The following is a 40,676-nucleotide window of genomic DNA, read 5'->3' on the forward strand; positions in this document are numbered from 1 at the left end:
TACCGGACCGACAGCCGGTCCTCGTCGTCGAGCACGGTGACGTCCGCGAACGGTTCGTCGAGCTCTTCCAGCTCCTCGGACTCCTCCGGTTCGTCCTCGTCGAAGTCGTCCGACTCGTCGAGCTCGTCCGACTCGTCCTCGTCGAAGTCGTCGAGTTCCTCGTCGGCCTCCACGTCGACGAAGACCGCGAGCAGCACGGCCGCCGCGGCCTCCTGAGCCGCGCCCCCGTCCCCCTCGAACCCACCGCCCCCACCCCCGGTCGGCCGTTCACGGGCGGCCGTCCGACCGGCCGCCCCGGGCCGTGGCCTCCCACCCGCCCCCTTCACCGGCCGAAGCGGGGTTGACGAGCCCCGGCCCCCCGCCGCCGGTCATCGCAGGACAGCCCGCGGTCAGTTCGGCACAGCCGCCCGGCCTCCGATCGGCAATCGACGTTCCACCGCCTTCACCGAAAGCGACCGACCGACTACCCGGGGACGCGGTTATCCACAGGCCGTCACCCGGGCTCCTCAGGGACCGGCCCGTGGCGCTAACCTCGGCTCCATGGTCACTCGCGCGGACATCGGGGTCATCGGCGGCTCGGGCTTCTACTCCCTGCTCGACGACGCCACAGAGGTCGAGATCGCCACGCCGTACGGCCCGCCCAGCGACGTCGTCACCGTCGGCCGGATCGGGTCGCGCTCGGTCGCCTTCCTGCCTCGCCACGGCCGCGACCACCGCTTCCCCCCGCACCGGATCCCCTACCGGGCGAACCTGTGGGCACTGCGTTCCCTCGGCGTCCGCCAGGTCCTCGCCCCCAGCGCGGTCGGTTCCCTGCGCGCCGAGATCGGCCCCGGCGCCCTGGTCGTCCCCGACCAGATCGTCGACCGCACCTCAGGACGCGTGCAGACCTACTACGACGCGGGCGGCGTCGTCCACGTCGCCTTCGCCGACCCCTACTGCCCCTCGGGTCGCGCGGCGGCCGTCTCCACCGCGCGTTCCGCCGGCTGGGAGGTGACCGACGGCGGCACCCTCGTGGTCATCGAGGGCCCGCGCTTCTCGACCCGCGCCGAGTCCCGCTGGTTCAGCGGCAACGGCTGGTCGATCGTCGGCATGACCGCCTTCCCCGAGGCCGTCCTCGCCCGCGAGCTGGCTCTCTGCTACACCTCGGTCTCCCTGGTCACCGACCACGACGCCGGGGTCGAGGCGGGTGAGGGAGTTACCCACGACGAGGTCCTCGCCTTCTTCGCCACCAACGTCGGCCGCATGCGCTCGCTCGTCGGCGAGGTCGTCGCCGCCCTCCCCGAAGAACGCACCTGCCCCTGCCAGAACGCCCTGGACGGCCTCAAGCTCCCCTTCGACCTCCCCGGCTGATCCTGTAGCCGGCGGCCCCTGCATCACCGCCGGGTGAGCCGCCCGGCGAAACCCGAGAAGGGCCGAATCCCGCTCCCGGCCACGCCACCCGGATCCGTCGACAACCACTCGCCCCGCCCCGTTCCGCCAGCCGGCGGGGCGGCCCATCCACCCCAGGCACTGCCTCGCCACTTGGCGGGGCTGTCCCACCCACCAAGGGTCTGTCCCACCCACCAAGGGCGCCGCGCCGCCATCCGGCGGGGCGTCCTATCCACCACGGGCACCACGTCACCCCTCGGCGGGGCTGTCCCACCCATCACGGGCACCGCGCCGCCCGGCTCCCACCTCTGGAGTCAGCCATGCGCGCTCTGCGCCGCTTCCTCGATCGCCGTCATCGTCTCATCGCCACCGCCGTTGCCGCCCTGGCGATGGGATGCGCCGTGCTGGCACTGCGCCCGGACACCGCCTCGGTGACCGTCCTGACCGCCGCCAGGGATCTCCCCGGAGGCGTGCTGGAACAGGCCGACCTGACACCGGCCCTGCTGAGACCCGGTACGGTCCCCGACGGCGCCCTGCGGCCCGGCACGCCGTACGCGGGAAAGATCCTGACGGGTCCGGCACGGCGCGGGGAGCCGCTGACCGACGTCCGCCTGCTCGGCCCCGGCCTGCTGGCCGCCCACGGCGAGGGAACGGTCGCCACCCCGGTACGCGTCGCCGATCCCGAGACCGCGCGCCTGCTCTCCCCGGGTGACGTGGTGGACGTGCTCGCCGCCACCTCGACGTGGGACGGCGATGCTCCGGCGACCGTCGCGGCCGAGGACGTCACGGTCCTGGCCACCCCGGGCGGGGAGTCGGAGCGGGGCGCGCTCATCGTGCTGGCCACCACGTCGGCCCAGGCGACCGAGCTGGCCTCCGCCCAGGCCGGCGGGCGGCTCTCCATCACGATCGGCTCCCGCACGGAATGAATCTCCCTCTTGGGAGACAGGGACCGCGAGACCGCAGTCCCTCTTACAGCAGGGAACCGATCTTGGGGTCGTACTCCCAGTGCCAGGGCTCGAAGGGGCTGACGTAGGCCCACTTGGGGTGAATCCAGCCGAACTTCTTGCCGTTGGTCTCCAGCCAGTTGAACTCGGCCGAGCGGAAGCGCTCGACGCCTCCGCACAGGTCGACGGCGAGTCCCAGGCCGTGGTTGCTGCGGCCCGGGATCGCCGCCAGGCCGGGACGCGTGTAGTAGACCGACTGCTGCTCGGCCAGGCTCCGGTAGCTGTCGGTCACGCACATCGGCCTGCCGAACTGCCGCTTGTACGACTCGTTGAGGCTGATGAACGCGAGCGCGGCGTCCCCTCGCAGCTGGTTGCCCCGCTGCTGGAGCGGGCAGAGGTACGCCTGCGGGATCAGCCCGTTGGGGAACTCGCTCATCGAGGTCGCCCTGGTCGGGTCGCACCCGGCCGCCGGTCGCCCCTTCTTGTCGATCTTGACGCCCAGCTTCACCAGGGCCTTGGTGAGAGACTGCACGATCTTCTGCGAGCGCACCCTGAGCGTCTCGATCTCGGCGCCCATCTGCGCCTCCGCGAGAAGGTTGCTCGCCCGGAGTTCCTGCGCCTCGCCCGCCAGGCGCTCTCGCTCCAGCTGCAGGCGGCTGCTGTCCTCAAGGATCAGGTCGCGCTCGGCGACGATCTGGGTGAGACCGGCCATCGCGCGCAGGGTGTCGGCGTCGGACTCACCGGAAAGGAAACCGGCCACGTCCCCACCGCTCGGCTGCTGGTAGAGGAACCCGACAAGGTCCGACAACGGCTGCCGTACCTGGGCGAAGGCCCTCTCGGCCACCTGCAGCTCCCGCAGCTTGGTGGAGAGCTGCTTCTCCGAGGTGCGGATCTGGGTCCGCCTCTGCTCCAGCGCCTTGGTCGCGGCCTCAAGATCCTTCGCGGCCTTCTCCGCCTCACGACGCAGTTCTGTGAGATTCACCGGCTCCGCGGCAACGACGGCCTGAACCTCCGCCGGCGCCCGCTGCGCGGCAGCGGCTCCCGGCAGGAAGGAAGTCATCGTCGCGACGACGGCGATCAGACCCGCTGATCGACGAGGTGGCACGTTCGACCCCTCCGTTTGCGAACTCGTGACCTGGGTCAGGCACGCACGCTACTACAGCTGACCAAGTGCACGGGCCAGACTCTCCACAGCCGTTATGCGCCGAACACCCCTTTTTGGGACCGGACAAGTCAGACTTCTTGCCGCCCGCGCTTCTTGCAGACCCCCCAAAGCCACGTCCCCTTCCACTCCGCCGAACACCCGTCGCGGGGCTCAGGTGGCGCGAGTGGCGGCCTCCGCTCCCCCCGAGGCTCAGGTGCCACAGGGGGCGGCAATGCCACCTTCCGTGGCCCTCTGGAGCCTTGCGGACGGGTCTCTATAGGAACGACGACATCTGTCCCACCCATACCACCCGTCCCGCTCGTCTCACGGGCATCGTCCGGCCGGCCGGGCTCGCTCGCGCCCTCCTCCGTACGGCGTACTCCCTCCGTACGGCGCACTCCCGACTTCGCCGCGACGGGCACCCACCCCCCGTACACCCGCTCCGGCCGCAATGGCGGAGGCACCAGCCTCGACTCGAACATCCGGCTCCGCACGGGCCCGACCACGACCGGAACCACGGCTACCACGTCCCCCTGCGGCTCCCCGTCCGGCGAACTCTCCGGCTCCCCGGCTCCCACCCGGGACGCCGCGCCGGTCCAGGCTCCACCACTTCCCTGGGAGCCCTGCCGTTCCCCACCCTTCGCCCAGAGACCTTCGTCTCCGTGAAGCGTCTCCGCTTCCCCGGGCCCCTCGGCTTCTTCCGCCTCCGCCGCCTCCGCCGCCTCCGCCGCCTCTGCGGCTTTCTCGGCCTCTTCAGCTTTTCCGCGTCCTTCGGCCTCTCCAGACCCCTCAGGCTCCGCATCGCCGTCGGCCATCTGGACGGCCGCCTCGTAGCCGGTGAGCTCGGCCACCAGTAACCCCCCGGCCAGAAGCGCGGGTGCCAGCATCGCGCCACACAGCACCACCGGTCGCAGGGCGCGATGCCCGCGTATGCGCTTCCGTCGCCTGTCGATCACGGAACGTGACGCTAACCTCGCCCACCACCCCACACCCGCCCACTTGCCGCCCTTTTACTCCAGGCCAGCGAACCGATAACCCATCGTCTGGCCCCAACTCCCCCTCGGAGCGCGCAACCACTCGCCACTTTCGCTACTCTTACTAGGAGCCCCTGCCTCCGTAGCTCAGGGGATAGAGCACCGCTCTCCTAAAGCGGGTGTCGCATGTTCGAATCATGCCGGGGGCACTCTTCTGACCAGCTGTTTTAGCCCCTGACCTGGGGCTCAGTACGCCTCCTCTCAACGATCACGTGCAGCCGAGAGTTCGGTCCCGTCCTTCAACGTGATGGTCGCCCAACGAGGCGGACGAGATCCTGATGATCCGTCGCAGCGACAACGACAACCGTGTGTACCGAGCACTACCCAGCCGGAAACGGTCTGCCGCACATCATCGAATTCTCTTGATCACATTGCCGTACGGTATGGCCCATGAGCGCCATCCATGTCCCCGGCGACATGCGCCATCCCTGGCTCGGCCTTCTGCGGCATGTGGGCTCGACCATTGAGCGGGTGTACGGGGATGACCCCGAACACCTCTCGGCCGAAGTTAGCTCTCAGAACTGGCTGGGCTCACCTGGGGTCGCTGAGCCCGAGATCGTGCGGCACGAGCAGCGTCTTGGTGCCCGCCTGCCCCCGAGCTACAGGGAATTCCTCCAGGTCACCAACGGCTGGGACAAGGACGGTATCGCCTGCGGTCAGTTGCTGCCGCTTGCCGAGATCGGCTGGCTTCGTGATCTCGATCCGCATCTGGCCGGCATGTGGTCGTCCCCGGACGAGAAGCTCCTGAGCGTGCCCGATGAGGACTACTTCGTTTACGGGGAAGGTCAGGACACGGTCCATCTCCGGGCAGAGTACCTACCGGACACCCTCCAGATCGGCGAATACGACGACGGCACGTACCTCCTCAACCCCCACATCAAGACCCCGGACGGTGAGTGGGAGGCCTGGTACCTCGCACCCTGGCTACCCGGAGCCATGCGCTTCCGCTCCTTCTGGGACCTCATGAACGGCCGGTTGCGGGAGTACACAGAGTGCCCCATAGGGATTACGCGGTCCGGCTTCGTCGCGCGAAGAGGTCAAGACGTCGGCGATGGACCGGCCACTGCGAGTGCGGATCGGTCACTACCTGGCCGGCCGGGCGATGCCGTACATCGGCTGCCACCGCCGTTACCGAACCTCCGCGGTCAGCGGTGCCCCAGGACGTTGACCACGCGGCCGTTCGGGTCACGGACGAAGAACCGGCGGACGCCCCACTCCTCGTCCTGCAACGGATGCACGATCTCGGCACCGCTGTCACGCATGGCCGCATAGGCGGCGTCCACATCGTCCACCTCGATGCTCATGTCCGGAGTGACAGGTGCCGTCTTGTCACCGGTCATGATGCTGACCTGCGCCGTGGGAACGGAAGGAGAGGCGAGGGTCATGATCCAGCCGTGGTTCATGACCTCCTCCAAGCCCAGGAGGCCGTAGAACTCCGCGCTCTCCTCCAGGGCTTCGGACTGGATGTTGGGGACGATCCGACGTGCCGGCATCGACGACTCCTGCAGCAGACGAGGGGATGTGCGTGTGATTCTTCTGCTCAGGATGGCGCATGTGTTCCGGGGCCAGCCGTCGAGAGGAGCGCTGATCCTCAAAGGTCGGCCGTCCCCGCAGAAAGCCCGCAGGCCGTGTGCCGACCGCGCCTACGACCATGACCGTTACCGGTGCCGGCTTCGCGACAGGACCATCGAGCCGGTCGTCCCGCGCCGCGGCACTCCGCACGGCTCCGGCCTGGGCACCCATCGCCGGGTCGTGGAACAGGCCCTCGCCCTGCTGCGCCGGTTCCGTCGTCTGCGCATCCGCTCTGGCTCACGAGTGGTTGCAGGGCACCTACCTCTCTGTCGATCTCCCTCCAGGTGCTGACCCGGACCCCCTGGTGAAGATCCTTAGCGGGCCGGAAGAGATGGGTGCGCTCTTCTGGGAGATCGACTCCTGAGATCGCGAATCATTCGGTCAGGAGTTCCGAAGCGGGTGAGGTGCCTCTGTCGGTGGCATCCGGCAGGATCTCCCGCATGCGGCTTTCCCCTCAAGGCATGCGGCTTTCCCCTCAAGCGCGGCACCTGCTGGATCTGATGACCGGAGCCGGGAAGGACCACGAGGAGTGGCCCGACGCCTCTCAGGTGAGCGCGGTCGAGCTGGGCACTCTGATCCCTGCGGCCTACCGGGTCGGGAAACAGGGCGGCGGCGCCATGAGCGCCCGGTTCTCGACCGAAGAGCAGGCCAGGCAGCGGCAACCGCTGTTCACGCCCGAGGCGTGCGTCGACATGTTCGACGCACTGGTCGAGGGATTGCAGACCCGGAAATGGGCGGACCTGTGCGTCGGGATCGGTGCGCTGGTGCGCTGCCCGGCGGGAGCGCCGCTGGAGCGGCTGGCCGATCCCGCCCGCGTGCTGGTTGGCTTCCTGCTGCGCGAGAACCGGCTGGACACCCCCTTCTTCCTGCTGGCGGCGGCCGGGCTCGCGGGACTGGACATGGAGGTGGCCGCCCGGCTCATCGAGAGGCGGGGGCCGATCGCGGTCGCCGAGGTGGAACTGCTGCTCGGCTGGGGTGCCGAGCGCCGGGCGCTGTACGCCGAGTCGGTACAGGAGGAGCGGTCGTACACCTCCTCGCCGCCGCTGCCCGACCTCAGGGAACGGCTCGCCGGCCTGTCCGATTATGTGGCCTTCACCCAGGCGACCCTGGAGGCGGCCGAGGCCCGCGTCGCAGCGATCCACGCCGGGCAGATCCCCTATCGGGCGGACAAGGCGTTCGAAGACGGGGAGAAGGAGACCATCGGCCGGGCCGTACGGCTGGCGCTCTTCCGGGACGAGCCCTGGCTGCCCGGACTGCTGCGGCGGCTCCTGCGCGGAGTCTCGGTGGCACCCACCCAGGCCAGGACGCTGCCCTCGCAGGGCGTGCTGTTCGAGGTCGCCCGAGCGGTGGAGGACCACCCCACCCCGGAGGCGATCTCGGCGCTGCGAGCCGCCCGTCAGGCGACCAGGCACGCGGGGGTGTCCAAACAGCTGGACCGCATGCTCAAGCGGATCGAACCCGCCCTGGCCGACCGGGTGGAGGTGGCCTTCCGGCTGCCCGACGGGCGGGTACGACAGGCGGTGGGCGAGCACACGGCGGTGATCTCGACCGAGGGCGAGGTCGAGCTGTCGTGGTGGCACGGGGACAGGAGGCTCAAGTCCGTCCCCGCAGCGGTCAGACGTGAGCACGCGGACGAGGTCAAGCGGCTGCGGGAGCTGGCCAGGCGGGTTCGGCAGCAGCAGGCGACGTTGGTCAGAGCGCTGGAAGCCGGATACGCGAGCGAGAACGCGCCGCCGTACCGGCAGCTGGCGGGGCAGCCGCTCACCGATCGGCTGATCTGGGAGTTCGAGGTCTCCCCCGGTGTGTGGCGGAGCGAGCTGGGGCTGGGCCTGCCGGACATGCCGGTGCGGCTGTGGCATCCGGCCCGCGCGTCGCCGGAGGAGGTGCGCGCCTGGCGGGAGGTCGTGCAGGACAAGGAGCTGCGGCAGCCGTTCAAGCAGGCGTTCCGTGAGGTATATCTGCTCACGCCCGCCGAGGAGGCGACCGGGATCTACTCCAACAGGTTCGGCGGGCACGTGGTCGACCACCGGAAGCTGTACGCGCTGTTCAAGCAGCGGGGCTGGCGCGCCGACTACCTGGGGCCCTGGGACGGCGGTCGTTCCGGGGAGGCGCGACGCGTACTGACCGGTGGACGATGGCGGGCGGAGTTCCACCACGAGTACCTCTCGCACGACGAGGGGTACGCGGTGACCGACCAGGTCCGCTTCCACCGGCTCACGGAGGGCGCGTGGCACCCGGCGCCGCTGACCGAGGTGCCGCGGCTGGTGTTCAGCGAGGCGATGCGAGACGTGGACCTGTTCGTCGCGGTCACCTCGATCGCGACCGACCCCGAATGGACCGACCGTGGGCCGGATCGGCTGCGGGACCACTGGCGGACGGGTTCGTTCGGGCCGCTGCCACCGTCCGCCGAGGTGCGCCGAGACGCGCTGTCCCGGCTGCTCGGCCGCACGACCATCGCCGGCCGGTGCACGTTGACCGACCGTTTCCTGGTGGTCCGGGGCGACCTGCGCACCTACAAGATCCACCTCGGCTCGGGCAACATCCTCATGGACCCCAATGACGCCTACCTCTGCATCGTCCCTCGCGGTGGTGGCGACCAGCTCTTCCTGCCTTTCGAGGAGGACGGCGGGATGCTGTCGGTCATCCTGTCGAAGGCGTTCCTGCTGGCCGCCGACACCGCCATCACCGACCCGTCCATCACCCACCAGCTCCGCGACTGACCCATCCGTGAGCTGAGCCGGCGTGTACGGCGGTCTGCTCAGGATCACAGCGATTCCTACCCAGGATCACAGCGATCCGTCGATGACCGCCCGGGTGGGAGACGCGACTCCACCGGACCCGGGGCAGACCGGTTTGTCGTCAGCCGCGCTTGCGTGCGGTGAGGAGGAGGTACTCCCATTCCATCACCGTTTTCTTCTCGCCCTGTAGATGGCGGCGGGCCAGTTCGGTGAGGGCGTGGTCCAGGGCGGCGACCCGGTCGGGGTCCCCGGTCATCCCCCGGTAGACGGCGACGGTCGGGCCGTAGTTGGCCTTGAAGTAGTCACGAAACGCGTCGGGGTGAGCGAACCGGTCGATCGTGACCGTCTGCCGGCGCGCGACGACATCGGTGACCGCGTCCCCGAGCAGTGCACGGACGTGATCCTCGCTGCCCCACAGCGGAGGGGGTTGCGCGCCGGGCGGAGGTGGGGGCGCGTACGGTTTCATCGTCGCGAACATCTGACCGATGAACCCCTCCGGCGTCCAGTTGAGCAGGCCGATCGTGCCGCCCGGGCGGCAGACCCGGATCAGTTCGTCGGCGGCGGCCCGGTGGTGGGGAGCGAACATGACCCCGACACAGGACAGGACCGTGTCGAACTCGCCGTCGGCGTACGGCAGGGCCTCCGCGTCGGCCTGCCGCCACTCGACCTTCGCGCCGCGCTGCGCGGCCAGGGCCCGTCCCGCCTCCAGCAGTTCCGGGGTCAGGTCGCAGGCCACCACGCTCGCCCCGGCCAGCGCCGCGGGAATGGCGGCGTTGCCGGACCCGGCGGCCACGTCCAGCACCCGGTCCCCGCGTCCCACCCCGCACGCCTCGACCAGGATCGCGCCGAGATCAGGGATGATCTCGGCGGCGACCGCGGGATAGTCGCCCAGCGCCCACATCTTGCGATGCCTGGCCTTCAGTGCGCGGTCGGCCTCCAGCGCGTCGCTCTTTACGTTCATCTTGCTTCTCCCTCATCGCCGCGGTGAACTGGGATCGACGGTAAGGAAGGACGGGTTCGCCATCCAGTACACGATCTGTACCAGCACCCGGCCGAGACCCGGCCGGCTGTCTCTGGCGTTCACGGCGGCCGAGCTTAGACTGCGGAGCATGGGCTCCTCGTACCACCAGTTCTGCCCGGTCGCCAAGGCCGTGGAACTCCTCGACGAACGCTGGACGCTGCTCGTCATCCGGGAGCTGGTGTGCGGGACCGAGCGTTTCAACGAGCTGCGTCGCGGCCTGCCGCGCATGTCCCCCACGCTCCTGTCCCGACGGCTGCACCGGCTCACACATGCCGGCATCGTGGAGAGGCACGCCGAGGACAACGACGTGCGATACGTCCTGACCCAGGCCGGCCACGAACTGCGACCGGTGGTCGAGGCACTCGCCGCCTGGGGCGTCCGCTGGATCGGAGAGCTGGGCGACGAGGACCTGGACCCGAAGCTGCTGCTGTGGGACATGCACCGCAACGTCGACCGGGCCGCCGTTCCGGACGGGCGGACGGTCATCGAGTTCCGGTTCCCGGACGTGCCGCCCGGCAGTCGCCACTGGTGGCTCGTGATCACACGTGGCGAGGTCGACGTCTGCGACACGGATCCTGGCCACGCCGTGACCGTGACGGTGACCGCCGGCCTGCGCAGCATGGTCGAGGTCTGGCGCGGCGACCTGAGCTGGTCGGACGCGCTGCGCGCCCACGCGGTCGAGGTGCGGGGTCCCGAAGCGCTCCGCCGCGCCGTGCCCCTGTGGTTCACGCTCCCTCGATGGGCCTCCGTGCCCCGGCCTGTCTAGCACGCGGGCGTCCCCCGATGGGCCTCCGTACCCCGGCCTGTCTAGTACGCGGGCGTCCGCCCTGTCAGGACGCTTTCCTTTCGGGACCGGTCAGTCGATGTAGTCGGTGATGGTGTTGACCGAGCAGGTCTCCGTGCCGCCGCGGTACATGCACAGGCGGTACTTGATCCAGTGGCGCTCGGTGTCGGACTTGTAGTCGCTGAAGGTGATCTCGGCCGCGTTGCCGCCGCTGGTGGTCACCTTGTGGGTGGAGTTCCACTTCCCCCCGGCGTACTGGGTCGTGTAGAGGAGCTTGGCCCACGTCGTGCCCGCCGCGGCCCGCAGCGTGAAGGAGTTGCGGCCCTTGGTCATGTTGTGGGTGCCCGAGTTGTACCAGACGATGGCGGCCATGTTGCCGCTCTGCTTGAGCTCGATGAACGAGGTGTACGCGCTGGCGGGCGTGGCGGTGGCGACGACGAGCCCGGCGGCGGCCGCGGCCACCAGGGCCCGGCTGAGGAGGTTGCTGCGCACGGTGGTTCCCCCAGGAGTTTCGGAGTGGTGCTCACGATGATCGCGGGACGCCGTACACACAGTTGACATGATCACTACGCATTCGCTACACAAGAGCCGCCTCAGCACGTAATAGGGGACGGACGGCACATCGATGCAGTTTTCGGTCTTCGGCCCTGTCGTGGTCGAGCGGGATGGCCTTCGCGTCTCCGTCCGTCGCTCACAGCGGCGCGGACTCCTGGCGTTGCTGCTGCTCAACGAGGGCCGACTGCTCTCCGTCGACGCCATCTCCGAGGCCCTGTGGGGCGGCGCCGCCCCGGCGACGGCCCGCCAGCAGATCCAGACCGGAATCCACGCCGTCCGCATGGCGCTGCGCGACCTCGGCGGCGAGGACGCCGTGATGGCCGGCCCCGCCGGGTACGGCATCGCCGCCGGGTACGGCACGCTCGACCTCGCCAGGTTCGAGGAGATGACCGGGCGCGCCCGCACGCTGCCACCCGCCGAGGCGGCCGGCATGCTCCGGCAGGCCCTGGCGCAGTGGCGCGGGCCCGCCCTGGCCGACGCGTCGGGCGCGTTCGTGGAGCCCGCCCGCAGCCGCCTGGAGGACCAGCGGCTGGCCGCCATCGAGGACCTCGCGCAGATCGAGCTGGCACGCGGCAACACCGAGGCCGCGCTCCAGGAGATCCGCCCGCTCGTCGAGACCCACCCGCTGCGCGAGCGGATCAGGGAGAGCCACATGCTGGCGCTCTACCGGGCCGGGCGGCCGACCGAGGCGCTGGAGAGTTTCCGCGACCTGCGGGCTCGCCTGGCCGAGGAGCACGGCCTCGCTCCCGGGCCCGCCCTCGTGGCCCTCCACCAGCGCATCATCGAGGCCGATCCGGCGCTGCTGCCGGGGCCGGTCGCCCGTACGCGCGGGAACCTGCCGGCCGACACGACCACCTTCGTCGGGCGGCGGGCCGAGGTCACCGAGGTCGCGCGGCTGCTGGCGGGGTCGCGGCTCGTCACGCTCACCGGCGTCGGCGGCGTCGGCAAGACCCGGCTGGCCGTCCATGTCGGCCGCGACCTGGCACCGCAGACCCCCGACGGCGTCTGGCTGGTCGACCTCTCCGGGCTGGGCGACCCCGGCCTGGTGGCCGAGACCGTCGGCGAGGCCCTCGGCGTGGCCGGGCAGACCGCCCGGCCGCCCGCCGACGAGCTGCGCGACCACCTCGCCGACCGGCGGACCCTGCTGATCCTGGACACCTGCGAGCACCTGGTGGATGCCTGCGCGCACCTCACCGAGTCGTTGCTGCGCGGCGCGCCCGGCCTGCGCGTCCTGGCCACCAGCCGCGAGGCCCTCGCCCTGCCCGGCGAGCGCGTGTACGCCGTGCGGCCGATGGCGGGCAGTGGCGACGGCGCCGCGCTGTTCGCCGAGCGGGCCAGGGACGTCGACCGCGAGTTCGCCCTCACCGCCACCACGACCAGGTCGCCCGGCTCTGCGACCGGCTCGACGGCATCCCCCTGGCGATCGAGCTGGCCGCCGTACGGCTGCGCGTGATGACGGTCGCCGAGATGCTGGAGCGCGTCGACGCGCGGTTCGCGCTGCTCGGTGGCACCCGTACGGCTCAGGCGCGGCACCAGACGCTGCGCACCGCCATCGAGTGGAGCCACCAGCTCTGCTCGGCCGGGGAGCGGGCGCTGTGGGCGCGGCTGTCGATTTTCCCCGGCACCTTCGACCTGCGCGCGGCCGAGGACGTCGGCGCGAGCGAGGACACCGCCGACGTATGGCGGGTGCTGGCCGGCCTGGTCGACAAGTCGATCGTGATGCGCGAGCACGACGGCCGGTACCGCCTGCTCGACGCGATCCGCGAGTTCGGCAGGGAGCGCCTGCGGGAGATCGGCGAGGAGGAGCGGTCCGCCCGGCTGCACCGCGACCACTACCACGCCCTCTCGCTGCGGTTCGAGGCCGAGTGGTTCGGCCCCGGCCAGGTCGAGTGGTGCGACCGCCTCCTGCGCGAGGACGCCAACCTGCGCGCCGCCCTCGACTTCGGTGTGAGCAGGTCCGGCGAGCACCTGCGCGCCCTTGAGCTGGCCGCCGCCCTGTGGCCCCTGTGGGCCGCGTGCGGCCGGTTGCGCGAGGGCCGCCACCACCTCGACCGCATCCTGGCCGCCGCCCCCGAGCCCTCCCCGCAGCGCACCAAGGCGCTGTGGGCCTGCGGCCACCTGACCGTGGGCCAGGGGGACCTCGCGGCCACCCGCCGCCTGGCCGCCGGTTGCCTGGCCGCCGCGACCTCGGTGATCGCCGAAGGCGCCGGGACCGTGGAGGCGGAGGACGCGCTGGTCTACGCTTCCCACCTCGAAGCGGTGGCGGCGACGCTGGCCGGGGAGCACGCCGTGGCCGAGGCCGCCACCCGGCGGGCCGTGGCCCGCCACCGCGAGGGCGACGGGCCGCCCGCCCGGCTGCTGACGCTGCTCATCTCGCGCGCGTTCGCGCTCCTGCACGCGGGCGACCCGCACGGCGCGCAGGCGACACTGGCCGAGCACCGCGCCGTGGCCGAGGGCCTGGGCGAGATCTGGACCCGGTCGTGGGGCGACTACATCGGCAGCCAGGTCGCCCTGGTCATGGGACGGCTCAACGAGGCGGCGGCGCTGGCGGCCGGCTCGCTGCGGGCCCGTTACCTGCTGCGCGACAGCCTCGGCATGGCCAACTGCGCCGACGCCCTCGCCCAGGTCGCGGTCGCGGCCGGCGACGGCGAGCGCGCCGCCCGGCTGCTGGGGCTGGGTCATCAGCTGTGGCGCGACTACGGCCACCCCCAGATGGGTTCCCCGGAGCTGCGCGACGCCCGCGCCCGCTGCGAGGCGGCGGCCCGCGCGCTGGCGGGGGACTCCCGGTACGAGGCCGGTTTCGCCGCGGGCGCCGCACTCGGCCTGGCCGAGGCCGTCGAGTACTGCGAGGGCCCCACCGGCTGCCTCACGCCCGGCTGAGGACGACGAACTCGCACGCGGGGTCGTGCGGCAGGGCCGGCACCCCGTCGACGACGAAGCCGGTCACGACCGAGGTCCCGGCCTGCCAGACGCACAGGCCCGTACGGCCGAAAACCGCTTGCCTCGCGTGGCGAGCTCGGGGAACGTGGTGTCCATGACGCTCTGACGGACAGCACCCCGCCCCCGAGACGCCACGGCGGGATGCCACGGCGCCGACGCGCCCCGTAACGCTGTCAGCCCATGCCTTCTGAGAGCCCATGCCCTTTGAGCCTTTGAGAGCCCATGCCCTTCGAGAGAGCCTCCTTGTCGCAACAACACTCCCCGCCGTCCACCGCGGCCACGGGTTCGGCCACCGTCACCGTGTTCGCCTCCCCCACGAGCTGGATCGAGTCCGACGCCCTCGCGCAGTGCCACCAGGTGGCCGCCCTCGACGGCATGACGCACGTCGCCGCCATGCCCGACCTGCACCCCGGCAAGGGGGCCCCCATCGGCGCCGCCATGGCGTCGACCGTGCTGTACCCGTTCCTGGTGGGCTCCGACATCGGGTGCGGCATCGCGGTGTTCCCCATGAAGCTCAAGCGCGCCGTACCCGAGAAACTCGCCGCCCGCTTCCCCGACCTCGATCGCGCGCTGGATCCCGAGCGGGACGCCGGCGACCCGGCCTGGGCCGTGGTGAAGGGCGACATTCCCGCCGGTCACACCGAAGGCCTCGGGACGGTCGGCCGGGGCAATCACTTCGTCGAGCTGGCACGGATCGGCACCGTCTTCGAGCCGGGCCACGCGAGCCGTCTCGGACTCGCCGAGGGCGACCTGGTTCTCATCGTCCACAGCGGTTCCCGGGGGCTGGGCGAGCGGATCCTGCGGGCGCACACCGAGGTCCACGGCGCGGGTCCCGCCCCCGATCCCGGCGCCTATCTGGCGATGCACGACGACGCCGTACGCTGGGGATCGCTCAACCGGCGGCTGATGGCCGCCCGGGTCGCCCATGCCCTGGGGTCCGAGCCCGCCGAGCCGCTCGTCGACCAGTGCCACAACCTGGTCGAGATCCGCGACGGGGTCTACCTGCACCGCAAGGGGGCGGCGCCGGGCGACGGCAACGACGTGCTCATCGCCGGTACGCGAGGCACCCCTTCCTATCTCGTGGCCGCCCATGCCGGACCGGACGCCAACCATTCCGTCGCGCACGGCGCGGGCCGCAAGATGTCGCGTGCGGACGCCCTGCGCCGGGGCCGGGCCAAGCACACGGTCGAGGAGCTGCGCCGCACGCCGGTGGGGTCGCTGGTGGTGTGCGGAGACCGCCAGCTGCTCTTCGAGGAGGCGCCGACGGCCTACAAGCGCATCGAGCAGGTGATCGCCGACCTCGCCGACCACGATTTGGCCACGCCCGTGGCCACCACGGTCCCTCTGGTCACCTACAAGACGCCCGACCTCGGGTCCACGCCCCAGCGGGACCGCCGCCGGAAGCGAGGCCGGTCGTGAGCGCGCAGGCGAGGCCGGCGGTGAGCGTCCACCTGCTCCTGTCGGCCGGGCGTGGCCCGCAGGAATGCGCCTGGGCGCTGGCCCGGCTGCTGCGCCGCCTGGAAACCGACGCCACCCGGCGGAATCTGGAGACACATCGGGCCGAGACCGTTCCCGGCGACCGGCCCGGCACCTACCGGTCGGTCCTGATCCGGATGTCGGGAGCCGGCGCCGAGGCGTTCGCCGCCTCGTGGACCGGGACCCTGTGCTGGCAGGCCCCCAGCCCGTACCGGGCCGGCACGGGGCGGAAGAACTGGTACGTCATCGCCCGGCCGTGCGAGGTCGGCACCCCGCGCACGACGTTCGCGGAAGCCGACGTCGACATCGTCGCCTGCCGCACCGGCGGCCCCGGCGGCCAGCATCGGAACAAGGCCAGCACGGCGGTGCGGGCGACCCACCGGCCCTCGGGGATCGTCGTCGTGGTCGACACCGAGCGGCGGTTCAGCCTCAACCGCGGCATCGCCATGCGGCTGCTGCGACAGCGCATCGAGCACGGCGACGAGGAGGCGGGGCGCGCCGCCGTCACCGCCCGATGGCGCATCCACGACGAGCTCGTACGCGGCACCCCCACCCGTGTCGAACGTCCGTGAACGTCGTGGCGTCCTGAAGCCGCGGCTCGGAGCGGCTGAGCCGGGAGAGGGTGAACAACCAGGCCGCCGACGATTCCTCTCCTCCCGTTTCAAGCGACTCCCCATCATTCGCTCCCGAACTGCCCGGCCGGGAGGATGAAAAGGCTCACCGATCGCCGGCATCCTGAGTTCACGCCGCATTACGCCCGGCCCCATCGGCCGGTGACGACCGGATTCCGTGTCTGTCGGTGGCGGCTGGCAGCATGACGACATGACCATCCGGCCCATTGACGTCTCCTGGCTCCGCGGCGAATACGGCGAGGAGTGCTACAGCTTCATCTACATACGCGCCACGCCGGAACAGGTGGTCGCCCGCCTCGGCGGTCGATGGGAGGACTTCACGCCGGGCCCCCTCCCCGAAGACCCGGATGACTACCCGACTTCCGGGGAACCTCTCGGCGTCACCTCCATCGGCGATTGGACGTTCGTCTTCGACACTGACTGGCTCGGCACCTGCGAGGACGTGATCACCAAACTTTCCGAGGGCACCCGCCTCGTCTCCCAGGCCGCACTCAGCGTCAAAGGTCTGGACTACTTCCACTGGTGTGAGAACGGCGAGATCCGATTCTGCTACGGATTCGACGAAGAACCTCCGGAAGAGGAGCCGGACGAAATCGCGGACGTGATGGCGGAGATCGACAGGCTTTACCCGTCGTCCTCCTCTATGTACGAAGGGCCGGCTTTTCTGCTCGTCGAGCACCTGACCGGGATCAGGGTGACGGAACAACTGCTGAGGGGCTCCACGTTCATGTGGGGCGTCGTCCCGGAACCATCCGGGTCGTAACGCCGGCCGCCGGTGAATGTTCTCGCGTTCGAAGGGCTTCGAAGGGCTTCAAAGGGCGAGGACGGCTCTGAACAGCCGGCCTGCGCGAAGAGGGTGACAGCGGATTTCCGCGGGACTCGCCAGGTTGAACCGCGCCGGAGCACATCAAAGCCTCCAGCGGTCCCGGCGCGGTTCAGTGTCCGGTGCCTGCCTTCCGCCTTCGTTCGGTCAGGAGACGCCGGAGGGTCATCGCGGTCCTTGGGCCGCGGCCAGGACCGCCAGGCACAGGATCATCGCCGCGGCGAACGCGCCACCGCTCATCAGTGCCGAATCGGCGAGCCCCGCGCCGGTCTGGCTCTTCAGTATGCCCGCGACCAGGGCGATCACCAGGGAGAAGAGCCCCGCGATCGCCAGCCAGAGGGACCTGGTGGCACTCGGGCCGGTGGGAGGTTGCGGGTCCATACGAGGTTTCCTTCCTCAGAGACGGGGTCATGCCGGGTCGAGAGCGAGCGCCCCGCTCATGAGGCCCTCGGTCAGCAGGGCGCGGGCGTCCGTGGCGGCCGTGACCAGCCGCCGGTGAAGTGAGATCTGCAGGTCGAGATCGTGGAGCAGGGTGGCGACGCGCCGCTGCACGGCCATCGGGGGCAGCGTCACCGGTAGCTCTCCGAACGAGTGGGTGCTGATGGAGCGCGCTCCCGCCGTGGCCGAGCGGTCGTACACCCAGTCGAGCGCGTCCTGCTGCGACAGGAGGCCGAGCAGGTAGCGCGGATCGACGGCCTCCGGCCGGTGCGCGCGCAGGCGGAACAGGTTGTGGTGCGGCAGCCAGCCGTGGTGCTCATCGCGTACCAACGCGGGAGGGACCAGCGCGCCGGAGCGGATGCAGACGATGTCGCCCGGTTGAAGGAGGTAGCGCTCGTACGACGCGGCGAACTCGGCCGGGATTCTCTCCTGGCTGGAAGCGGTGATGTGGCCCTCCCGCAGATGCCTGGGCCGCACCATGGGGATGGCGCCGTCCGGCACGCGTCGCTCGTCACGCAGGCGCGAGTACGAGAGACCCGCCTGGATCTCACACACCTCCGCCAGTGTCGTACGGGTCCAGCCGTCCGAGATGGAGGCGAACGAGCCCCCGCTCCCCCGGGCGAGCGCCGCCGCGTTCGCGACGACCGCCCGGCCCGCCTCGTTCGCCTGAATCTGCGTCCTGGCCAGCAGTTCGAACGCGTCCGCGACGGTGCTCAGCCCTTTGGCCGCGTCGTTCGGCGGCTCGTCGGCGAGATAGTCGGCGGGGTTGAGTGAGGAGTCGCGGGCGTGGATTTCGTCGGGCCGGACCGCGACACCGAGACTGTCGCCCGCCTCGTACCCGCCGTCCGGGGCCTGGCCGTCACGCCACCGCCGGTACGTGGTCACGATCGCGTTCAGGTCTTCCGGCGGCAGGGTCCGGTGGTCGCGGGATCTCGCCGCTCGCTCCCGCGCGTCGATGAGGAGCACCGGCGCGCCGGGAGTGCCCGGCCGGCGCAGCAACCACACGGACACGGGCACGTCGGTGGCGGCGAACAGCCGGCCCGGCAGGGCGATCACACACTCGACCACCCCGGCGTCCACCATGTTGCGGCGGATGTCCCGCTCGGCCTGGTTGGCGGACGTCCCGGCGCTCTGCGGCATGATCACAGCCGCCCTGCCGCCGACTTCCAGCGATCGCGGGACGTACTGCAACCAGGCGAAGTTGTCGTTCCCCGCCGGCGGCGCGCCGTACGGCCAGGCTGTCCGGGTCCTCTTTCCCGTCGTCGAGCCCATGTTGAACGGCGGGTTCGTGACGATCACGTCCGCCCGCACCGGCGGCCGGTTCCCGCGTACCTCCCACGGAGTGGCCGTGCCGACTTCCAGGATCGCGTCGGCACCGTGCAGGGCGAGGTTCATCGCGGCGTACCGGAGGGTCTCCAGGCGCGGGCTCTCGCCGCGCACGTCCGTGTTCCCGCCCGCCGCGGCGGCGGTCGCGACCAGCAGCTCGCCTCCGCGGGCGTACGGGTCGTAGATGCGTCTGATCTTGGCGGCACCGGAGACGACGAGGTCGGCCATGAGCCTGGTCAGCGCGGGAGGCGTGAAGAACTCGCCGCTGCGCAGCGCGACCTGCTCCTCGTACCTGCCAAGGAGCCGCTCGTACGTCTCGCGTCCGAGGCCGGCGGAGAGATCGACGACTCGCCTGAGTTCCTGGCCGGTACGTGGGGTCAGCCGCACCAGGGAGTCCTGCAGCCCCGGGGGCACACCGCGGCGGCGCAGCGCCTCGTCGGCCGCGTGCCCGATGTTCCGGAGCAGGTCTTTGGCCTGCTTCGCGCCATCGGCGCGGACGGGCTGCTCGTGCAACCTCGTCCAGCGCTCCGGCTCGGCCACGCGCAGGAAGTTGAGCGTGAGCAGCAGGGCCAGGTAGTCCGCCATGGCAGCGGAGCCCCTGATCGCGTCCGCCATCGCCAGCAGCTCGTGCAGCCGTCGTGCGTACCCCTCACCGGGTGAATCCCCGGGTGAATTCCCGGCCGCGGGAGGCGGCTGGTTGTCGGGCAGACCGCGTCGTACCCGGTCGCCGTACGTGGTGCCGGGGGGCTCGTCACCGATCAACCTGTTGGCCGGGACGCGGCGCGCGTCCAACCAGGCGAGCACGCTCTGGAGCCGGAAGTACTCGGCTTCCCCCGCCGACACGGGCCTGGGGAAGTCCGCGTGCCGCCTCTCCCAGTTCGTGACGGCCGGACGGGCCACCTTGGCCCACTCCGCGATCTCCGTTCGAGTGATCAGCCGACGGGTGTCACCCGTCTCCGCTCGCGTCTCTCGTCGCTGTGCCATGAGCAGACTGTAGAGGGAGCCGGGAGTGCCGCGTCCTTATGAGCACTACCAGTGCGCGATGTAGCGTCGGCCGTTGCGCGGCTGCGGCGCGCGTCACCGTGAATGTCTTCATATCCCTGATCTGCGGGAAAGTTCGCCGGACAGACGTCTAGACGGGCATCTGGTCAACCTTGACGATGGAGGAATTTTCAAAAATAAGGTTAACAGATTGGCGGGGCAACGGGACATCTACGAACGAGCACCACGGGGTACCGCCGCGAGCTGAGCCTACGCGAGGCCGTGGCCAGGGTCGGCTACGCGGCGGGAGGCGTCGAGTACACCCGCGAGTACTTCGCCGGCAACCCCGGCAACGTGATCGTGGCCCGGATCTCGGCCAACCAGACCGGCCGGGTGTCGTTCACGCTGCGGCACACCTCACCGCGTACCGACAAGACCGTGACCGCCTCGAACGGCCGGCTCACCATCCGCGGCCGACTCGCCGACAACGGCCTGCGGTTCGAGGCCCAGGTGCAGGTGGTCAAGCAGGGCGGCACCCGCACGGACTCCGGAGACCGTGTCACCGTGTCCGGGGCCGAGAGCGTGATGCTGGTGCTGTCGGCGGGCACCGACTACTCCGACGGCTACCCCGCCTACCGGGGCGCCGACCCGCAGGCCGGGGTCACCTCGCGGGTGACGACGGCGGCACCGGCTGGTCCAAGGCATGGAAGATCAGCTTCTGGGCCCGGCTGCTCGGCGGCACCCGCGCCCACAAGCCGCTCAGCGAACAGCTCAAGTCCTCCACGCTGGACAACCTGTGGGACACCTACGCGACGGTGTCCACGACGTTGAGCGGGTCGGCCTCCGGACCTCTGTATCCGGTCTTCGTCGGCAGCGCACCAACTACCTGTTCGACATCGACACCTTCACCGTCGCGACGTGAGGTGACGTCGGTCCGTCCCCGGGCCGGTGGCCGCCCGGGGATGGCACTGCCGCTCCGGCCGAGTCGCGCGAACGCCGGGTACATCAGCTGTGAAAGACGTCCTCAGACGCGCCAGGGCATGTGCTGGAGGGTCCAGGTGTTGCCGTCCGGGTCGGTGAAGGCGGCGTAGTGGACACCGCCCAGGTCCTCGACCGGGCCCACGTCCGCGCCGCGTTCGATGAGTGCCGCGCGGGCCTCCTCGATGTCGCTCACCACCAGGTGCAGGCCGCGCAGCGTGCCGACCGGCATGTCGAGGGACGGGACGCCCTCGGTCAGGGTGATCGAGCAGGCCGAGCCCGGCGGGGTGAGCTGGACGATCCGGACCCCGTCCGCGGGCCGTACGTCGACGTCCACGTGGAAGCCGAGGCGGTCGGCGTAGAAGGCTTTGGCCCGGTCGATGTCCTTGACGGGCACCGGGACGAGTTCGAGGAGAAACGTGCCGGGAGGGACGGGAGGGGTGGTGAGGCCGGCCGGGACGTCGGCGATGTCGGCCGGGATCTCGGTCTGCGTGGGCTGGGCGTCGGTCATCGCGGCTTGCCTCTCAGGTCGGTCATCGCGGCTCGCCTTTGACGGTCGGTCATCGCGACTCGCCTTGTAGGTCGGTCGTCACAGCTCGTCTTTCGCGGCCGGGCGTCACGGGCCGCCGGTCACGGCCGGGCGTCACGGGCCGCCGTTCGCGGACGTCTCGTCGAGCATCTCGGCGAGACGGTCGTACGCCTCGCCCGCGCCGCGTTCCATGGGGGTGCGGAGGATGCCGTCGCGGGCCTCGCGTGAGGGGTAGCGCACCGTGGTGGTCATCGCGGTCCGGCCGTCCTGCTCGTCGAAGACGGTGGTGACGAGGGCCTCGCCCTCCTCCCATCCGTCGTGGACCTCGCTCTGGACCAGCCGGCCGGGCGCGTCGACCTCGTGGAACAACCCGCTCTGGCCCAGCTCGGCACCCTCGGGCCCGTGCGACACGAAGCGCCAGGCACCGCCTGGGCGCAGGTCGATCTCGCAGACGACGAGGTGCCAGCCGCGTGCGCCGTGCCATCGGCGGAGCAGCTCGGGGCGGGTGAACGCGTCGAAGACGAGCCGGCGGGGCGCGGCGAACGTCCGGGTGAGCACGAGGTCGGTGTCGGACACCGCCCGCACCGTCAGACCTTCGGCCCGCTCCTGCCGCGCCATCACGGGCGCTTCCGCTCGGCGGTGTTCGTCGCTTCGCCGGGCCGCGGGCTCTCCTGTCCTGCGGCGTCCGCTTCACCGGGCCGCGGGCTCTTCTGTCCTGCGGCATTCGCTTCGCCAGGCCACGGGCTCTCCCGTTCGGCGGTGTTCGCGCTACCGGGCCACGCGCTCTCCCGTTCGACCGCGTTCGCTTCGCCGGTCTCAAGCTCGCCGAGCAGGTCGTCCAGCCTCTGGTAGCTCTCCTCCCAGTAGGAACGGTAGTTCGCCAGCCAGTCCACGGCGTCCTTGAGCCGGCCGGCCTCCAGGCGGCAGGGCCTGCGCTGCGCGTCGCGTCCGCGGGAGATCAGTCCGGCGCGCTCCAGCACCCGCAGGTGTTTGGAGATGCCCGGCTGGCTCATCGCGAACGGCGCGGCCAGCTCGGTCACCGTGGCCTCGCCCTCCATCAACCGGGTCAAGATCGCTCGCCGGGTCGGGTCGGCCAGCGCGGCGAACGTCGCGTCGAGAACGTCGGCAGACACTTTTATTACCTTCCGGTTCTATAACTATTTGGTTTTATACTGCGCCGGGTCCGGCGCTGTCAAGGACCTCGAGCCCTACCTGCGGTAACAGGGTTCCAGCCGGATCGGCTTCTGCCGGTCGTGTCGTCGCCCTTTCGATCCGGCGCTCCGGCCCCTGCCCCTCCGCGACGCACCGACGAATAGTCGGATCGTCCAGCCAGTCCACCGGTTCCACCATTCCTGCGGCCTTCAGCTGGGCTCATAGTTACCTCACCTGAGCGGATACACCCTGGTGAAGTCCATCCCCCCTTCCTGACCGGAGGCGAAATGCCGCAGCGAAACGGCCCTCACCGCCCAGTCCTGATCGCCGCACTGGCCATGGCGGCGATACTCCTCAGCCTTCTCGCGACGCCTCCCGCGTTCGCGCTGACGACCCGTGGCGTGAGCTCGCCGAACGGGCAGATCACCTTCACCGTCACCGAGCAGGCGCAGGGAGCGCTGACGTTCGCGGTGACGGCCGGGAGCACCTCGGTCTTCGGGGAGTCGCCCCTGGGCATCGCCACCTCGGCGGCCGATCTGCGGTCCGGGCTCGGCTTCGCGGGAGAGTCCCGCAGGTCGATCGACACGACCTACACGTTGCCCGCCGGGACCAAGCCGTCGTACCGCGACCACGCGAACGAGCTGGTGCTGCGGTACGCCAAGTCGGGCCGGACGCTGGAGCTGGTGATCCGGGCCTACGACGACGGCGTCGCCTACCGGTACCGGCTGCCGGGGAGCGGCGCGGTGTCGATCACGGACGAGGCCGGCGGGTGGCGCCTGCCGACGACGACCGGCGGGTGGGCCGCCCCCTGGAACGGGAACTACGAGCAGGACTACACCTACCGGAACGCCTCCCAGCTGAACTCCGGCACGGAACTCACCATGCCGCTGCTGGCGTCGATCGACGACAACGCCTACTTCACGGTGATCACCGAGGCCGAGGTGGTGAACGCGAACGCCTCCTACGTGCCGTCCCTGCTGAAGGGCAGCGGCGCCGGGGACGGGCTGCTGAACCTGGAGCGGACGCCGGACCAGGCGTTCCCGATCTCGGCGACGTACCCGTTCCAGACGCCGTGGCGGGTGGCGATCATCGCGAAGGGCGTCGACCCGCTCTACAACTCGGACCTGGTGCAGCACCTGAACCCGCCGGCGACGACCGCCGCCTCCTGGGTGCGCCCGGGGCGCGCCGCCTGGTCGTGGTACGCGGACGGGGACAGCGCCGCCGACCTCGACAAGCAGAAGGAGTACGTCGACTTCGCCGAGTCGATGGGCTTCGAGTACGTGACCATGGACTGCTGCTACGACCGTGCGACGGACCTTCCGGCGATCGCGTCCTACGCCAAGCGGCACGGGGTCGACATGTTCGCCTGGGTCAACGCCGAGCCGTTCGCCGACCCGGCCGTCGCGGACGCGCTGATGGCCGAGCACAAGGACTACGGCGTCAAGGGCCTCAAGGTCGACTTCTTCCTGCGGGACTCGAAGGAGGCGATGGGCTGGTACCAGTCGATCGGCAAGGCCGCGGGCGACAACGAGATGATGATCACCTTCCACGGCAACACCAAGCCGGGCGGCGAGAACCGTACCTGGCCGTGGCTGGTGACGACGGAGGCGGTGGCCGGGACCGAGCACTACCTGTACCCGCCGCCCACGACCGCCCGCCAGGACGTCACCTATCCGTTCGTCCGGAACATGCTCGGCGGCATGGACTACACGCCGACGATGATCTCGGAGAACGCGTCGATCCTCACGCAGGGCCACACGCTCGCGCAGGCCGTCGTGTACACCTCCGCGATGGTCAACTACGCGGACTCGGCCGCGGCCTACGAGCAGTGGGACGGCCGTCACCTGATGCGCGCTCTCCCGACGACGTGGGACGAGACGAAGGTCGTCGAGGGATTCCCCGGAGATCACATCACGGTCGCCCGCCGCTCGGGCGCCGACTGGTTCGTCGGCGCGATGACGTCGCCGGCCAGGACCGCCACGGTCCCGCTGTCGTTCCTCGGCTCGGGCACGCACACCGCGACGATCTTCTCCGACGACGGTTCGGGACGGCTCACCACGTCGACCCGGACCGTCACGAGCGCGACCACGCTCTCGCTGCCGATGATCGCCACGGGCGGGGTCTCGGTGCACATCTCGAAGACCCCCCTGCCGAAGATCGGGTCCGGTGACACGCGGTACGAGGCGGAGAGCGCGGCCAACACGCGCGGCGGCGCCGCCGGGATCCACCCCTGCAAGGGGTGCTCCGGCGGGCAGAAGGTCGGCGACCTCGGGGCCGGCGGTTCGGTGCGGTTCAACGGCGTGACGGCCGCGACCGCGGGCACGCACCGGCTGACCTTCACCTACACCTCGGGCGACCCGCGTTCGGTGCGGGTTCAGGTCAACGGCGCCACCGTCTCGACGGAGAACGTCAAGGACTCCGGCGGCTGGGAGCACGTGGGCAAGTGGTCGCTCGATGTACCGCTCAACGCCGGCGCGAACACCGTCACGTTCCTGAACGACGGCGCTCACGCCCCGGACATCGACGCGTTGACGATCGCGCGTACGGTCCAGGCGGAGGCGCCGGTGAACATCCGGGAGGGCGGAGCCGCCGTGGACATGTGTTCGGGATGCGGAAGCGGGGCCGGGGTGTCGGGGCTGGCGGACGGGTCGGTCTCGGTGCGCGTCGACGCCGTCTCGGCCGGCGACAAGACGGTGCGGATCGACTACGCCTCGGCGACCGCCGGCTCGATCGAGGTGGCGGTGAACGGCGGAGCCCCGATCACCGTGCCGCTGCACGCGACGGGGAGCGACGACACCCCCGCGACGGCGACCGTCGGGCTCCCGTTGAACCCCGGCGCGAACACGATCGTGTTCGGGAACGCCTCCGGGGCGTCGGTGACCGTCGACTCGGTCGGCACGGTGCTGTGAGCCGGGCGGGGCGGCGATCGCCGGCCCGGTCCACGCGGGATACGGGCCGGGCGGGGCGGCGATCGTCGGCTCGGCCCGCGCGGAGATCCGGGCCGGGCAGGGCGATGATCGTCGGCTCGGCCCGCGCGGAGATCCGGGCCGGGCGGGGCGGTGGCCGCCGGCCCGGCGGTGCGGGCCCGGCGCAGCACCGCCCCGCCTACACCGTCGGATCGTCCATCCCCTACCTGCGAAAGCCCATTTCACGAAGAATCACCCGGCCGATAGCGTCATTGATATGTGGCGGTGGCTCCCCACCGCCCGAGCAGCCGGACGGCATCTGATGGAGAACGTGGTGACCGACGAAGTACGCTCCAGACCCGCGGCGAACGCGGGTCCGGTCGACGCCCGGGTCGAGAACACCGGCACGGGAGTGCGGTTGACCGTCACCTGGCGGGAGGAGATCGTCCTCGACCGGGTCCCGCTCGGGTTCGTGCTCGACGGCACGGAGCTGGGGACGGCGGACGCGGAGCTCGTGCGCGTCTCGGAGCGTACGGTCCGCGACCGGTTCCGCGCCCGCTCCGGCAAGTCGGTCGGCGATCATGATTACGAGCACCGCGAGAGCGTGTACGCCTTCCGCGAGGCCGGCGGTGTCGAATGGCAGGTCGTCCTGCGCGTCGCGCGCGACGGCGTCGCGATCCGCTACGCGCTGCCCGCGCTGGACGGGACCGCCCGCGTCACGGGTGACCGCACCGCCGTCACGCTTCCGGCCGGGTCGCGGAGCTGGGTGCTCGACTACCAGACCTGGTACGAGACGCCCCGCTCCGGGGTCGACAGCGCCGAGCTGGCGAGCGGCGCGTACGGGTTCCCGTTCCTGGCCCGGCTGGACGCGGAGAAGCACGTACTGATCACCGAGTCGGGGATCGACGGCCGGTTCGCGGGCGCGCACGTCGAGGCGGAGGAGTCCGAAGACGGCGGGCGGACGCTGCGGTTCGCCCTCGCCGACGAGAGTGTCGAGGTCACCCGCGGCGTCGTCACGCCCTGGCGGGTCTTCCTCGTCGGGACCCTGGCGGAGCTGGTGTCCTCGCTGCTCGTCGACGAGCTGGCGCCCGCCGCCTCCCCCGAGCTGGAGGAGGCGGCGTGGGTCAGGCCGGGGCGGGCGGCCTGGTCGTGGTGGTCGGACTTCTACTCGGGCGCGCAGCTGGACAGGCAGAAGCACTTCGTCGACGTCGCCGCCGACCTCGGCTGGGAACACCTGCTCATCGACTGCGGGTGGGAGGAGACCTGGGTGCCGGAGATCGTCTCCTACGCCGCCGCCCGGGGCGTCCAGGTGCACCTGTGGACGATCTGGCGCGACCTGAACAGCCCGGAGGACCTGCGCAGGCTGGCGCTGTGGCGGTCCTGGGGCGTCGCCGGGATCAAGGTCGACTTCATGGAGTCGGAGTCGAAGGACCGCTACCGCTGGTACGACACGATCCTCGCCGAGACCGCGCGGCTCGGCCTCATGGTGAACTTCCACGGCTCGGTCATCCCGCGCGGCTGGGCGCGCACGTTCCCGCAGGTGATCGGGTACGAGGCGATCCGCGGCGCCGAGTACTACGTGTTCTTCGAGAACCAGGCCCTCACCGCCGCGCACAACGTCGTCCAGCCGTTCACCCGCAACGTCGTGGGCGGCATGGACGCCACGCCGGTCGCGTTCGGCGCCGCGAACCGCACGACCAGCGACGGCCACGAGCTCGGGCTGTCGGTGGCGTTCGAGTGCGGGATCACCCACTTCGCCGATCATGTCGACGCCTACGCCGGACGCCCGCTCGCGGCCCGGTTCCTGGCGGAGCAGGCGCCGTACTGGGCGGAGACGGTGCTGCTGGCGGGCGACCCCGACAGCCACGCGGTCATCGCCCGCCGGGCCGGCGACCGGTGGTTCGTGGGCGGCATCGCCGCCGGGGAGGCCCGGACGATCCGCGTGCCGCTCGACGCGCTCGGGGTGGGGGCGGACGCCCAGGTGTGGATCGTGGGCGACGCGTCGCCCACGACCGGTGAGGTGCCCGCGACCGGGCTCGTGGAGAGGGCCACGACCGCCGGTGACGCGATCGACGTCGAGGTCGCCCGCGACGGCGGCTTCGTCGCCATCGTGGCCCCGGCGGGCACCGACGTGTTCCGGGCCGCGCCCCGGCCGCGTCAGGCCGTACCGGCCGTGTACCCGGCCGTCGCCGAGGTCGGCGCGGACGGGACGGCGTCGATCACGACCGACGCCGGGGTCCGGCTGCGCCTTCCCCCGGGGTGGTCGGCCGATCGCGTCGGCGAGACCGGCTGGACCGTCCGCCCCGACGCCTCGCTGCGCCCCGGACGTCTCGGCGTCGTGACGATCGAGCGGGACGGCGACGGCGAGGGCGACGGCGAAGGCCGGATGCCCGTCGTCTCGCACGCGCGCGTCGTGCGCCCGCTGACGCCCGGCGACCACGCCCTCTCGGACCTGCCGATGATCGCCTTCGTCAACGACGACGGGCCCGTCGAGCGGGACCTGTCGAACGGGGCGGGCAACCCCGGCGACGGGCGGCCCATGCGCGTGGCGGGCCGGGGGTTCGAGCGCGGCCTCGGCACGGCGCCGTACTCGGAGGCGCGCTTCCACCTCGGCGGGCGCGTGGAGACGTTCACCGGCGCGGTCGGGGTCGACGACGAGTCGACCGGCGGCGCCAGGGTCCGCGTGCTCGGTGACGGCCGCGAGCTGTTCACCGCCGTCGTCGAGGCGGGCAGGCCCGTCACGGACTTCGACGTGGAGGTGCTGGGCGTCCAGACCCTCTGCCTGCGCAGCGAGACGGCCACGCCGGACGACGCCGGCGTGCACGTCGACTGGGTCGACACGACCCTGCACGTCCCACCCACGAACCGATGACACGAGCCGATGACACCGCGCCGATCACGACGACCGGCGCACAGCACGATCGACAGCGCAACCAGAGGAACACCATGAAGAGCACGTGGATGGCGGCCGTGGCGATGGTCACGGCGACGACACTTCTCACGGCCTGCGGATCCGGATCCGGATCCGGGTCGGGATCGGCTGCCGCGCCGGGCGAGAAGGTCACCCTCACCTACGCCAACTGGAGCGAGGACCAGACTCCCGCGATGGAGCAGATCGCCGCGGAGTTCCAGAAGGCGAACCCGAACATCACCGTCAAGGTCCAGACGCTGCCGTGGACCGAGTACTGGTCGACGCTCCAGGTCGGCGCCGCGGGCGGCACCGCGCCCGACGCGTTCTGGATGCTCGCCGACCACTTCCGCGAGTACGCGAAGGGCGGCCAGCTGCTCGACCTGTCGGAGACGGTCAAGGCGGGCGGGATCGACACGGCCGTCTACCCCAAGGCCGTCACCGACTCCTACACCTACGAAGGCAAGCTGTTCGCGCTGCCGAAGGACTTCGACACCAACGGCATCTGGTACAACAAGGCGCTCTTCGACGCCGCGAAAGTCGCCTACCCGGACGACACCTGGGGCTGGCAGGACGTGCAGGACGCCGCCAAGAAGCTGACCGACAAGGCCAAGGGCGTGTGGGGCGTCGCGGCGCCGATCGACCCGCAGGGCGGCTACTACAACACGATCCTGCAGGCCGGCGGGTCGATCATCAACGCCGAGGGCACCGCGTCCGGCTTCGCGAGCCCGGAGAGCGTCGCCGGCCTGAAGTTCTGGACCGACCTGCAGGCGGCCGGCTCGTCGCCGACGCTGCAGCAGCTGTCGGACACCGAGGCCGTCTCGATGTTCGAGAACCAGAAGGTCGCCATGTACTTCTCCGGCGCGTACTGGGCCTTCCGCTTCCACAAGAACGCCGACCTGAAGGGCAAGGTCGACGTCGCGCCGCTGCCGCAGGGCGTCAAGCGCGCCACCGTCACCAGCGGCATCGGCAACGCCGGGTACGCGGGCAGCAAGCACCCGGAGGAGCTGAAGAAGTTCCTGGCCTTCCTGGGCGGGACCAAGGCCGCCGAGATCCAGGCCGCCACCGGGACGGTGCTCCCCGCCTACAAGGGGACGCAGCAGCCGTGGCTCGACGCGATGCCCGAGTTCAAGCTGAAGGTGTTCATCGACGCCATCGAGTACAGCGTCCCCCTCCCGGTCGCCGGCAACGCGTCGGAGTGGCAGGGCCTCGCCGCGGAGTATCTCGCCCCCGCGTGGGACGGCAAGAAGCCCGTGCAGGACGCGGCCAAGGAGTACCAGGCCGCCGTCGACGAGGTGCTCGCGAAGCAATGACGTCCGTGACGACGAAGCCCGCGAGGGCGACGGAGCCCGTACGGCGGCCGGCCGGCCGCCGTACGGGCGTCGGTCAGCCCAGCGGCTGGTGGGCGGCCGCGTTCGTCGCCCCGGCGGTGATCGGCCTGGCCGCCCTCTACCTGTGGCCGTTCCTGTCCACCATGATCAAGAGCTTCCAGGACGTTCCGGCGTTCGGGCCCGCGACCTTCGTGGGGCTGGACAACTACGCGAACCTCGTCGGCGACGAGGACTTCTGGAAGGCGTTCGGCAACTCCGCCCTCTACACCGCGATCATCCTGCTCGGCATCCCGCTCGCCATCGTGCTGGCGGCGCTGATCGAGCAGGTCGGCCGGGGGCGCGCGGTCTACCGGGTGCTCTTCTTCCTGCCCGTGGTCACCCTGCCGGTCGCGATCGGCATGGTCTGGCGGTTCATCTACAACGGCGACTTCGGGCTGCTGAACTCGGTGCTGTCGTGGTTCGGCGTCCCCGGACAGTTCTGGGTGGCCGACCCCCGGTTCACGATCTACGCGTTCGGCGTGGCCGGCATCTGGATGGGCCTCGGCATCAACCTGATCATCCTGGGCGCCGGGCTGCAGGCCATCCCGAAGGAGCTCTACGAGGCCTCCGCCCTGGACGGCGCGGGCCGGGTACGGCAGTTCCGGCACATCACCGTGCCGCTGCTCAGCCCGAGCATCTTCTTCGTCACGATCCTCAACGTGATCGCCGCCCTGCAGATGTTCGACCTGATCTTCGTCATGTTGCGCGGGGTGAACAACACCGCCCTCGCCGACTCCAAGACGATCGTCTATCTCTTCTACGAGAAGGCGTTCGTCCAGTTCGACCAGGGCTACGGCGCCGCGATCGCGATCGTGCTGCTCATGGTGATCATGATCGCCACGGCCCTGCAGTTCCGCCTCCAGAGATCGTGGGTGTTCTATGGCTGAGACCACCGCCGTCGAGACCACCGCCGCTGGAACCGTCGCCGCCGGGAGTTCCGGGCCGCGCCCCCGGCGGCGCGGGAAGGCGGGCACCACCTGGCCGATCCACGTCGTTCTCAGCGTCGCGGCCGTCGTCATGGTGGTGCCGTTCGTCTGGCAGATCCTCACCCTGTTCAAGTCGACCTCCGAGGCGACCAGAATCCCGCCGACGATCCTGCCGGAGAGCTTCGGCCTGGACGCGTTCGCGACGTTCTTCACGACCGTGCCGTTCTGGTCGATGTTCGCGGTCTCGGTCGGCTCGCTGGTCCTGCGGGTCGCCGGCCAGCTCGCGGTCGCGGCGCTCGCCGGGTACGCCTTCGCCCGCATCCCCTTCCGGGGCCGCAACCTGCTGTTCGGCCTGTTCATCGCCATGCTGATGGTGCCGAGCCAGCTGTTCCTGATCGGCCAGTACGAGCTGATCCGCGGCGTGGGGCTGCTCGACACCCTGCCGGCGCTCGCCATTCCCGGCCTGTTCTCGGCGTTCGGCACCTTCCTGATGCGCCAGGCCTTCCTCACCATGCCGAAGGACTACGAGGAGGCGGCGCGGCTCGACGGCGCCAACACCTTCCAGGTGTTCTGGTACGTCATGCTCCCGATGGCCAGGCCGATGCTCGCCGCCCTCGCCGTGCTGACCGGCCTCTACTCGTGGAACGACCTCCTGTGGCCGCTCATCGTCTCGCCCTCGGGGGAGAACCGGCCGCTGCCGGTCGGGCTGGCGGGGCTGCAGGGACAGTTCGGTACGGACTACCCGACCCTCATGGCGGGGGCGTTCGTGTGCTCCGTCCCGCTCGTGATCGTCTTCCTGCTCCTGCAGCGGCAGTTCTTCGCGGGCATCGCGAGCAGCGGGCTCAAGGGATGACGGAAAAGATGGGTAAAGATCATAAAGTGAACGACACCACGAACGACGTACCGGTACACCTGCGCGCCGGGGGCACCAGCCTCGTCGTCGCCGTCGACGGCGGCCGGCTCCCCCGCGTCCTGCACTGGGGGGCGGACCTCGGCCCGCTGGAGGACGGCGCCCTGGCGGACCTGCACCGGGCCGCGCTCCCGGCCATCGGCGACAGCGCGGTCACCTACCCGCAGCCCGTCCCGGTGCTCCCCCAGCTGGCGGAGGGCTGGCTCGGACGCCCCGGGCTGGTCGGCGACAGCGACGGCCGCCGCTGGGCGCCGAAGTTCCGGAACGCGACCTACCACCTCGACGGCGAGGCCGGCGGCGGCCCGGTGCTGCGGAGCACGGCGCACGACCCGGAGTACGGGCTGACCGCCGACATCGAGATCCAGGTGCTCGCCGCCGGCGGCCTCGTACGGCAGCGGGCCCGGATCACCAACGACGCCGGGACGCCGTACCGCGTCGGCGGCCTGGAGACGGCCCTCCCCGTGCCGTCGGACGCGTCGGAGGTCCTCGACCTGACCGGCCGCTGGGCGCTCGAACGCGTGCCGCAACGGCGCCCGTTCCACGTCGGGGAGTGGGTCCGGGCCTCGCGGGGCGGCAAGCCGGGCCTCGAGCACACGCTGCTGCTCGTCGCCGGTGAGGAGGGGTTCGGGTTCCGGCACGGGACGGTGTGGGCGACCCACCTCGCCTGGAGCGGCAACCAGGTACTCGCCGCCGAGCGGACCCCGGCGGGCACCAGGCACCTGGCGGCGGGAGAGGCGCTGCTCGCGGACGAGGTGGTGCTCGGGCGGGGCGACTCGTATCAGAGCCCGTGGCAGTACGGCTCGTGGGGAGTGGGGCTGGACGACCTCGCCTCGCGGTTCCACCGGTACCTGCGGTCGCGCCCCGAGCACCCCCGCTCGCCCCGGCCCGTCGTGCTGAACACCTGGGAGGCCGTCTACTTCCAGCACGACCTCGCGACCCTGGCCGCGCTCGCCGAACGCGGGGCGGAGATCGGCGCCGAGCGGTTCGTGCTGGACGACGGCTGGTTCCTCGGCCGCCGGGACGACACCACCTCGCTGGGCGACTGGACGGTCGACCCGGCCGTCTGGCCGGACGGCCTCGAACCGCTCGTCGCCCGCGTGCGCGAGGCCGGCATGGACTTCGGGCTCTGGTTCGAGCCGGAGATGGTGAACCTCGATTCCGACCTGGCCCGCGAACACCCGGAATGGATCTTCGACGCGGGGCACGGCCCCGGCCTGCCCTCCCGCCACCAGCACGTCCTCGACCTCGGCCACCCCGGCGCGTACGCCCACCTCCTGGAGCGGATGAGCGCCCTGATCGGCTCGCTCGGCATCGCCTACATCAAGTGGGACCACAACCGGTACCTGCTCGACGCCGGCCACGGTCCCGAAGGGCGGCCGGGGGTGCGCGAGCAGGTCCGGCAGGCGTACCGGCTGATGGCCGATCTCAAGGCCGCCCACCCGGGGCTGGAGATCGAGTCGTGCGCCAGCGGCGGCGGCCGGATCGACCTCGGCGTGCTGGAGCACACCGACCGGGTCTGGCCGAGCGACTGCAACGACCCGCACGAGCGGCTGGAGATCCAGCGCTGGACCGGGCTGCTGGTGCCCCCGGAGATGCAGGGCACGCACATCGCCGCCGAGGAGACGCACACGACCCACCGCACGCATCCGCTCGACTACCGCGCGGAGAAGGCGCTGTGGGGGCACCTCGGCGTCGAGGTCGACCTGCTCACCATGGACGACGAGAGTCGCGCCGCGCTCGCGAGATGGGTCGCGTTCCACAAGGAGCACCGGGCACTGCTGCACTCGGGTGACGTCGTGCACGCCGACCTCGCCGACGCGGCGTTGCGCCTCCAGGGTGTCGTGGCGGCCGACCGGAGCGAGGCCCTGTACGCGTTCAGCGTCGTCGAGCGCCCGTCGACCTGGCCGCCGGGACGCGTCCGGCTCCCCGGGCTCGACGACGAGCGGACCTACACCGTCGAGGCCGTCCACCCGGGCGCCTCGCCCGCGCTCGCGCCCGGCGCCGTGCTCCCGCCGTGGCAGTACGACGGGGTGACGCTGCCCGGACGGGTGCTGCGGCTCGTCGGCGTCGAGGCACCGTCACTGGACGTCGACCGCTCGGTGCTGATCCGCGTCGTGAGCCGGCCGGCGGCGCCGTGACCCGGGTGGCGGTCATCTCGCCTCCCGGGCCCGGGGCGGCGCCGTGACCGGGGCGGCGACGTCGTGACCCAGGTGGTGCGACCGGGTTCGCGTCGCGGCCCGGACGGCGGCGCCGTGACCCGGGCCGCGTGGCCGGGCTCGCGAGCCGCGGGAGAGCGCCCCGGCTCAGCCCTTGGCGCGGTTGCGGTATTCGGTGGGGCTGGCCTCGTGCATCCGCTTGAAGTGGCGGGAGAAGTAGAACGGGTCGGGATAGCCGACCTCGCGGGCGATGGTGGCGACGGTCGCGTCCGTCGTGTCGAGCAGCTGGCGCGCCTGCGCCATCCGCAGCGCCGTGTGGTGCGCGAGCACCCCGCCCCCGGTGGCGTGGCGGAACATCGCGCTCAGGTGGGAGGGCGAGACGCCGACCAGTGACGCCAGGTCGGCGACCCGTACCGTGCTGTCCAGCCGCTCGGCGAGGTAGGCCATCGCCCGCTGCAGGGGGTCGCCGGGCGCGGGCATGGCGCGGTCGACGACGATCTGCGTGAGGAGCTTCCACGCCGCACCGGCCGCCCCCATCCGGCTCGCCGGGGAGTGGTCGCGTTCGAGGATGGTGACGATCTCGTCCAGCAGCGCGACCGCCCGGTCGAGGCGCCGGATGGGGATCACCGGCCTGGACACGCTCGCGCCGATCTCCTCGACGAGCTCGGCCAGGTCACTGCCGCGGAGATGGCACCACCAGATCGTCCAGGGGTTGCCGGCGGACGCGCCGTAGGAGTGCGGGGCGCCACGCGGGATCACCAGGGCCGCGTTCGACCCGACGCGGTGCTGGGCGCCGCCGACGCTCGCCCATCCGGTGCCGGCCGTGCACAGGATGAGAATGGTCTCCTCGGTGCCGTTCGGCCTTGTCATCAGGTGGTCTGCCGCCTTGGGATAGTAACCGCAGTCGGTGACCATGAGGCGCCTGGTCACCGGGCGGGCGTGCGCCTCGGCGACGACGCGGCGCGGCACGACGGTGAGCCGCTGGTTGAGGAACCCCTCCTGGATCGGCACGGGAGCAGTATGGCACACGCCGTCGGATTGTCCAGGTAGTGCCGCGTAATGGACATTCCTCGCGGCCGGTCGCCGCGTGTTGACTGGTCCGTAGGGAACGACGACGTGACCGGTCCGCGAGGAACGGACGGCTCGCGTGCTCGGCCGATCGCGGAGGCCGTCCAGCCGGGCGGGCTCCCCACCATCTGGGGGATGTAGATCATGGGACGGGGATTGCTGTCCGGCAAGGTGGCCGTGGTGACCGGCGCGGCCTCCGGCATCGGCGCCGCGGTGGTGGACCGCTTCCTGGCCGAGGACGCGCGCGTGATCGCGGTCGACCTGGCCGGGCAGGGCCCCGACCGGCCCGGAGTGCTGGCGGTCACCGGCGACGTGGCCGACGCCCGCACCTGGCGGCGGATCGCGGACGTGGCGCGAACCGAGTTCGGGCGGCTCGACGTGCTGCACAGCAACGCCAGCGTGGTGACGCGGGCCCCCGCCCACGAACTGGCCGAGGCCGACTGGGACCGGCAGATCGCGGTCAACCTCACCGCGACGTACCTGGCGGTCCACGCGTGCGTCGGGCTCCTGCGGGCGAACCGGGGCACCATCGTGCTCAGCTCCTCCGTGCACGCCCTGGCGGGCCTGCCCTCGCACCCCGCCTACGCCGCGGCCAAGGGCGGCCTGGTGTCGCTCGGCCGCCAGCTGGCCGTGGAGTACGGCCCCGAGGTGCGGGTCAACACCGTGCTCCCCGGGCCGATCCTCACCCCCGCCTGGGACGGCATCGGCGAGGAGGACCGCCTGCGCAGCGTGGCCGGCACCGCCGCCGCGCGCTTCGGCAGGCCCGAGGAGGTGGCGGCCGCGGTGACCTTTCTCGCCTGCGAGGAGAGCTCGTACGTCACCGGGGCTTGCCTGGTCGTGGACGGTGGCTGGAGCGCGGTGAAGGACTCCGCGTGACCGGCCGGAATCGAGCAGATCAGGACGATCGGGAAGGGGTTCGCCGGATGGCGACGGTCCCGGTTCCGCTGAGCCCCCTCTTCGATCTCAAGCGCGGCGGCAGATGGACGTCGCTGGCAGGCGGCGGCCGCGAGTGGCTGTGGTCGCGCCCCGACCCCGCCCGGGAGAGCGTGCTCCCCGGCATGGACTTCGTCGACGCGGGCGGCCTGGAGGAGTGCCTTCCCACGGTGCGCGGCCTGCCCGACCACGGCGACGCGTGGAGCCGCCCCTGGAGCGGGTCGGCGGGCGAGGGCTTCGTGCGGGGCGACGGCTTCGAGCTGCGGCGCGCGGTCACCGAGGAGGCGGGGGCGGTGGTCGCCGAGTACCGCCTGTCGGCCGACCCCGGGTACGCGTTCGTCTGGGCCGCCCACGCACTGCTCGACCTCGGCGACCACGCCCGGCTCGTCGCTCCGGCGGGGACCCCCGCCAGGGTCTTTCCCGAGGCCGCGGGGATGCTCGCCCGTCCCTGGCCCTCCGGCGCCCCCTACCTGGAGGGCCGCTGGCCCGACCCGCTGGGCCTGCCGCTCGGCCGGTTCGGCCCGTGCGACGGCACCGCGGCCGGAGCCGTGCTCCGGTGCGCCGCCGTCCGGGTGGTGGACGGCCCCGACGTCCTCCACCTGCGGGTGGAGGCACCCGAGGGAGTGCCGGTGTCCACCGCGCTGTGGCGCAACCTCGGCGGATTCCCCGCCCACGCGCCGTACCGCAGCATCGGCGTGGAGCCGATGCTCGGCGCGGTCTTCGACCTGGCCGAGGCGGGACCGGGAGACGCCGCGGTGGTCCCGCCCTCCGGGGAGCTGACGTGGCGGCTGGTGCTGGCGGCCGAACGGATGGGCGACGGCGGAACGGATGGGCGAGCGACGGAGCGGATGAGCGACAGCTGAACGGATGGGCGACCGGCGGAACGGATGAGCGACAGCTGAACGGATGGGCGACCGGCGAACGGATGGGCGACCGGTTGAACGCTCTCCGCGGGCGCTCCCAGGACCGAGGGACGAGACCTGCCACCGCCGTGGCCGAGCACCTGGGACGACCCGAATACTTTGCCTTTGCGCTAAGTGTTTCCATGGACAATACTTAGCCGCATGGCACAGTATTCGGCCGAGCTCGACGGCGTGTTCGTCGCCCTCGCCGACCCGACGCGGCGCGGCGTCATCCGGCGCCTCGGCCGCGGCCCGGCGAGCGTGGGCGATCTCGCCCGCGAGTTCCCGATGACCCTGCCCTCCTTCATGAAGCACGTGCGAACGCTCGAGGCGAACGGCCTGATCCACACGATCAAGCTCGGCCGGGTGCGCACCTGCGTGCTCAACCGCGACCGTCTCGCTCTCGTCGACGGCTGGCTCGCGGAGCAGCACCGAATCTGGGAAGAGCGCACCGACCGGCTCGAACTCCTCGTCACCGACCTCAAGGAAACCGACCGTGAACCCTGATCTTGACCTGACCCTGCGGCGGATCATCCACGCCCCCCGCGCCGCCATATGGAGCGCGTGGACCGACCCGGCCCTCTTCGGGCAATGGTGGGTCCCCGCGCCGACCGTGTGCCGCGTCGACCGCCTCGACGTCCGGCCCGGCGGCGCGCTCCTGACCCGGCTGAGCGACGACGGGGTGAACTTCGTCCCGCACATGGACGCGAGCTTCCTCCTCGTCGACGAGCTCGAGCGGATCGTGTTCACGAACGCGATCGACAGCGCCTGGCGCCCCGCCGATCCCGCACCGGTGCTCATGACAGCCGAGATCACGCTGAGCGATCATCCGGACGGAACGGACTACCGGATCCTCGTCCGGCACGGCGATCCCGCCGCCCGCGCCCGCCACGAGGAACTCGGCTTCCTTGAAGGCTGGGGCTCGGCCACCAAGCAACTCGCCGTGTTCGTGGAGAGCCGGGCCGCACGATGAAGATCACTCTCACCGAGTTCGTCACCCTCGACGGGGTCAGCCAGGGCCCCGGCTCGCCGTCCGAGGACACCAGCGACGGCTTCACCCGGGGCGGCTGGCTCGTGCCCCACCTGGACGACCTCTTCGTCCGGCGTACCTCCGGCTGGCTCGACCTCGCCGACGGCCTGCTGCTCGGGCGGCGAACCTACGAGGCGTTCGCCCGGGACTGGCCGCGGATCACCGACCCGGACGACCCGTACACCGCGCGGATGAACTCGCTGCCGAAGTACGTGGTGACCAGCACCCTCACCGAAGGGAGCTGGCATCCGACGACCGTGCTCCGCGGCGACCCGATCCAGACCGTCGGGGAACTCAAGGCACGGCCAGGACGGGAACTCCAGATCCACGGGAGCGCGCGACTCGGCAACACCCTGCTGGCGGCGGGCCTCGTCGACACGCTCCGGCTCGTCGTCGCCCCGGCCGTGACCGGTTCCGGGCGGCGGCTGCTCGACCACCCGGGCGGGCCCGTCGGCCTTCGGCTCGTTCACCACGAGGTGACGGCGACCGGCCTGCTGCTGCTCCAGTACGAGACCGCCGGCGCCGCCCCGGTGGCGGAGTACGAGGGCGTCACGGCCTTCGTCTAGTGCGGTGACCAGGACCGGGCACCGTCTAGTGCGGTGACCAGGACCGGACACGCGCACCGGGCCGAGGTCACGGATCGTCCGGCCGGCGCGATCAGCCGTGGTGTCCCTTCTGCCGGCCGGTTTCCAGCAAGCGCTGCATCTGGGATATCTCGGCATGCTGGGTGTCCCTCACCTCGCGGGCGAACGCGGCGACCTCCCTGTGCCGCACGAGCCCGTGCCTGAGCAGATGCTGGGACAGCATCACCGCCACCTTGTGGTGCGAGATCATGTCTTTCAGGAACGTCTTGTCCAGCGAGTCACCCGACAGGTGCGACAGATCGCGCATCATCGGCTGGTAGCCGGCCTCCGCGGTGCGCCCTGGGTACCACTTGGCCAGCCACACCTTCATCCTGGCGACGTCGGCGCTCTGCGTGGCCACCATCGCCGCGCCCAGCCGGCGCATTCCCGGGCTGCTGGAGCGCCGAAGCTGTTCCGCGGCGGTGACGCCCTCCTGGTTGTGGGGCACCATCTGCGTCAGATAGTCGAACTCGCCGATCGCGGCCATATCGTTCATCCCGCCCGTTGACCGCTCGTCGGAGTTCGCCGGAGGGCGAGGCCGCTGGGTCGGCGCAAGCCGATCTTCGATCGCGGCCGCCACGATTACACCCGTCAACGCCACGATCGTCAGGATCAGTCCGAACAAGATCTTTATTGTCGTCGGCCGCACATTCCCCCCCTTCGGACAAAAGCATATTTATTACCAAATTTCAGGATGCATCGGGCATGGTTCGTGGAAACAGGGCTGTTTGGCGCATCGGATCAGGACCAAAGTCCTTCCCGGAGCAGCCGATCAACGTCGCCGCCCAGGTGGGAGTCCCGGAGGGCCGGATGTTCTTCCAGGTTCCCGGATGTCTTCGCCGGAGGAGAACCCTCGTGGCCGGCCGCACCCTCACCGACACGTTACGCGAGGCCGAGCGGCGCCTGCGGGCGGCACGGCTCGCCGGAGACGTCGAGACGCCGGCCAGGCCCGCCCCGGCGGCTGTGATCTCTCTCCCGCGCGACGAGTCCCGTTGTCGGGGAAAGCGGCCCGGGAGGCCACCGCTCGGGTACGTTGGGGCCGATGAACGATCAGCACGCGGAGGTTTCACGGCCGGAGCGCGGCCACCGGCCGAGCGGGCGGACGACGCCCGCGCAGCCTGACGTCTCGGAGGGCAGGCCGCGAGGCATGCGCGCGGGCCGGTCGCGCGGGAGGCCGGTGGCCGCCTCGCTCGTCGGCCTGGTCGTCGCGATCTCCGGCTGCGCCGCCTCACAAAGCGCCACCTCACAGAGCGCCGCCTCCTCGCAGGACGCCGCCTCGCGGGACGCTTCCTCGCGAACGGGTGCCGCACGGGACACCACCTCGCAGAGCGCCGCCGCCCCGAAGACGACACCGCCGCCGTCGGCGGAATCCGCGGGCCAGACCCCCGCGGGCCAGGCGGCATCCGCTCTGCCCGCCCCGGACGCGGCGATCCCCGCCGACCCCTCACGACTGGCCCGTTCCCTCACCACCACCACCGCGCAACTCCGGCGCGCCATCGACGACTGGAGACGCGAGGGCGACCCCGCCAAGGGGCAACCCCCTGAGCCGGTGGTGCTGCTGGCCCTGCACCAGCAGCGCATCTACCGCTACCTGGTCCTCAACCCGAAGATCGCCTCCCGCACCTACGCCAGGCTGCCGAAGGCCCTGGCCGGGGAGGCGAGGGACAACGTGACGGCGGGCCGGGGCCTGCGCTCCCTCGTCCGGCCCATCAGCGGAGCGGCGAAGTTCCGTGTCCAGCCGGCCAAGCCCGCCGATTTCCTGCTCGGCCACTTCCGGTACGCCGAGCGGAAGTTCGGCGTCGACTGGGAGGTGCTGGCGGCGGTGATGTTCGTCGAGACCAAGTTCGGCCGGGTGCGGTCGCCGAGCCACACCGGCGCCAAGGGGCCCATGCAGTTCATGCCGCGAACATGGGCCGCCTACGGGATGGGCGGTGACATCCAGGACACCCGCGACTCCCTGCTCGCCGCGGCCAACTATCTGCGCGCGTCGGGGGCGCCGCGCGACTACCGGCGCGCGCTGTACGCCTACAACCACTCCTACGCGTACGTCGACGCGGTGCAGCTGCACGCCCGCCAGATCAAGCGGGACATCAGGAACTACTACGCGTACTACAACTGGCAGGTGTTCGTGGTCACCACCCGCGGAGACCGCCGCCTCACCGGCCCCGGCCTCACACCCGGCGGGTGAGGTTCCTCACTGACGGTCGCGGCTCCGCTGGAGTTCGGTGTTGATGCGCAGGGCCTCGGCGAGCTGGTCTTCCAGGATGATGATGCGGCAGGCCGCCTCCAGGGCGGTGCCCTGGTCGACCAGCTCGCGGGCGCGGGCGGCCAGGCGGAGCTGGTAGCGCGAGTAGCGGCGGTGGCCGCCCTCGGAGCGCTGCGGCTCGATCAGCTTGGCGGTGCCCAGGTTGCGGAGGAACGCCGGGGTGACGCCGAGCATCTCGGCGGCCCGGCCCATGCTGTAGGCGGGGTAGTCCTCGTCGTCGAACCGGTGACCGGAGACGTCACC

At 71.2% G+C, this 40,676-nt stretch carries 34 protein-coding genes, 1 tRNA gene and 2 pseudogenes (1 of these 37 only partly in view); 24 read left to right on the top strand and 13 right to left on the bottom strand.

From position 1 onward, the window contains the following. A protein-coding gene (locus AB0G15_RS25290) for a hypothetical protein (RefSeq protein ID WP_362685614.1) crosses the window boundary here: on the bottom strand, positions 1-197 show its 5' portion. It extends 1 nt beyond the left edge of the window; the window shows 197 of its 198 coding nt (coding positions 1-197); the start codon lies at positions 195-197; its stop codon straddles the left edge of the window (only 2 of its three bases are visible, at positions 1-2). A gap of 343 nt (positions 198-540) precedes the next feature. On the opposite strand from AB0G15_RS25290, the gene AB0G15_RS25295 reads away from it, so the two are divergent. Both AB0G15_RS25295 and AB0G15_RS25300 read left to right on the top strand, forming a co-directional pair. After that, entirely contained in the window at positions 541-1,350 is an 810-nt protein-coding gene (locus AB0G15_RS25295; RefSeq protein ID WP_362844233.1) for an S-methyl-5'-thioadenosine phosphorylase, read from the top strand. Between the two features lie 338 nt (positions 1,351-1,688). Further along, positions 1,689-2,294, top strand: a complete 606-nt coding sequence (locus tag AB0G15_RS25300) for a flagellar biosynthesis protein FlgA (RefSeq protein WP_362844236.1) — start codon at positions 1,689-1,691, stop codon at positions 2,292-2,294. A gap of 43 nt (positions 2,295-2,337) precedes the next feature. Here AB0G15_RS25300 and AB0G15_RS25305 read toward each other — a convergent pair whose 3' ends face one another. Continuing rightward, on the bottom strand, positions 2,338-3,294 hold the full coding sequence (locus AB0G15_RS25305) for a D-alanyl-D-alanine carboxypeptidase family protein (RefSeq protein ID WP_362844238.1): 957 nt from the start codon (positions 3,292-3,294) through the stop codon (positions 2,338-2,340). Between the two features lie 1,272 nt (positions 3,295-4,566). Between AB0G15_RS25305 and AB0G15_RS25310 the strand changes: the two genes are divergently transcribed. Continuing rightward, a tRNA-Arg gene (locus tag AB0G15_RS25310) sits at positions 4,567-4,639 on the top strand. 268 nt (positions 4,640-4,907) lie between these two features. Continuing rightward, a pseudogene (locus AB0G15_RS25315) lies at positions 4,908-5,339 on the top strand (SMI1/KNR4 family protein); the annotation flags it as partial. A gap of 296 nt (positions 5,340-5,635) precedes the next feature. Here the strand turns inward: AB0G15_RS25315 and AB0G15_RS25320 are convergent. Then, positions 5,636-5,983, bottom strand: coding sequence for a VOC family protein (locus AB0G15_RS25320; RefSeq protein ID WP_362844241.1), 348 nt, complete (start codon positions 5,981-5,983; stop codon positions 5,636-5,638). Positions 5,984-6,523: 540 nt separating this feature from the next. On the opposite strand from AB0G15_RS25320, the gene AB0G15_RS25325 reads away from it, so the two are divergent. After that, positions 6,524-8,782, top strand: coding sequence for a DUF4132 domain-containing protein (locus tag AB0G15_RS25325; protein WP_362844244.1), 2,259 nt, complete (start codon positions 6,524-6,526; stop codon positions 8,780-8,782). Positions 8,783-8,921: 139 nt separating this feature from the next. On the opposite strand, the gene AB0G15_RS25330 is transcribed toward AB0G15_RS25325, so the two are convergent. Then, positions 8,922-9,761 carry a class I SAM-dependent methyltransferase gene (locus AB0G15_RS25330; protein ID WP_362844246.1) on the bottom strand — a complete coding sequence of 280 codons (840 nt, stop codon included), beginning with the start codon at positions 9,759-9,761 and terminating at the stop codon, positions 8,922-8,924. 148 nt (positions 9,762-9,909) lie between these two features. Between AB0G15_RS25330 and AB0G15_RS25335 the strand changes: the two genes are divergently transcribed. Further along, the gene (locus AB0G15_RS25335) at positions 9,910-10,587 is read left to right on the top strand and encodes a helix-turn-helix domain-containing protein (protein ID WP_362844249.1); all 678 of its coding nucleotides are present in this window, start codon (positions 9,910-9,912) and stop codon (positions 10,585-10,587) included. A gap of 90 nt (positions 10,588-10,677) precedes the next feature. On the opposite strand, the gene AB0G15_RS25340 is transcribed toward AB0G15_RS25335, so the two are convergent. Further along, complete coding sequence (locus AB0G15_RS25340) at positions 10,678-11,097, bottom strand: hypothetical protein (RefSeq protein WP_362844252.1); 420 nt, start codon at positions 11,095-11,097, stop codon at positions 10,678-10,680. A gap of 133 nt (positions 11,098-11,230) precedes the next feature. Between AB0G15_RS25340 and AB0G15_RS25345 the strand changes: the two genes are divergently transcribed. From AB0G15_RS25345 to AB0G15_RS25365, 5 genes are all read left to right on the top strand, one after another. After that, positions 11,231-12,613 carry a BTAD domain-containing putative transcriptional regulator gene (locus tag AB0G15_RS25345; RefSeq protein WP_362844254.1) on the top strand — a complete coding sequence of 461 codons (1,383 nt, stop codon included), beginning with the start codon at positions 11,231-11,233 and terminating at the stop codon, positions 12,611-12,613. After that, positions 12,613-14,040, top strand: a complete 1,428-nt coding sequence (locus tag AB0G15_RS25350; protein ID WP_362844256.1) for a hypothetical protein — start codon at positions 12,613-12,615, stop codon at positions 14,038-14,040. The genes AB0G15_RS25345 and AB0G15_RS25350 overlap by 1 nt, the downstream gene beginning before the upstream one ends. Positions 14,041-14,343: 303 nt before the next feature. Further along, positions 14,344-15,519: an RNA ligase RtcB family protein gene (locus AB0G15_RS25355; protein WP_362844258.1), complete on the top strand. Its 1,176-nt coding sequence runs from the start codon at positions 14,344-14,346 to the stop codon at positions 15,517-15,519. Further along, a complete protein-coding gene (prfH, locus tag AB0G15_RS25360) occupies positions 15,516-16,148 on the top strand; it encodes a peptide chain release factor H (protein WP_362844261.1) in 633 nt (210 codons plus the stop codon). The genes AB0G15_RS25355 and prfH overlap by 4 nt, the downstream gene beginning before the upstream one ends. A 250-nt stretch (positions 16,149-16,398) precedes the next feature. Then, positions 16,399-16,971: a DUF6461 domain-containing protein gene (locus AB0G15_RS25365; protein WP_362844264.1), complete on the top strand. Its 573-nt coding sequence runs from the start codon at positions 16,399-16,401 to the stop codon at positions 16,969-16,971. A 225-nt stretch (positions 16,972-17,196) separates the two neighbouring features. Here the strand turns inward: AB0G15_RS25365 and AB0G15_RS25370 are convergent, their stop codons facing one another. Next, positions 17,197-17,412: a hypothetical protein gene (locus AB0G15_RS25370; protein WP_362844267.1), complete on the bottom strand. Its 216-nt coding sequence runs from the start codon at positions 17,410-17,412 to the stop codon at positions 17,197-17,199. 27 nt (positions 17,413-17,439) lie between these two features. Next, a complete protein-coding gene (locus AB0G15_RS25375) occupies positions 17,440-19,779 on the bottom strand; it encodes an N-6 DNA methylase (protein ID WP_362844270.1) in 2,340 nt (779 codons plus the stop codon). Between the two features lie 207 nt (positions 19,780-19,986). Here AB0G15_RS25375 and AB0G15_RS25380 point away from each other — a divergent pair, with 207 nt between their 5' ends. Further along, the gene (locus AB0G15_RS25380; RefSeq protein WP_362844322.1) at positions 19,987-20,607 is read left to right on the top strand and encodes a glycoside hydrolase N-terminal domain-containing protein; all 621 of its coding nucleotides are present in this window, start codon (positions 19,987-19,989) and stop codon (positions 20,605-20,607) included. A gap of 193 nt (positions 20,608-20,800) precedes the next feature. Here AB0G15_RS25380 and AB0G15_RS25385 read toward each other — a convergent pair whose 3' ends face one another. From AB0G15_RS25385 to AB0G15_RS25395, 3 genes and pseudogenes are all read right to left on the bottom strand, one after another. After that, a complete protein-coding gene (locus AB0G15_RS25385; RefSeq protein WP_362844272.1) occupies positions 20,801-21,265 on the bottom strand; it encodes a VOC family protein in 465 nt (154 codons plus the stop codon). Positions 21,266-21,397: 132 nt separating this feature from the next. Further along, on the bottom strand, positions 21,398-21,859 hold the full coding sequence (locus AB0G15_RS25390) for an SRPBCC family protein (RefSeq protein ID WP_362844274.1): 462 nt from the start codon (positions 21,857-21,859) through the stop codon (positions 21,398-21,400). 260 nt (positions 21,860-22,119) lie between these two features. Then, a pseudogene (locus AB0G15_RS25395) lies at positions 22,120-22,416 on the bottom strand (metalloregulator ArsR/SmtB family transcription factor); the annotation flags it as partial. Positions 22,417-22,722: 306 nt separating this feature from the next. On the opposite strand from AB0G15_RS25395, the gene AB0G15_RS25400 reads away from it, so the two are divergent. The 6 genes from AB0G15_RS25400 to AB0G15_RS25425 all read left to right on the top strand — a co-directional run bounded on the left by AB0G15_RS25400 (position 22,723) and on the right by AB0G15_RS25425 (position 33,593). Next, positions 22,723-25,344 (top strand): glycoside hydrolase family 97 catalytic domain-containing protein, encoded by a 2,622-nt coding sequence (locus tag AB0G15_RS25400; protein WP_362844277.1) that lies wholly within the window; start codon positions 22,723-22,725, stop codon positions 25,342-25,344. A 331-nt stretch (positions 25,345-25,675) separates the two neighbouring features. Next, positions 25,676-28,213 carry a glycoside hydrolase family 97 catalytic domain-containing protein gene (locus tag AB0G15_RS25405; protein ID WP_362844280.1) on the top strand — a complete coding sequence of 846 codons (2,538 nt, stop codon included), beginning with the start codon at positions 25,676-25,678 and terminating at the stop codon, positions 28,211-28,213. Continuing rightward, positions 28,210-29,562: an extracellular solute-binding protein gene (locus AB0G15_RS25410; protein WP_362844283.1), complete on the top strand. Its 1,353-nt coding sequence runs from the start codon at positions 28,210-28,212 to the stop codon at positions 29,560-29,562. The genes AB0G15_RS25405 and AB0G15_RS25410 overlap by 4 nt, the downstream gene beginning before the upstream one ends. Then, positions 29,559-30,506: a sugar ABC transporter permease gene (locus tag AB0G15_RS25415; RefSeq protein WP_362844286.1), complete on the top strand. Its 948-nt coding sequence runs from the start codon at positions 29,559-29,561 to the stop codon at positions 30,504-30,506. The genes AB0G15_RS25410 and AB0G15_RS25415 overlap by 4 nt, the downstream gene beginning before the upstream one ends. After that, complete coding sequence (locus AB0G15_RS25420) at positions 30,499-31,398, top strand: carbohydrate ABC transporter permease (RefSeq protein WP_362844289.1); 900 nt, start codon at positions 30,499-30,501, stop codon at positions 31,396-31,398. The genes AB0G15_RS25415 and AB0G15_RS25420 overlap by 8 nt, the downstream gene beginning before the upstream one ends. Before the next feature lie 26 nt (positions 31,399-31,424). Beyond that, positions 31,425-33,593 (top strand): alpha-galactosidase, encoded by a 2,169-nt coding sequence (locus AB0G15_RS25425; RefSeq protein WP_362844291.1) that lies wholly within the window; start codon positions 31,425-31,427, stop codon positions 33,591-33,593. A gap of 165 nt (positions 33,594-33,758) precedes the next feature. Here the strand turns inward: AB0G15_RS25425 and AB0G15_RS25430 are convergent, their stop codons facing one another. Beyond that, positions 33,759-34,622, bottom strand: coding sequence for a helix-turn-helix domain-containing protein (locus AB0G15_RS25430; RefSeq protein ID WP_362844293.1), 864 nt, complete (start codon positions 34,620-34,622; stop codon positions 33,759-33,761). A gap of 201 nt (positions 34,623-34,823) precedes the next feature. Here AB0G15_RS25430 and AB0G15_RS25435 point away from each other — a divergent pair, with 201 nt between their 5' ends. The 5 genes from AB0G15_RS25435 (at position 34,824) to AB0G15_RS25455 (ending at position 38,110) form a co-directional block, all read left to right on the top strand. After that, positions 34,824-35,555, top strand: a complete 732-nt coding sequence (locus AB0G15_RS25435; protein ID WP_362844295.1) for an SDR family NAD(P)-dependent oxidoreductase — start codon at positions 34,824-34,826, stop codon at positions 35,553-35,555. A 47-nt stretch (positions 35,556-35,602) separates the two neighbouring features. Continuing rightward, entirely contained in the window at positions 35,603-36,475 is an 873-nt protein-coding gene (locus tag AB0G15_RS25440) for a hypothetical protein (protein WP_362844297.1), read from the top strand. Positions 36,476-36,676: 201 nt separating this feature from the next. Further along, positions 36,677-37,021 (top strand): metalloregulator ArsR/SmtB family transcription factor, encoded by a 345-nt coding sequence (locus AB0G15_RS25445; protein ID WP_362844299.1) that lies wholly within the window; start codon positions 36,677-36,679, stop codon positions 37,019-37,021. Then, the gene (locus AB0G15_RS25450; RefSeq protein WP_362844302.1) at positions 37,011-37,487 is read left to right on the top strand and encodes an SRPBCC domain-containing protein; all 477 of its coding nucleotides are present in this window, start codon (positions 37,011-37,013) and stop codon (positions 37,485-37,487) included. Before AB0G15_RS25445 ends, AB0G15_RS25450 begins: the two co-directional genes overlap by 11 nt. Next, complete coding sequence (locus AB0G15_RS25455) at positions 37,484-38,110, top strand: dihydrofolate reductase family protein (protein ID WP_362844305.1); 627 nt, start codon at positions 37,484-37,486, stop codon at positions 38,108-38,110. Before AB0G15_RS25450 ends, AB0G15_RS25455 begins: the two co-directional genes overlap by 4 nt. Positions 38,111-38,201: 91 nt before the next feature. Here AB0G15_RS25455 and AB0G15_RS25460 read toward each other — a convergent pair whose 3' ends face one another. Continuing rightward, entirely contained in the window at positions 38,202-38,792 is a 591-nt protein-coding gene (locus AB0G15_RS25460; RefSeq protein WP_362844308.1) for a DUF305 domain-containing protein, read from the bottom strand. 417 nt (positions 38,793-39,209) lie between these two features. On the opposite strand from AB0G15_RS25460, the gene AB0G15_RS25465 reads away from it, so the two are divergent. Beyond that, on the top strand, positions 39,210-40,355 hold the full coding sequence (locus AB0G15_RS25465; protein ID WP_362844311.1) for a transglycosylase SLT domain-containing protein: 1,146 nt from the start codon (positions 39,210-39,212) through the stop codon (positions 40,353-40,355). Positions 40,356-40,361: 6 nt separating this feature from the next. On the opposite strand, the gene AB0G15_RS25470 is transcribed toward AB0G15_RS25465, so the two are convergent. Beyond that, positions 40,362-40,676, bottom strand: a 315-nt coding sequence (locus AB0G15_RS25470) for a MerR family transcriptional regulator (protein ID WP_362844313.1), incomplete at its 5' end; no start/stop codon positions are given.

The sequence above is a fragment of the Streptosporangium sp. NPDC023825 genome (genome assembly GCF_040639575.1).
Taxonomy (GTDB): Bacteria; Actinomycetota; Actinomycetes; order Streptosporangiales; family Streptosporangiaceae; genus Streptosporangium.

Bases quoted from the DNA above. Each gene is read 5' to 3' on its own strand.
- AB0G15_RS25345 (WP_362844254.1), top strand. From the start codon at position 11,231: ATGCAGTTTTCGGTCTTCGGCCCTGTCGTGGTCGAGCGGGATGGCCTT.
- AB0G15_RS25320 (WP_362844241.1), bottom strand. From the start codon at position 5,983: ATGCCGGCACGTCGGATCGTCCCCAACATCCAGTCCGAAGCCCTGGAG.
- AB0G15_RS25330 (WP_362844246.1), bottom strand. From the start codon at position 9,761: ATGAACGTAAAGAGCGACGCGCTGGAGGCCGACCGCGCACTGAAGGCC.
- AB0G15_RS25365 (WP_362844264.1), top strand. From the start codon at position 16,399: ATGACCATCCGGCCCATTGACGTCTCCTGGCTCCGCGGCGAATACGGC.
- AB0G15_RS25370 (WP_362844267.1), bottom strand. From the start codon at position 17,412: ATGGACCCGCAACCTCCCACCGGCCCGAGTGCCACCAGGTCCCTCTGG.
- AB0G15_RS25415 (WP_362844286.1), top strand. From the start codon at position 29,559: ATGACGTCCGTGACGACGAAGCCCGCGAGGGCGACGGAGCCCGTACGG.
- AB0G15_RS25300 (WP_362844236.1), top strand. From the start codon at position 1,689: ATGCGCGCTCTGCGCCGCTTCCTCGATCGCCGTCATCGTCTCATCGCC.
- AB0G15_RS25445 (WP_362844299.1), top strand. From the start codon at position 36,677: ATGGCACAGTATTCGGCCGAGCTCGACGGCGTGTTCGTCGCCCTCGCC.
- AB0G15_RS25465 (WP_362844311.1), top strand. From the start codon at position 39,210: ATGAACGATCAGCACGCGGAGGTTTCACGGCCGGAGCGCGGCCACCGG.
- AB0G15_RS25295 (WP_362844233.1), top strand. From the start codon at position 541: ATGGTCACTCGCGCGGACATCGGGGTCATCGGCGGCTCGGGCTTCTAC.
- AB0G15_RS25410 (WP_362844283.1), top strand. From the start codon at position 28,210: ATGACACGAGCCGATGACACCGCGCCGATCACGACGACCGGCGCACAG.
- AB0G15_RS25400 (WP_362844277.1), top strand. From the start codon at position 22,723: ATGCCGCAGCGAAACGGCCCTCACCGCCCAGTCCTGATCGCCGCACTG.
- AB0G15_RS25455 (WP_362844305.1), top strand. From the start codon at position 37,484: ATGAAGATCACTCTCACCGAGTTCGTCACCCTCGACGGGGTCAGCCAG.
- AB0G15_RS25350 (WP_362844256.1), top strand. From the start codon at position 12,613: ATGACGGTCGCCGAGATGCTGGAGCGCGTCGACGCGCGGTTCGCGCTG.
- AB0G15_RS25420 (WP_362844289.1), top strand. From the start codon at position 30,499: ATGGCTGAGACCACCGCCGTCGAGACCACCGCCGCTGGAACCGTCGCC.
- AB0G15_RS25385 (WP_362844272.1), bottom strand. From the start codon at position 21,265: ATGACCGACGCCCAGCCCACGCAGACCGAGATCCCGGCCGACATCGCC.
- AB0G15_RS25325 (WP_362844244.1), top strand. From the start codon at position 6,524: ATGCGGCTTTCCCCTCAAGCGCGGCACCTGCTGGATCTGATGACCGGA.
- AB0G15_RS25435 (WP_362844295.1), top strand. From the start codon at position 34,824: ATGGGACGGGGATTGCTGTCCGGCAAGGTGGCCGTGGTGACCGGCGCG.
- AB0G15_RS25375 (WP_362844270.1), bottom strand. From the start codon at position 19,779: ATGGCACAGCGACGAGAGACGCGAGCGGAGACGGGTGACACCCGTCGG.
- AB0G15_RS25440 (WP_362844297.1), top strand. From the start codon at position 35,603: ATGGCGACGGTCCCGGTTCCGCTGAGCCCCCTCTTCGATCTCAAGCGC.
- AB0G15_RS25335 (WP_362844249.1), top strand. From the start codon at position 9,910: ATGGGCTCCTCGTACCACCAGTTCTGCCCGGTCGCCAAGGCCGTGGAA.